At 62.3% G+C, this 45,815-nt stretch carries 45 protein-coding genes and 2 pseudogenes; 12 read left to right on the top strand and 35 right to left on the bottom strand.

The genetic code is table 11. From position 1 onward, the window contains the following. On the bottom strand, positions 1-585 hold a 585-nt coding region (locus tag EOD29_RS10125), incomplete at its 3' end, for an aminotransferase class I/II-fold pyridoxal phosphate-dependent enzyme (protein WP_127246602.1). 207 nt (positions 586-792) lie between these two features. On the opposite strand from EOD29_RS10125, the gene EOD29_RS37080 reads away from it, so the two are divergent. Next, positions 793-1,005, top strand: coding sequence for a hypothetical protein (locus EOD29_RS37080; protein WP_127239738.1), 213 nt, complete (start codon positions 793-795; stop codon positions 1,003-1,005). Positions 1,006-1,081: 76 nt separating this feature from the next. On the opposite strand, the gene fixJ is transcribed toward EOD29_RS37080, so the two are convergent. Both fixJ and EOD29_RS10110 read right to left on the bottom strand, forming a co-directional pair. Further along, positions 1,082-1,693 (bottom strand): response regulator FixJ, encoded by a 612-nt coding sequence (fixJ, locus tag EOD29_RS10115; RefSeq protein WP_127239739.1) that lies wholly within the window; start codon positions 1,691-1,693, stop codon positions 1,082-1,084. Beyond that, positions 1,683-3,197, bottom strand: a complete 1,515-nt coding sequence (locus EOD29_RS10110; protein WP_127239760.1) for a PAS domain S-box protein — start codon at positions 3,195-3,197, stop codon at positions 1,683-1,685. The genes fixJ and EOD29_RS10110 overlap by 11 nt, the downstream gene beginning before the upstream one ends. Before the next feature lie 239 nt (positions 3,198-3,436). On the opposite strand from EOD29_RS10110, the gene EOD29_RS10105 reads away from it, so the two are divergent. Further along, positions 3,437-4,246: a universal stress protein gene (locus EOD29_RS10105; RefSeq protein WP_127246601.1), complete on the top strand. Its 810-nt coding sequence runs from the start codon at positions 3,437-3,439 to the stop codon at positions 4,244-4,246. 138 nt (positions 4,247-4,384) lie between these two features. Then, positions 4,385-4,933, top strand: coding sequence for a hypothetical protein (locus tag EOD29_RS10100; RefSeq protein WP_127246600.1), 549 nt, complete (start codon positions 4,385-4,387; stop codon positions 4,931-4,933). Positions 4,934-4,978: 45 nt separating this feature from the next. On the opposite strand, the gene EOD29_RS10095 is transcribed toward EOD29_RS10100, so the two are convergent. The 9 genes from EOD29_RS10095 to ccoN form a co-directional block, all read right to left on the bottom strand. Then, the gene (locus EOD29_RS10095; RefSeq protein WP_348630419.1) at positions 4,979-5,743 is read right to left on the bottom strand and encodes a CBS domain-containing protein; all 765 of its coding nucleotides are present in this window, start codon (positions 5,741-5,743) and stop codon (positions 4,979-4,981) included. Further along, positions 5,740-5,910 (bottom strand): cbb3-type cytochrome oxidase assembly protein CcoS, encoded by a 171-nt coding sequence (ccoS, locus tag EOD29_RS10090; protein WP_127239742.1) that lies wholly within the window; start codon positions 5,908-5,910, stop codon positions 5,740-5,742. Before ccoS ends, EOD29_RS10095 begins: the two co-directional genes overlap by 4 nt. Continuing rightward, positions 5,910-8,198: a cation-translocating P-type ATPase gene (locus EOD29_RS10085; RefSeq protein WP_127246599.1), complete on the bottom strand. Its 2,289-nt coding sequence runs from the start codon at positions 8,196-8,198 to the stop codon at positions 5,910-5,912. Before EOD29_RS10085 ends, ccoS begins: the two co-directional genes overlap by 1 nt. Further along, entirely contained in the window at positions 8,195-8,710 is a 516-nt protein-coding gene (locus EOD29_RS10080; protein ID WP_127246598.1) for a FixH family protein, read from the bottom strand. The genes EOD29_RS10085 and EOD29_RS10080 overlap by 4 nt, the downstream gene beginning before the upstream one ends. Then, a complete protein-coding gene (gene ccoG / locus EOD29_RS10075) occupies positions 8,707-10,266 on the bottom strand; it encodes a cytochrome c oxidase accessory protein CcoG (RefSeq protein WP_164763721.1) in 1,560 nt (519 codons plus the stop codon). The genes EOD29_RS10080 and ccoG overlap by 4 nt, the downstream gene beginning before the upstream one ends. 172 nt (positions 10,267-10,438) lie before the next feature. Further along, positions 10,439-11,302, bottom strand: coding sequence for a cytochrome-c oxidase, cbb3-type subunit III (gene ccoP, locus EOD29_RS10070; protein ID WP_127246597.1), 864 nt, complete (start codon positions 11,300-11,302; stop codon positions 10,439-10,441). Positions 11,303-11,304: 2 nt separating this feature from the next. Then, complete coding sequence (locus EOD29_RS10065) at positions 11,305-11,454, bottom strand: cbb3-type cytochrome c oxidase subunit 3 (RefSeq protein ID WP_127239746.1); 150 nt, start codon at positions 11,452-11,454, stop codon at positions 11,305-11,307. A 12-nt stretch (positions 11,455-11,466) separates the two neighbouring features. After that, the gene (gene ccoO, locus EOD29_RS10060) at positions 11,467-12,198 is read right to left on the bottom strand and encodes a cytochrome-c oxidase, cbb3-type subunit II (RefSeq protein WP_127239747.1); all 732 of its coding nucleotides are present in this window, start codon (positions 12,196-12,198) and stop codon (positions 11,467-11,469) included. Positions 12,199-12,208: 10 nt separating this feature from the next. Then, positions 12,209-13,819 (bottom strand): cytochrome-c oxidase, cbb3-type subunit I, encoded by a 1,611-nt coding sequence (gene ccoN / locus EOD29_RS10055; protein WP_127246596.1) that lies wholly within the window; start codon positions 13,817-13,819, stop codon positions 12,209-12,211. Positions 13,820-14,056: 237 nt separating this feature from the next. Here ccoN and EOD29_RS10050 point away from each other — a divergent pair, with 237 nt between their 5' ends. Continuing rightward, complete coding sequence (locus tag EOD29_RS10050; protein ID WP_348630420.1) at positions 14,057-14,392, top strand: hemerythrin domain-containing protein; 336 nt, start codon at positions 14,057-14,059, stop codon at positions 14,390-14,392. Positions 14,393-14,470: 78 nt separating this feature from the next. On the opposite strand, the gene EOD29_RS10045 is transcribed toward EOD29_RS10050, so the two are convergent. Next, positions 14,471-15,199 carry a Crp/Fnr family transcriptional regulator gene (locus EOD29_RS10045; protein ID WP_127246595.1) on the bottom strand — a complete coding sequence of 243 codons (729 nt, stop codon included), beginning with the start codon at positions 15,197-15,199 and terminating at the stop codon, positions 14,471-14,473. 149 nt (positions 15,200-15,348) lie between these two features. Between EOD29_RS10045 and hemN the strand changes: the two genes are divergently transcribed. After that, the gene (hemN, locus tag EOD29_RS10040; protein ID WP_206520459.1) at positions 15,349-16,722 is read left to right on the top strand and encodes an oxygen-independent coproporphyrinogen III oxidase; all 1,374 of its coding nucleotides are present in this window, start codon (positions 15,349-15,351) and stop codon (positions 16,720-16,722) included. 21 nt (positions 16,723-16,743) lie between these two features. Here the strand turns inward: hemN and EOD29_RS10035 are convergent, their stop codons facing one another. From EOD29_RS10035 to EOD29_RS10010, 6 genes are all read right to left on the bottom strand, one after another. Next, complete coding sequence (locus EOD29_RS10035; protein ID WP_127246594.1) at positions 16,744-17,175, bottom strand: potassium channel family protein; 432 nt, start codon at positions 17,173-17,175, stop codon at positions 16,744-16,746. 106 nt (positions 17,176-17,281) lie between these two features. Next, on the bottom strand, positions 17,282-17,629 hold the full coding sequence (locus tag EOD29_RS10030; RefSeq protein ID WP_347404257.1) for a group III truncated hemoglobin: 348 nt from the start codon (positions 17,627-17,629) through the stop codon (positions 17,282-17,284). Between the two features lie 119 nt (positions 17,630-17,748). Then, on the bottom strand, positions 17,749-18,615 hold the full coding sequence (locus tag EOD29_RS10025; RefSeq protein ID WP_127246592.1) for an SUMF1/EgtB/PvdO family nonheme iron enzyme: 867 nt from the start codon (positions 18,613-18,615) through the stop codon (positions 17,749-17,751). A gap of 64 nt (positions 18,616-18,679) precedes the next feature. Next, positions 18,680-19,789, bottom strand: a complete 1,110-nt coding sequence (nirK, locus tag EOD29_RS10020) for a copper-containing nitrite reductase (protein ID WP_127246591.1) — start codon at positions 19,787-19,789, stop codon at positions 18,680-18,682. Between the two features lie 268 nt (positions 19,790-20,057). Next, complete coding sequence (locus EOD29_RS10015) at positions 20,058-20,504, bottom strand: pseudoazurin (protein WP_127246590.1); 447 nt, start codon at positions 20,502-20,504, stop codon at positions 20,058-20,060. 117 nt (positions 20,505-20,621) lie between these two features. Next, entirely contained in the window at positions 20,622-21,821 is a 1,200-nt protein-coding gene (locus EOD29_RS10010) for an NnrS family protein (protein ID WP_127246589.1), read from the bottom strand. Positions 21,822-22,027: 206 nt separating this feature from the next. Between EOD29_RS10010 and EOD29_RS10005 the strand changes: the two genes are divergently transcribed. Further along, complete coding sequence (locus tag EOD29_RS10005) at positions 22,028-22,732, top strand: Crp/Fnr family transcriptional regulator (RefSeq protein ID WP_127239755.1); 705 nt, start codon at positions 22,028-22,030, stop codon at positions 22,730-22,732. 98 nt (positions 22,733-22,830) lie between these two features. Here the strand turns inward: EOD29_RS10005 and EOD29_RS10000 are convergent, their stop codons facing one another. From EOD29_RS10000 to EOD29_RS09950, 10 genes and pseudogenes are all read right to left on the bottom strand, one after another. After that, entirely contained in the window at positions 22,831-23,046 is a 216-nt protein-coding gene (locus tag EOD29_RS10000; protein WP_127239756.1) for a DUF1858 domain-containing protein, read from the bottom strand. A gap of 94 nt (positions 23,047-23,140) precedes the next feature. Further along, entirely contained in the window at positions 23,141-23,479 is a 339-nt protein-coding gene (locus EOD29_RS09995) for a DUF779 domain-containing protein (protein WP_127239757.1), read from the bottom strand. A gap of 67 nt (positions 23,480-23,546) precedes the next feature. After that, a complete protein-coding gene (gene adh, locus EOD29_RS09990; protein WP_127246588.1) occupies positions 23,547-25,064 on the bottom strand; it encodes an aldehyde dehydrogenase in 1,518 nt (505 codons plus the stop codon). A 144-nt stretch (positions 25,065-25,208) separates the two neighbouring features. Continuing rightward, positions 25,209-26,165: a helix-turn-helix domain-containing protein gene (locus tag EOD29_RS09985; protein WP_127246587.1), complete on the bottom strand. Its 957-nt coding sequence runs from the start codon at positions 26,163-26,165 to the stop codon at positions 25,209-25,211. A 288-nt stretch (positions 26,166-26,453) separates the two neighbouring features. Beyond that, positions 26,454-27,101, bottom strand: a complete 648-nt coding sequence (locus tag EOD29_RS09980) for a helix-turn-helix domain-containing protein (protein ID WP_127246638.1) — start codon at positions 27,099-27,101, stop codon at positions 26,454-26,456. A 316-nt stretch (positions 27,102-27,417) separates the two neighbouring features. Next, entirely contained in the window at positions 27,418-28,008 is a 591-nt protein-coding gene (locus EOD29_RS09970) for an NAD(P)H-dependent oxidoreductase (protein ID WP_127246586.1), read from the bottom strand. A gap of 26 nt (positions 28,009-28,034) precedes the next feature. Continuing rightward, positions 28,035-28,421: a hypothetical protein gene (locus EOD29_RS09965; RefSeq protein ID WP_127246585.1), complete on the bottom strand. Its 387-nt coding sequence runs from the start codon at positions 28,419-28,421 to the stop codon at positions 28,035-28,037. Between the two features lie 85 nt (positions 28,422-28,506). After that, positions 28,507-28,956: a thioredoxin TrxC gene (trxC, locus tag EOD29_RS09960; protein WP_127246584.1), complete on the bottom strand. Its 450-nt coding sequence runs from the start codon at positions 28,954-28,956 to the stop codon at positions 28,507-28,509. After that, positions 28,953-30,829 (bottom strand): annotated as a pseudogene (locus EOD29_RS09955) (heavy metal translocating P-type ATPase). Before EOD29_RS09955 ends, trxC begins: the two are co-directional and overlap by 4 nt. Before the next feature lie 11 nt (positions 30,830-30,840). After that, entirely contained in the window at positions 30,841-31,227 is a 387-nt protein-coding gene (locus EOD29_RS09950) for a DUF302 domain-containing protein (RefSeq protein WP_127246583.1), read from the bottom strand. 150 nt (positions 31,228-31,377) lie between these two features. On the opposite strand from EOD29_RS09950, the gene EOD29_RS09945 reads away from it, so the two are divergent. Beyond that, on the top strand, positions 31,378-34,059 hold the full coding sequence (locus tag EOD29_RS09945) for a bifunctional acetate--CoA ligase family protein/GNAT family N-acetyltransferase (protein ID WP_127246582.1): 2,682 nt from the start codon (positions 31,378-31,380) through the stop codon (positions 34,057-34,059). A gap of 15 nt (positions 34,060-34,074) precedes the next feature. Here the strand turns inward: EOD29_RS09945 and EOD29_RS09940 are convergent, their stop codons facing one another. Both EOD29_RS09940 and EOD29_RS09935 read right to left on the bottom strand, forming a co-directional pair. Continuing rightward, positions 34,075-35,631, bottom strand: a complete 1,557-nt coding sequence (locus EOD29_RS09940) for a bifunctional aminoglycoside phosphotransferase/ATP-binding protein (RefSeq protein WP_127246581.1) — start codon at positions 35,629-35,631, stop codon at positions 34,075-34,077. A 59-nt stretch (positions 35,632-35,690) separates the two neighbouring features. Continuing rightward, a complete protein-coding gene (locus tag EOD29_RS09935; protein ID WP_127246637.1) occupies positions 35,691-36,071 on the bottom strand; it encodes a c-type cytochrome in 381 nt (126 codons plus the stop codon). Positions 36,072-36,255: 184 nt separating this feature from the next. Here EOD29_RS09935 and EOD29_RS09930 point away from each other — a divergent pair, with 184 nt between their 5' ends. After that, entirely contained in the window at positions 36,256-37,092 is an 837-nt protein-coding gene (locus EOD29_RS09930) for a universal stress protein (protein ID WP_127246580.1), read from the top strand. Positions 37,093-37,239: 147 nt separating this feature from the next. Next, positions 37,240-37,776: a cytochrome b/b6 domain-containing protein gene (locus EOD29_RS09925; RefSeq protein ID WP_127246579.1), complete on the top strand. Its 537-nt coding sequence runs from the start codon at positions 37,240-37,242 to the stop codon at positions 37,774-37,776. A 398-nt stretch (positions 37,777-38,174) separates the two neighbouring features. Here EOD29_RS09925 and EOD29_RS37075 read toward each other — a convergent pair. Further along, positions 38,175-38,449, bottom strand: a pseudogene (locus EOD29_RS37075) (ABC transporter ATP-binding protein); the annotation flags it as partial. 483 nt (positions 38,450-38,932) lie between these two features. Between EOD29_RS37075 and EOD29_RS09915 the strand changes: the two are divergent. Continuing rightward, entirely contained in the window at positions 38,933-39,187 is a 255-nt protein-coding gene (locus tag EOD29_RS09915; protein ID WP_067327302.1) for a DUF768 domain-containing protein, read from the top strand. Positions 39,188-39,231: 44 nt separating this feature from the next. Here EOD29_RS09915 and EOD29_RS09910 read toward each other — a convergent pair whose 3' ends face one another. Together EOD29_RS09910 and xseA are read right to left on the bottom strand one after the other, a co-directional pair. Next, a complete protein-coding gene (locus tag EOD29_RS09910; protein WP_127246578.1) occupies positions 39,232-40,350 on the bottom strand; it encodes a P1 family peptidase in 1,119 nt (372 codons plus the stop codon). A 1-nt stretch (position 40,351) separates the two neighbouring features. After that, complete coding sequence (gene xseA / locus EOD29_RS09905) at positions 40,352-41,917, bottom strand: exodeoxyribonuclease VII large subunit (protein ID WP_127246577.1); 1,566 nt, start codon at positions 41,915-41,917, stop codon at positions 40,352-40,354. A 122-nt stretch (positions 41,918-42,039) separates the two neighbouring features. On the opposite strand from xseA, the gene EOD29_RS09900 reads away from it, so the two are divergent. Beyond that, a complete protein-coding gene (locus tag EOD29_RS09900; protein WP_127246576.1) occupies positions 42,040-44,268 on the top strand; it encodes an EAL domain-containing protein in 2,229 nt (742 codons plus the stop codon). A 4-nt stretch (positions 44,269-44,272) separates the two neighbouring features. Here EOD29_RS09900 and EOD29_RS09895 read toward each other — a convergent pair whose 3' ends face one another. Next, positions 44,273-45,229, bottom strand: coding sequence for a LysR substrate-binding domain-containing protein (locus EOD29_RS09895; protein WP_066989268.1), 957 nt, complete (start codon positions 45,227-45,229; stop codon positions 44,273-44,275). A 236-nt stretch (positions 45,230-45,465) separates the two neighbouring features. On the opposite strand from EOD29_RS09895, the gene EOD29_RS09890 reads away from it, so the two are divergent. Further along, a complete protein-coding gene (locus EOD29_RS09890; RefSeq protein WP_095801090.1) occupies positions 45,466-45,756 on the top strand; it encodes a DUF1127 domain-containing protein in 291 nt (96 codons plus the stop codon). Positions 45,757-45,815 lie beyond the last annotated feature (59 nt).

The following is a 45,815-nucleotide window of genomic DNA, read 5'->3' as shown; positions in this document are numbered from 1 at the left end:
CGGCGCGATGTCGCCGTCCATCGAATAGACGCTTTCGAAGACGATCAGCTTGGCGCGCTCGCGTCCTGCCGCCTGCAGCAGGCTTTCCAGATGCGCAACGTCGTTGTGGCGAAAGATCTTCTTTTCGGCCCCGGAGCGGCGCACGCCCTCGATCATCGAGGCATGGTTCAACTCGTCCGAGATGAGCAGGCAGTTGGGCAAGAGCCTGGCGATGGTCGAGATCGAGGCTTCGTTGGAAACGAAACCGGAGGTGAAGACCAGCGCCGCCTCTTTGTCGTGCAGGTCGGCGAGCTCATGCTCCAGCTCGACCAGCGGGTTGGACGTGCCGGAAATGTTGCGGGTGCCGCCAGCGCCCGAGCCCATCCGGCCCGCCGCGTTCTGGAAGGCGGCGATGACGTCCGGATTCTGGCCCATGCCGAGATAGTCGTTGGAGCACCAGACGGTGATTTCCTGGGCGCGACCGTTGGAGCGCCAGATGGCGCGTGGAAACTTGCCCACGATGCGCTCGAGGTCGGCGAAAACGCGGTAGCGCCGCTCGGCGTGGAGCTGGTCGGTCGCGTCTTCGAAGAACCGCTGGTAGTTCATGTGTAAGTTTCCTGTTCAGGAGGCGCGCCGTGGGTGCGACGGTTCGATCCGCTGGACCCAAACTACGAACGAGGAAAGGGCGCCGCTTTGAGCTGTGTCAAATTGCAGGGCGCCTGGTCGTCTGAGATGCGCAGATTCTAGGCGTAGGCCGCGCCAAAACTGATCCAAATCAAAGCGCCGGGCCACCTTTCGGCCCACGCTGACCGGATGTGGAATCCAATCGCAAGCGCTCCGTTTGGCCGCAGCCTCGAACTAGCCGTTCTGGACGAGGAGGGCCTACACGCGCTTGTATTTCCGTGCGAAAAAGGGCGCGAGGGATGGCGGCATGCCGTTACCGGCATCCGGGTCGATATCCGGCCGACACATTGGCGCGCCTGGCATCTGGAAAGAGGTCAAGAGGATTGTCAGAACCCCTCGTAGAGCAATTCCGAAGGTATGGAACGGTTTTCAGTTCGGCTTTCCGCAACCAAAGTGCTTGCCCTCGCGCAACGCCTTTTCAGCCCTTGGGATCGGCGATCAAAGCCATACGCACCAGATGCGAAAGACTGCCGGCGCCCATCTTGCTCATGAGATTCGCGCGATGGATTTCGACCGTGCGCGGACTGATCCCAAGATCGTAGGCTATCGTCTTATTCGGCAAACCCGAAACGAGACCGTCCAGCACCTGACGTTCCCGATCCGAGAGCGTGGACAGATTTTTCCGAATGTCGGCGGCTTGCGGGTGTGACGCCACCCCGCGGTTACGGTTATCGACCGCCGAGCGAATTGCGCCGATCAGCACCTGGTCGTCGAATGGCTTCTCGATGAAATCGGCCGCTCCTTCCTTCATCGCTTGTACTGCCAGCGCCACGTCCGCGTGCCCGGTCATGACGATGACCGGCACGGCATGGCCGCGAGCCTTCAACTGCCGCAGGAATTCTATGCCGTCGATGCCCGGCATGCGCACGTCGGTGACGATGCAGCCGTCGACCTCCTTCGGCTCTGTTGCCAGGAATGCTGTTGCCGATTCATAGAGGCGCACCGCAAAGTCGGCTGTCGCAAGAAGGAAGCCCAGAGACTTGCGGACGTCGACGTCATCATCGACCACATGCACGACATCACTGGCCATTGGCGACCTCTTCCCTTTCCACGGCGCGCAAAGTGAACCGAAATGCGGTCCCACCGCCGGCTGCCGACTCTGCCCAGATATGACCACCATGGGACTCAACGATAGTCCGGCAAATGGACAGGCCGACGCCCATGCCCTGCTTCTTGGTGGTGACGAAAGGCTGGAAGAGCTGAGCTGAGACCTCAGGGGGCAAGCCCGGACCAGTGTCGATAACGCTAACTTCCGTCATGCCGTCGTGCCGCGCTACGGTGACGATACGCAGCTCGCGGCGCGGCTGCCCCTGCATGGCTTCCACGGCATTTCTCATCAGATTCAGCAGCACCTGCTGGATTTGGATACGGTCGGTCAAAACAAGCTCGGCCCCCGGATCGAGATCGTAAGTGACTCGCACGTCCGCCTCTCTCGCACCAACCAAAGCCAGCGACGAGGCATCCTCGATCAGCGCCGGCAGACGTTCGACCTGACGCTCGCTTTCGCCCCTAGCGACAAAATCCCTGAGACGACGGATGACATCCCCGGCGCGCAAGGCCTGCTCGGCGGCCTTTTCGACAGCCTCCTCCAACATGACGGCATTGTCGTCTTTGCTCTTTTCGAGCAGGCGGCGGCTGCCTTTGAGATAGTTCGTGATCGCCGTCAGCGGCTGGTTTATCTCGTGCGCCAGTGTCGAAGCCATTTCCCCGAGTGCGGTGAACCGCGCCATATGAAGCAGTTCCTGCTGCTGCTCCTGAATCCTCGCTTCGGCTCTGTGGCGTTCCGTCAGGTCGCGGCAGAAACCGGTGAAGAAGCGACCCGTTCCGGGGTGCATTTCGCCCACGGAGAGCTCCATGGGAAAGGTCGATCCGTCCTTGCGCATCCCGGTCACCGTACGGCCCAGCCCGATGATGCGGCGCTCTCCCGTCATCAGGTAACGCTGCATATACCCGTCATGCTCCTCCCGGTAGGGCGAGGGCATCAGCAACTTGACGTTTTGACCGATGACTTCGCTGGCCTTGTAGCCGAACAACGTCTCGGCCGCCGTACTGAAAGATTGGATCAGGGCGCTTTCGTCGATGACGACCATTGCATCGGGCACCGTCGCCAGGATCGAACGCAGGTGATCCTCGCGTAATTGCAGTGAAGCGTTGGCAAACGACAGGTCGCTGACATCCGTGCCCTGTACGAAGATAGCGCTGATGCGGCCATCCTTGGCTCTAATGGGTTGATTGACGAAGTCCAGGATGCGTTCTTCCGCCATACCCGTCTCGGCGTTGCGTAGGACGATTTTGGCATTGCGGCCCACATAAGGCTCGCCGGTTTCGCTGACACGATCGAGCAATTCGAAGAAGCCCTGGCCCTCGAGCTCCGGCAACGCCTCGCGCACCGGCTTGCCGATAACTTGCCGCTGACCGATCAGTCGCTGGTAAGCCGCATTGGTCAACTGGAAAACGTGACCAGGCTCGCTGAGCAAGGTCATGAAACCTGGAGCCTGATCGAACATCAGCGCAAGAAGCTCATGTTCCGGCATATTGTCGTGTTGCAGTCGACTGCCTGCCAGCTGGGCCGCTTTTGCCACAGTTTCGGGCGAAGCTTGCCCCTTCTTGCTCACAAGCGAACTCCGGATCGGGGAAGAGCAACGATGGATGATGTAGCACTCATCCGCCTGCTCGCCAAACAGGCTGCTTTGAGCATTTGATCGGTATCAAGGCGCGGTTCCTTCGCAGTATGCAAATGACGATGTATTCCGCTTCCAGGCGAGGTGCCCGAATGTCCTACAAAACGATGGTCGTCAACCTAGCCGTTGATGCAAACCCGGCGGCGATCCTCAATCTGGCAACAGAGCTCGCGCAGCGCTTCGATGCTCACCTGATCGGCCTCGCTGCCGCCGACGTTCCGCCGTTGGTCGCAACGGGGGAAGGCATGGTCCACGAAGGCAAGGTGATGCAGATCCAGCGCCTCGAGATCGAGAAACGTCTCGCCGAATTGCGCGAGCTATTCGAGAAGCTTGTCCCGCCCTCGGTCAGCAGCGAATGGAGACAACACGTATGCGGCCCGACGCGCGCTCTGGGCTTGGCAGCTCGTTCAGCCGATCTCATCGTAACAGCGGATGGCGGGGAGAATGTCTACCGGGAGGTTGATATCGCGAGCGTTGTGCTCGGCGCAGGCCGGCCTGTACTGGTCACTGCGGCCAATGCCGAGCATTTTTTGAGCAAGACTGCCCTTGTCGCCTGGAAGGACAGCCGGGAAGCACGTAGGGCCCTGTCTGATGCCTTGCCCCTCCTGGCTAAAGCAAACGAGGTGGTCGTCGCCACCATGGAATCCGACTTCGGAGAGGATGTTCGAAACAGCCTCGCCGACATCGTTGTTTTCTTGGAGCAGCACGGCATCACCGCACGAAGCGAGGTGATCATAGGCGACGCGGACGGCGGCAAGCTCGTGACTTTTGCGCTCTCGATCCATGCCGACCTGATCGTTTCAGGGGCCTATGGTCACAGCCGACTGAGGGAATGGGCTTTTGGCGGTGTCACGCGCTCGCTGATCGACGAGAGCGGCATCTGCCGCCTCCTGTCGAACTGACGGATGGCCAACGGGCAAAATCTTGAACAGGAACCAACTCGTCACAGAGCACTGGGATTGACGATCATGGTCTGACGAGAGTCAACTGTAAGCGAGACCTCCGCGATCAATAGGTCGACATCCACGGGACGAAACAGCTTGAACAGTCTCCATCTTCTTGAAGCATTTCTGCTTTTTGCCGCGCCGGGGCCGACCAATGCACTTTTGATGGTGGGAGCGGTCAAGCGAGAGAAAGCGATCGCCCTGTTGATCGCCCAGGCATGCGGGTACGGGGTCGCATCCGCCTGCTGGTTTTCGCTTCGTCCTTTGGTGTCGCCCGGCGCCGTCCTGAGGATCGAGCTGGTTGCAGCCGGATTGCTGGTTGTTCTTGGCCTGCGTCTCATGTCTGGCGTTGGCGCCAACACATCCAAAAAGGCCGACGCCATTACAGTTTTCGCGACAAGTGCCATCAATCCGAAGGGATTCATCTATTGCCTGGCAATGGTGCCGACGGACGCCAAGCCCCAGGCGCTGGGTGTGTACTGGGTCGTGCTGCTGGCGACCACGGCTGTCACGGGAACCTTTTGGATCCTGCTTGGCAGCAGGTTCAGCGGGGGCCGAACCACGGTTGACTGGGTTGCTGGCGCAGCGCTGATTGCATTCGCCGTCTTGCTTCTCGGACCACTGATCCCCTTGGCGGCCACCTAGCCCCGGCAGAACCGGAACCGCGGTGTGGCTCCGGCAGGCGTCGTTCTAGGAGATAAGCACCACCGAAAACGGTTCCGCACAGAACAGGCTGTCCTTGACCGCCTTCACGCCGGCGACGTTTTCGGCCGCCACGACCGCCGCCTTGCGCTGGCGCTCGTCTAAGATCGCGCCATTCAATTCGACAGCCCCGTTGTCCACCGTCACGCCGATCAAGTCGCCACCACTCCAGGATTGGCTCTGCAATTCAGCGACGACGCTCCTGCGGATCAACTCGTCATCGGCGGTCGTCGCGCCCGATTTCGGCAGGACACGAGCCAAAGCGCGCAAGAGGTCCGAGCGCGTGATGATGCCGAGAATCTCGCCAGCTTCGACGATCGGAACGTTCTTGATGTTGTGGCGGGTCATCAGTTCAACGATTTCGGCGAGCGAGGCACGAGGCGACGCCGAGACGACATCCGTTGTCATCACCTCGTCGACCCGCCGTCCGTTGGCGCGAACATATTCGTCTGCGATCTTGCCGGGGCCTAGGAGGAACTGCAGCCAGCGTGCGCGGGCGCGCTGGGTGCCAAGCTCCGCTCGACGCAGGAAGTCGCCTTCGCTGACCATGCCGGCCAGCGTTCCGTCAGCGCCGACGACCGGCAGACAGCTGATCTTCTTAGACAGCATCAGTTCGACTGCGCCGGCGACGGGGGTTGCCGCGTCGATCGTGATCACCGGGGTTGTCATTATGGCACTGGCCTGCATGTACGCCTCCATCGTTTCTCGCACGTTTAGAGGCTTCCAGGCGGGCTGCGCCTTGATCTGCCTCATTTTCGGCGCGCGATTTCGTTCTCGATGTCGTCCGGGTCGATCAGGATCCGCTCGGCAGCCCCATCAAGGTCCTCGTACTGTCCGCTGCGTAGCGCCCACAGGAAGCCCGACAGGCCGAGCGCGCCCAGGAAGAGGGCCACAGGAATGAGATAGGCGAGCGTAGTCATCAACGGGCCGCTTCCACGATGTCGGTGCGGTGCTGACGACGCTCACGTTGCTGGGGAGCGGCCGTCGTCGCGGCTCCTCTCAGCCGCATCGCGTTCGCGATCACGATCAGCGAGGACGCTGACATTGCGATGGCTGCGATCAGCGGCGTCACATATCCCAGGATGGCGATCGGCACGGCAAAGGCATTGTAGACGATCGCGATTGCGATGTTTTGGCGGATGAGCCGGCCTGCCTTGCGCGACAGATCCAAGGCAAGCGGCACCGCCAGTAGGCTTTCGCGCAGGAAGACGAAGTCGGCCGCCTTGCGGCCGACGTCGGCCGCGGTGGCAGGCGCCATGGACACATGCGCCGCCCCAAGCGCGGGCGTGTCGTTGAGTCCGTCGCCGACCATCAAAACCTTGTGGCCGGCGCGGGCCAGCGTCTCGATCCAATGGACCTTGCCCGAAGGAAGCAGCGCCGGCACAAAGCTGTCGATGCCCAGTGAGCTGGCAACCTCGCCGCAGGCTCTCTCCGTATCGCCGGAGAGCATTTCGACCGACACGCCGGCGCGCTTCAAGCTCTCGATAGCCGCATTGGCATCGGACCGAGGCGCGTCCTCGAAGGCAAAGCACGCGACGATCGTGCCGTTTCTTGACAGGACAGTTCTGCCATAACCGCCGAGCTTGCCTTCACCTCCGGTCCGGGCCTTCCATCCGGCCCAGCCGCGCCGGCCAAGGCGCCAGATGTCGCCGCCGGCTTCGGCCTCGATGCCGAAGCCGGGTTCTTCCCGCACCGAGACAAGCTCGGGTTGGCCGCAAAAGCCGGCGTGGATCGCCAGGGCCTTTGAGAACGGATGACGCGACTGCGCGGCCATGCCGGCCGCCATCGCCAGCATGGTCGGATCGATCGATGATGCATTGGTGAGGCGCGGCTGACCCAGGGTGAGTGTTCCGGTCTTGTCAAAGACAGCCGCATCGACTGCGGCCAGGCGCTCCATGGCGGAGCCGTCCTTGACCATGATCCCGGCCTCGAAAAGGCGCCGGGCCGCCACGACCTGCACGATCGGCACCGCGAGACCGAGGGCGCAGGGGCAGGTGATGATGAGCACGGCGATGGCGATGGTCATGGCTCGGTGCCAATCACCGGATGCCACCATCCAGCCAATGAAGGTCGCGAAAGCCGCGATATGGACCACCGGCGCATAAAGCGCCGATACCCGGTCGGCAATCCTTCGGTATTGCGAGCGCCCGCCTTCCGCGGCTTCCATCAACCGGACCATTTCCGCCAGGAAGGAATCCTTCGCGGCGGCGGTCGCCTGCATCGTCAGCGGGCCGGTGAGGTTGAGTGTTCCGGCCTGGACACGGGTTCCGGCGCTGACGGATTTCGGCCTGCTTTCACCCGACACGAGCGCGTAGTCGAGGTCGGAATTGCCGCTGACTATGGCGCCGTCCACCGGTATCCGCTCTCCAGCCGCGATAAGCAGGCGCATTCCCGGCTGCAGCTCGGCGACCGGCACGTAGTCGCGCGTGCCGTCGTCGCGCAGGACCACCGATCCCCGTGCCGCAAGGCGCGACAGGCCGCTGACGGCCGTCCGCGCCCGTTCCCGCATGACGTGATCCAGCGTGCGGCCGATCAGCAGGAAGAAGAGCAGCGATGTCGAGGCATCGAAATAGGCGTGCTCACCGTGGGTTACGGTTTCGTAGAGGCTCATCGCATAGGCAAGCGACACGCCCACCGCTATCGGCACGTCCATGTTCATGCGGCCGTGACGCAAGGCGTTCGCCGCAGAGCGGAAGTAGATAGCGCCGGCGAAGACCAGGGCAGGGATGGCGATCAGGGCCGACAGCCAGTGGAACAGGTCCCGCGTCGGGCCCTCGGCGCCGGACCAGACCGAGACGGACAAAAGCATGATGTTGCCCGCGGCGAAGCCGGCGACCGCGACTGCTCGGATCAGTTCCGAGAGGGCCTTGTCCTTCTCGTGCGTCTCGGGGTCGAAAAGATGTGCCTGATAGCCGAGCCGGCCAAGCACGGCAAAGAAAGGTGGGACCCTGCCGCCATGCCAGCGAACCGTTACGCGTTTCGTCGACAGGTTGACGCGCGCGGAGTCGACGTTCTCGATCTTTGCAAGGGCGGCTTCAATCGTCTGGATGCAGGCCCCGCAATGGACCGCCGGCACCGATAGCTCGGTCTGGTGAATGTCGCCGCCGAGGTTGCGGCTGGCAAGCCTGATCTCGTCACTCGAGGGCGAAGCAGACGCCGCATCGGCGATATCCAACGTCATTTCGGCACCCGGTGCGCAGCAGCTCATTGCAGGGCTCCCTTCGAGATTATGAGGCGACGAACATCGCGAAACGGCAATGTCAGCCCGGCGTCGGCATCGATCTCGACGATCCAGACGCCGTCCTTCGGTGTGTGCCGGGCGGCAAATTCCCCCGTTTTCGAAGGAATGCCGCCCGTGGCCGCGGCGAGCGTCAAAGCCTCGTCCTCGGTCTCGTAAGCCGGATGCCGGAACAAGACCTTGACGCCGTGGAGCGGCACCGGATTTCCCCGTGTATCGGCAAGGCTGTAGCGGACCTCGCCGGGGGCGATGGTCAACTTGCCTTTCCAGCCGAGCGCGGCTTGCGCGCGTCCTTCCCTGGCCCGCTTGTTGAACTGCTGGCTGGCAACATAGGTGTTCTCGACGACCAGACCGGTCCAACTCCGGCGGGCGAGAGTTGCCATGGTGAGGTTCACGCCGATGACGACCGCAAAAAAGGTGAGGATGGAGGCCAGCATGTGCCTGCCGGTGAACTCGCGCGGCTTTCGTGTATCGGTGCTCATTTGCGGTTCTCGGGTGCGTTGAAACTGGCGGTGTACTGGGCGGATTCGGAACTCGCCTTGTCCGCGATCCGGAATTCGAAGCTCTGCACGGGCGCTTTGATCAGCTCGGTTGGTTGGCGGACGAAGACCTTGAGGACATTCAACCTGTCGGGCTCGACCGCGACGGCAAATGTGCGGCTCGAGGGCTGGTCGATGCCGACGATGCTCATCTCGCCGCCGTCCAGCCCTTGCAACGTAACCTCGATCGTTCTCGGCTCGGGGATCATGTTGAGCAGCTTGACGGTGTAGCCGTTGCGGATCGAGCCGTCCGAAAGCGTCACGAACTGAGGATTGCGGTCATGAAGGACATTCAGCTCCAGCCGCTCGCGGGTCAGCAGCGAATAGACGAGGACAAGCCCGATCGCCGACCAGGCGCCCAGATAGATGTAGGTGCGCAGGCGGAAGATCTTGCTCAGCTGGAAATGCGCCAATCCGTCGGCGAAGCTGCCGCTCGGCGTTCTCACCAGCGCCGGATTGACCGGACTGGTGCCGCCGGCGGTCGCCACCGCCATGTCGGCGTTGTAGTCCGCCAGCGTCGCGTAGGAGATCAAGCCGCGTTCGCGGCCGAGCTTGTCCATGACACCGTCGCAAGCGTCGATGCAGAGCGCGCAGGTGATGCATTCCAGTTGCTGGCCGTCGCGGATATCGATGCCCATCGGGCAGACGGCGACGCAGGCGTTGCAGTCGACGCAATCGCCGACCAGCTGTCCGGCGGCCAGTGCCTTCTTGGCGTGACGCGAGCGCGGTTCGCCGCGCCAGTCGTTATAGGTCACGGTCAACGAGTTCTCGTCGAGCATGGCGGCCTGTATGCGCGGCCACGGGCACATGTAGGTGCAAACCTGCTCGCGCATCAGCCCGCCGAACACATAGGTGGTGCCTGTCAGAACGGCGATCGTGACATAGGCGACGGGCGCCGCCGTGCCGGTCACGACTTCGATGAGCAATGTCGGCGCATCGGCGAAGTAGAAGATCCAAGCGCCGCCGGTGGCCATGCCTATGGCCAGCCAGATGACGTACTTGATGGAACGCAGGAACAGCTTGCGCGCCGTCCAGGGAGCGGCGTCCAATTTCATGCGGGCATTGCGGTCGCCTTCGATCGCGCGCTCGACGACGAGGAACAGGTCAACCCAAACGGTCTGCGGGCAGGCGTAGCCGCACCAGGCTCGCCCGACCGTGGACGTGACCAGGAACAGGCCGACGCCCGCCATCATGAGGAGGCCGGCGACGTAGTAGAATTCCTGCGGCCAGATCTCGATGAAGAAGAAGTAGAAGCGGCGGTTCGCCAGATCGACAAGCACAGCCTGATCAGGAGCGAAGGAGCCGCGATCCCAGCGCAGCCACGGCGTCAGGTAATAGATGCCGAGCGTGATCGCCATCACCAGCCACTTGAACTGGCGGAAACGGCCCGAGGCGCGCTTCGGAAAGATCTTCTTGCGCGCGGCGTAGAGAGGCTGGCGGGTCTTCGCGGAATTCACCGCTTCGGCCTCGAGCCGTTCTACCTGCGTCTGGTCGAGCACATGCATCTCCAACGGCGGCAAAGTACGGAGCCGCTCTCATCGGGCAGTCTTGCCGGAGGTCTCATCGCAGCGCGTTGACCCAGGTCAAAAACCGCCGATGGAACAGGTCGAGGCCCGGCTCGGCCGGGCCTCGTCGCTTGCACGGCCGAGGGCCGAGAATAGGCCCCGCTTCCTATTCTCCGCCGCCAAGTGAATGAACATAGACCGCCAGTTCCTTGACCGTCGTCTCGCCGAGGCGCCCGCCCCAGGCAGGCATCACCCCGTTATGCGGCGTGCGGACCTGCGCCGCGATCGCCGCCTCGCTGGACCCATAAAGCCAGATGGCGTCGGTAAGGTCGGGCGCTCCAAGCTCCCGGTTGCCCTTTGCATTCTCGCCATGGCACGCGGCGCAATTGTCGCCGAAGACCTTGGCGCCGGGGCCGACCAGGTTCTTGTCCTGGACAGGGCCCGAGAGGCTGGCGACATAGGCGCTGACCTCAGCGATCTGGTCAGGCTTCAGCACATCGGCGAAGGCGGTCATCTCCGACTGGCGAGTATCGGCATCGGTGGCGAAGCGAATGCCGTGCGTGATCGTCTGCTGGATCTGGTCGGTCTTTCCACCCCATAGCCAATCGTCGTCGTTGAGGTTCGGAAACCCTGTCGACCCTTGCGCGCCGGAGCCGTGGCATTGCACGCAGTTGACCCTGAACGCAGCGCCGCCCGCGGCGACGGCGAACTCGCGCAACGCGTTATCGGCGGCGATCTCGGAGACGCTCTTGGCCTGGATCGCCGCGACATACTGAGCCTTGGCCGTCTCGGCGGCGGCCATCTCGTTCTTGACGTCGTTGCGGCTGGAGAAGCCCAGAACGCCTTGGGTGGCAGAGCTGATCATCGGCCACGCCGGATAGGCGATCGTGTAGGCGAGCGCCCACGCGATGGTGATGTAGAAGGTGATCACCCACCAGCGCGGCAGCGGATTGTTGAGTTCCCTGATCCCGTCCCATTCGTGACCGGTCGTCGCGATGCCCGAGATTTCGTCGATATGCTCGCTGCTCATGATCAGCCGTCCTTGAGTGGAATCTGTGCGGCCTGGTCGGCGTGGGCCTTGCCGCCGGGGCGGAGCGCGAAGGCAACGCAGCCGACGAAGAACAGCGCCATGGCGAGCAGGCCCCAGCTGTCGGCAAACTCCCGCATCAAATTGTAGTCCATCGGTCACTCTCCTCAGCGATAGCCGGCGGCTTCGTCATAGGTCTTGAAGTCGACCAGCGTGCCGAGCATTTGCAGATATGCGACGAGCGCATCCATCTCAGTAACCTGCTGCGGATTGCCGTCGAAGTCGCCGATCTTGGCCTTGGGATAGCGCGCTTCCAGGCCCGACGTATCGGCGCTGGGATCGGCCTGCGCCATCAGGTCCGCATTGGAGTTGGCAATCATGTCGTCGGTATAGGGAACGCCGACGCGCCGGTTCGCGACCAGATGCGTGGAGAAGTCCTTCACGTCGATCGGCGTGTCCTTCAGGAAGGCGTAGCCGGGCATGATCGATTCCGGCACCACCGAGCGGGGGTCGGCAAGGTGCTGGACGTGCCAGCTGTTGGAGTAGCGGTCGCCGACGCGGGCAAGGTCCGGTCCGGTGCGCTTGGAACCCCATTGGAACGGGTGGTCGTACATCGACTCAGCGGCTAGGCTGTAGTGGCCGTAGCGCTCGACCTCGTCCCTGAACGGCCGGATCATCTGGCTGTGGCAGAGGTAGCAGCCTTCGCGGACATAGATGTCGCGTCCCGCAAGCTCTAGCGGCGAGTAAGGCCGCATGCCTTCGACCTTCTCGATCGTGTTATCGAGGTAGAAGAGCGGCGCGATCTCGACGATGCCGCCAATGGTCACGACCAGCAGAGACCCGACAAGAAGAAGCGTGGCGTTCCTCTCGATGAGCGCGTGTTTGTCCATCAAGCCCATGTCTGGCTCCCTATTCGGCAGGCTGGAGGGCGGGCGTGGGGCCCGGCTGGGATTGCTCCTCGGGCTGGTAGCCGAGAATGGTCATGGTGATGTTCCATGCCATTATCAGCATGCCGGCGAGGTAGAGAGCGCCGCCCGCGGCGCGCATGACGTAGTAAGGGTGCATGGCAGCGACCGTCTCAGCGAAGGAATAGACGAGGAAACCCTGCTCGTCGTACTCGCGCCACATCAGGCCCTGCATGATGCCGGAGACCCACATGACCGCGGCGTAGACGACGATTCCGAGCGTCGCCAGCCAGAGGTGCCAGGTGACGAGCCGCTGCGAATAGAGCCGCTGACGGTTCCACAGCTTCGGCACCATGTAGTAGATGGCGCCGAACGAGATCAGCCCGACCCAGCCAAGCGCGCCCGAATGGACGTGGCCGATTGTCCAGTCCGTATAATGGGACAGCGAGTTGACGGCCTTGATCGACATCATTGGGCCTTCGAAGGTCGACATGCCATAGAAGGCGATGGCCGCGACCATCATGCGCACGATCGGATCGGTGCGGATCTTGTCCCAGGCGCCTGACAGGGTCATGAGGCCGTTGATCATGCCGCCCCAGGACGGCATCCACAGCATGATCGAGAACACCATGCCGAGCGTCTGAGCCCAGTCGGGCAGGGCGGTGTAGTGAAGGTGATGGGGGCCCGCCCAGATGTAGAGGAAGATCAGGGCCCAAAAGTGGATGATCGAGAGGCGATAGGAGTAGACCGGCCGGTTCACCTGCTTCGGCACGAAATAGTACATCATGCCGAGGAAGCCGGCGGTGAGGAAGAAGCCGACGGCGTTGTGGCCGTACCACCATTGCGTGAGCGCGTCCTGGACGCCGGAGAAAGCCGAATAGCTCTTCGATCCAAGGAAGGAGGCCGGCATCGAAAGATTGTTGACGACGTGCAGCATCGCGATGGTGATGATGAAGGACAGGTAGAACCAGTTCGCGACGTAGATGTGCGGTTCCTTGCGCTTCAGGACGGTGCCGAGGAAGAGCAACAGATAGGCGACCCAGACGATCGTCAGCCAGATGTCGACATACCATTCGGGTTCGGCGTATTCGCGGCTCTCGGTGATGCCGAGCAGATAGCCGGTCGCGGCCATGACGATGAAGAGCTGGTAACCCCAGAAGACGAACCAGGCGAGATTGCCGCCGAACAGGCGGGCGCGGCAGGTCCGTTGCACCACGTAGAGGGAGGTGCACAGAAGCGCGTTGCCGCCGAAGGCAAAGACGACACCAGAGGTGTGCAGCGGGCGCAGACGGCCGAAATTGAACCGTGGCGCGACATTCAGGTCGGGATAAGCGAGCTGCAGCGCGATAATCACGCCGACCAGCATCCCGACACCACCCCAGAATATGGTTGCGATGGCGCCGTAGCGGATCGGCCCGTCCATGTACGCGCCGGGGTCAACGGGGATCGCCGGCTTGAAGTCCGTCGTGCGCAACAGGATCGCGGTGAAGCCAGCCAAGACGAAGAACAAGACCCACATATGCTGGCGAAAGGGTTCGTCCACGCCGAAGCCGGCGGCCACAAGCGCCGCAAAAGCAAAGAGGCTTAGAAGAACGATCTCCGTGCCAAATCTCATCGCAAGTCCCCGATCTCGAATTCCGGCGGATGCCGACGGCCGCATGAGTTCCTCAATCGGGGACTGTCGGCCTTGATCTAGGTCAAAGCCCTGTCGTTTCGGTTTGGGCAGCCTCGATGCCAGTTCGGTCAGCAGGCGGTCGTTGGGAAGGAAAGGCACGCCGGCACGGCGCCTTGGCAAGACTGCGGCCATCTGTCCCAAGCCGCTGGGTTCGGCGATGAAGCAGTGCCGGGCGCCATGATGAGACGGGCACATCGGGAAAAGCTGCGGCTCTGCGATACGCTCGAGCAATTGGCCGACGCCCTGCCGCATGTCGATCGCCTGCAATGCCTTGGCGTGGCCAACAGCATCGTTCCGCTGCTACGCGCCATTCACCGCTATGAGGAAACGGTCGTCTTCCCGGCCTATGAGGCGGCTCTCACCCTGGCTGAGTCCAATCTTGCCTCCATCAGACGGTCGGGCGGAGCACCTCGAGGACGAATGCTACGCGGACGAGTTGACCGAGGATCGAGAATGCGAAAGCGGTCGGCTTCATGCTGCGCGGCTTCTTCGAAAGCATGCGGCGCCATATAGCGTTCGAGCGCGAGCACATTCTTCCGAAGGATCGGACTAAGCGACTCTTGTAGCGCTCCGCCAACCGCGCTGGCGCGATCAGTCACCGCAGCGTTGTTGCAGGCGGCTGAGGCTGTCCACCGTGACATGGCGGTTGCTCTCGATCCGGATCACATCGTCGGTGCGCAGTCGCGTGAGCTGGCGGCTGACCGTCTCGATGGTGAGTCCGAGAAAATCAGCGATGTCGGCACGCGTCAGCGGCAAGTCGAAGCTGGCCGACCTGGCTGCCGGATCGGACGCCGGCTCTATATTCCTGGCAATCATAAGAAGGAAGCTGGCGACCCTTTCGGACGCTGTCTTGCGCCCCAGCGCTACCATCCAGTCTCGCGCTTCATCGAGGTCGTTCAGAGCCTGCTTGAGCAGGCGGTGTTCGAATCCCGGAGAAACCCTCATCATCCGTTCGATCACCGTCCTTGGAAACGAGCATAGTAATACTTCCGTAGCCGCTTCGGCATTGATTGCACTTTCGGACTTGAACGGTCGCCCCAGGAAATCCGGAGCGAACTGCAGGCCGACGATCTGCTGGCGCCCGTCCGAAAGGCTCTTTGTCAGTTTGACAACCCCGGAGAGGACGTTCGAATAGCGTTCTACGACTTCGGCATCGCCCATCAGCTCAGCACCCGGTGACACGCCGTGCCTTGAGGCTGTCTTGGATAGCTCAACCAGCTGATCGGGTTCGAGCGCACCACATAAACCACGGTGCCGCGCTTCACAGGACTGGCAAAGCACAGGGATACCGGCACTATGGATGTCCTGTCGAACGTTCATCGCATCTGAAGCCAAAACAAAGTGGGGCCCAGCCCAACAAGGTTGGCAGGGTATCACCTTTGCATTGTGGGATTGTTGCGTCCTTTTGTCCTTTGGTCCGCATTGATTGGAATCAAGGCTTCAACAGACGAGCGCGGCTAGGTTGCGGCATGCAACAGAAAACGGCGAACGGTATCCGCATGGCCTTGGCCAACAGCTCGGCCGAGAACGTGCCGCGGTATACGAGCTATCCAACGGCGCCACACTTTCACCCTGGCGTCGACCCAGTCGTCGTTCGGGGCTGGCTGGATGGGCTGGAAGGCGATGACGAGATATCGCTGTATCTGCACATCCCCTACTGCGACAGGCTGTGCTGGTTCTGCGCCTGCCATACCAAGCAGACACGGCACTATGCGCCGGTGGCCACCTTCCTGCGCTCGCTGCACAGGGAAATCGAAACCGTCGGTGGCCTTGTCAGTGGCCGGGGCAGGGTGCGCGCCGTTCATTTCGGCGGCGGCTCCCCGACGATGCTGAAACCGGACGACATCCTGATGCTCGGAACAGCGTTGCGGGATCGGTTCGACTTTCTCGATGACGCCAGTCTCAGCGTCGAGATCGACCCGAACGACATCGACGAGGGGCGGCTCGATGCTTTCGCCGCAATCGGCATGACGCGGGCGAGCCTTGGCGTCCAGGACTTTGATCCCAAAGTGCAGAAGGCGATCAATCGCGAGCAGAGTTTCGCGCTAACCAAAAGCATTGTTGATGCTGTGCGCGCGCGGGGCGTGAGATCCGTCAACCTGGACCTGCTCTACGGTTTGCCGCATCAGACCTGCGAGAGCGTCGCCGCGACAGTCACCCAGGCGCTGACGCTGGCGCCGGACCGGCTTGCCCTATTCGGCTACGCGCATGTGCCATGGTTCAAGAAGCACCAGACGATGATCGATGAGGCCTGGCTGCCCGATTCAGCCGCACGTCTGGCGCAGTCGCAGCTTGCCGCGCGAATGATTGTCGATGCCGGCTACGAGGCGCTGGGACTGGATCATTTCGCAAAGCCGCAGGATGCGCTGGCAGTTGCCGCGCGCGGCGGCAGGATCCGCCGCAATTTCCAGGGCTACACCGAGGACCTATGTGAAACCCTGATCGGTCTTGGGCCCTCCGCGATCAGCCGGTTCCGCCAGGGTTATGCCCAGAACATTGTTGCAACTGGTGAATACGAAAAGGCTGTCGATGCCGGACAACTGGCGACGGTGCGCGGCATTGAGCTTAGTGTGGATGATCAGGCGAGGGCCTGGCTCATCGAGCGCCTGATGTGCAACTTCACTTTCTCAGCGATAGAACTTGTCGAACGCTTCGGGAATATCGGCCAAAGGCTGCTCTGCGAGGCGAGCCGATTGGCCATCAGCGGAGCAGGCCAGCTTCTTCGGCTCGATGGTGAATACTTCATCGTACCCGAAGAAAGCCGTCCGCTGGTCAGGACGGTGGCGGCGAAATTCGACAAGTATTTCAGAAACGGAACCGGCAGGCACTCGTTGGGGGTCTGAGCGCAAAGCTGGGCCTAGCACTCAAAAGTGCTCGCCCGCCTTGAACGGACCGATACGGGTTCCGGCCGCAATCAGATAGGCTGTTGACCAGCCGATCAGCAGAAACCCGTTCACGCCTTCCAGAGCAGCCAGGACACGCCAACCGCGGGCGGGTATGACGTCGCCATAGCCGACCGTGGAAAAGGTGATGGTGGAGAAGTAGAGCGCAGTCTCGAAGTCCGGGAGGACGCCGAGTAGTCTGTACATTCCGGCCCAGAGCCAAACTTCCGCTGTCATGACAGCGAAAAGCCCCATCACGACGCTGATCATTGCGAGGATGCGGCTGCGGCGGCCGTGCATGCGAAAATGCGCCACGAGGTGCGCCATCACGTGAGTGATCGCGATCAGGCCGAAGGTGTGAATCAGGACCGTCAGACTGATGACGCTCGTGCCGACGCAGAGATTGAGGATCATTCGACGAATCTATGACCCCCGACGGGCCTAGTCTTTGCGTAAAATCAAGTCGGGATCAGCCTGCCAAGGGTTCCAGGACAATCAACCAGCCGGCCCGACTATTGGCCTACCTGCACGCTGCCGCCCGATCCAGGCGAAAGAACATGGCGAGCTTCAGGCTCGCTGCTATTCGCTCCGCCCGCTCGATGAACACCGCCGCGGTTTCGGGCTCGAACTGGTCCGATGCCGTCGCCCGGAAGAGAGCCAACCAGGTGTCGAAGTCGGCTTCGGTGACATCCTCCAGTTTCAGGTGAGCCGGCACCGGACGTCCATGATAGTCGCCGCTCTTCAACATGACGGAGCACCAGAAATTGGTCATCTTCTCGAGGTGAGGTCCCCAGTCGCCAGTGATCTCCCGGGTGAAGATGGGTCCGAGCTGCTCGTCCTCTCTCACTCTGGCATAGAATTTGCGCACCAGTGCTCCTATCGAAGCACGATCCACACCGGGGCGCATCAGAGGCTGTTCGGTGACAGGGCGAATCCTGTCAGTCAAAATTGACTTCGATGTCATTCATATTCCTCGTCAGCAGGCAGTCAGGTCAGGCCAAGGCGACGAACCACGGCCATTAGGAAGCCATCGCGGTCGCGGACAAGCCGGAAGCCCAGATTGTCTGGTGGTGTGCCGACCGCGCAGCCGCCGCTTTTGCCATCGCGGATGAAGTTCGACATGTAGGTGCGGTGGAAACCTTCCACAACATGCACACCGCAATTGGTGACCACACTGGCTACGACCTCGCCGGACACACGCGCGTGTGTGTAGCAGGTCGATGTCCACTCCCAGACATTGCCGGCAATATCGGCAACGCCCTTTGAATTGAGGCCAAAGGATCCGCTTTGTCGCGGTTCGGGATCCGGTTTGCGATCGAGCGCGGCCTCATTGCGATAGCGGGTGAGCCATCGCCTTGCCGGATTGGCCGGGTCGCCTTCACCGCCTTCTATATCTGCCCGAAATCGCTCCGCCGCCGCGTAGGCCCATTCCACGTCAGTCGGCAGCCGCCACACTTCGCCCGTCTTTGCCGACAACCAGTTCGCATAGGCCAGCGCATCGAGAAAGCTGATCCCAGTAGCTGGAACGTTGCCGGCAAGATTTGACTCAGCAGGCCTGCAGGCGCCGTCCGAAACGCAACGGTCGTAGTCCGTTGCGCTCACCTGGAACTTCATGATTTCCACCGGCGCCTCGATAGTTTCGGTGAAGGCGGGCGCAGGGGCAGGATGGTTGTCCTTGAGGAATTCGCCTGGCTGCGGATGTTTGAATGAACCGGGTGCCAGAGCCACGAGCTCGCGTGGTGAAGCCGCAATCGCCGCGCGCGAGGACATGCCATCGAGCGCTTGGCTGACGCCCAGGCCGATGAAGGCGGCAGCCCCGATAACACCGAATGTGAAGAGAGGATCGAAGGACATGCTGCACCCCCGGGGAGCAGCGCAATCCGCCAGAAGCGGGCTGCGCTGCGATTCCGCTCTGCTCTTAGGAGGCAATTGCCCTGGGAGCCTCGACCTGTTTCATCAGATCGTCGTCCCAGCTTCCTTCAACCATGAAATGCGCGGTCGCGCCGAGCTCGACTGCCTCGATCAGGTTGTGATTGACGTAGGCGTAGACGCCCGGCTGCAGGAAGGTGTAGAGCGCGGCACCCGCCGACCCGCCGCGGATAAACCAGGTTTCCATGTCCCTGGCAGGCGGGTTGGCGAACTTGCCGCCTTCCCAGACAAAGTCGCCATAACCGCCGATCAGGTGCGGACGTGTGTCGCGGTTGGCTTGCGAGTGGACGATGAGAACAGTTTCGCCGACCTTCGCCTTCATGGCGTTTTCGCCTGTCAGCGATCCCGCCTTGCCGTTGAACACGACATGTGTCGGTATGAGGCCGCGCATGACCTTCATCGTCTCGTCGTAACCATCACCGGCCGAATCGTACTTCTTGAACTTTCCCTGCTCGTCGCGTGGGATGTAGAAATCGTTTTCACCGATATAGTAGATGCGATCATAGCGGACCGGCTTGCCCTTATCGTCCATCAGTCCGTCGCGCGGCAGGACCATTACCGCTCCGCTCATTCCCGACACAACGTGCCAGGGTATCATCGCTCCGCCGGGCGCGCAGTGATAGACGAAGGTTCCCGTCCGCGTCGCCTTGAAGCGTAAAGTGACCTGCTCGCCCGGGTTGATCAGCGTCAGTTCGCCGCCGCCGAGCGCGCCGGTTGCCGCATGGAAGTCGATGTTGTGGGCGAGACTGTTGGTATCGGGGTTGACCAGCGTGAGCTCGAGGTAATCGCCCTCGTGCACGACCATGAGAGGCCCCGGAATGGAGCCGTTATAGGTCATGGCGTTGAGCTGCGTGCCGTCGGCGTCGATGACCATCGGCTTCTCTTCGATGGTCATGGTGAACTCGACGACCTTTGGGCCGCCCTTGGCAGCCTGATCGTGAGCGTGCACCAAGGGCGGCGCGACCAGCGTCACCTTTTCGCGAGGCAGTCCGGCCACATCCTGTGCCTTGGCCGCTGCCATGGCCGGCACTGCTCCGGCAGCTGCGACGGCGGTCGCAGCAAGAACAGAACCCAACAAAGCTTCGCGTCTCGTAAGCATCTCAGTCTCCCTTTCGTTTCGACCTTTCGATGCCAGCAAGATAGCAGTTGGGACGAGGACTTCTTTGCGCTGGCGCAAATCTGATGGTTTTGTGGAAACTGCTTTGAGAAACTTCCTAATGCGAGACTCTCACGGACAGCGGGATTGTTTCGGCAGACCGGCGTAAAGCGCGGCCGGCACAAAAAAGGCCGGACAGATCTCTCCTCGGGATCTGCCCGGCCTATGCCTCCGGCCCGCCATTGCCGAAGGCAATCTCTGAAGAATCAAGTCAGTTGGAAGCGACTTTGCTCGCTTCAGCGAACAGTTCAGCAAAAACTGTCTTGGCTTTGCCAACCTGCTTGACGGCCTCCGCCGCCGAAAGGTTCACCGGCTTGCCGACTACAACCAGCGCTACCATCCCCATACCGTAGTGGGGGGCACATTTCACGCCGTAGACGCCTTCCTGGGTGAGGGTCACGGTTACTTCGTCATTCGGCTTGCCTTTAAAGGGCTGGGCGCCGTCCGGAATCATGTCCTTGATGCTTTCCGCATTGTGGGATTTGTCGGTCGGAACGAATTTGATCGTGTCGCCGGGTGCGGCGCGGACAAAAGCAGGCTGGAAGACCATTGAGCCCTTCTCACCCTTATTCAGCATCTGGACGACATGTTCTTCGGCATTTGCGGTGCCAGCGATGGAGAGCAACGCGATCGCCGCAGCGATAAGGGGCAGTTTCATTGGAGAGTCCTTTCTTTCGTTCACCACGGCTTCAACCGCTGCATCCTTCTAGTTCGTCAGGTGTCCTGGTGATTTGCGCTGGCTCAAATTGCTCGACGAAAAATCGCCGCACGCCATTCAAGAAGCACTCTTCCGGCGCGCGTTGAGGCGCGGTCGCACGAGCATGCCTCCAAACTGGACGGTGTAGCCGACGAAAGCGGCCACCCAGAGCGCTGCCGAGATATGAAGGAATACTGCGTAGGATGGCACAACACCTGCGATGATGCGCAGGATGGCAGCAAGAACGATGGCCATGAAAATCGCGCATGTCCCCCGGCTTGCCCGCAATTCGCGTCCAGTGTGGCCAAAGGTGGCGCGGGTCATGACTGCAAGCGTCATGCCGGCGACCGCTCCAACCGCCAACGCAGGAATGCCGGCAATCTCAGGTATCGTCTCGGGAACGAAAACGGCCAGTCCGGCAAGCAATAGCCCGATCGGCACAAAGGCGAACGCGACGTGCAGGATCAGAAGCAGAGGGTCGGACAGCGTCCGGTAACCCGCCCAGCGGGCCATCCTAACGGCATTTGCCAGCGCTCCGGCAACCAGCAAAAAGCCGGTTGCAATGCTATTGGGAAAAAATGTCCAGGCGACCAGCCCGACAGCGGACAGCGCGATCGTTCCGACATCGAATCCGCCGAATGGTGTGGGAACCCGACCGGGGTTCTCGCGGACCAGCCAATTGCGGGTGAAACTGGGGATTATGCGCCCGCCGATGATCATGATGAGGAGCGCAACGGCTCCAAGACCCAGGCGGCGGCTGATGTCGGAGATGCCCTGATAGTGCGCTTCGGCATGAAACATGACGTTTGCGGCAAAAAGGATGGCGACCGGTAGGAGCACCTTGAGATTCCGCCAATTTCGCCCGGCAACGATTTCGGTCGCGGCCGCGGCTACCACCGCCAAAAGAAAGGAGCAGTCTATGACGGCGCCCGGCAGCCACCCGAGCTCCGCCGAAAAGGACACGGCGATCCTGCCCGCGATCCAGAGCAGCACGAGCACCAGCAGACGAAGATCCTGAACGGGAAGTCGTCCCGTCCAGTTCGGAATTGCAGTCAGCAGGAAGCCCGTCACGACGGCAGACAAGTAGCCGAAGAGCAATTCGTGAATGTGCCAATCAACAGGCGCAAACGCGCTGAAGGTTTCGAGCTGGCCGTAGTAGAGGGGCAACCAAAAAAGCATCGCGGTAGCGGCTTCCAGCGAGCCCAGCAGGAAGAAGGGCCGAAACCCGTAGGAGAAGATTGCCGGATATGTGCTTGGCCGCGTACGCTGAATTGCCATGATGTGCCTCTTTGAAAATCAGGCGGCGAGCCTGTCCGGCTTGTCTATCGAGGCCTGAAGGATGGAATTTGCGGCAGCGCAAACAAGAGAGCGAATTGCCGTCTCCGGCGACAGAAGGCTCCACTTGTCGATGGGCCGTCGTCCATGACAAAAGTCTGGTCAGGAGCCTGAGCGCGTTGCATTGTTGAAAGCTGGGAGAACGGCAGTTGGCAAGCCTTGATCGATCGCTGATTGCCGGACTGTCTGTGTTCGAGGGGATCGCCGCCGCTGACCTGGATCGCATTGTCGGACAGGCGAGATCCATGCGGATCGCCAGGGACCAACCGGTTTTCGAGCAGGAGCAAGAGGCTCATTCCTTCTTCCTGCTGCTCGACGGTCATGTGCGCGTGGTGAAATCGACCCCGGACGGGCATGAAGTCACCGTGCGATATATCAGCCCGGGCGAATTGATGGGGATCGCCAGCGCGTTGGGCCGGACGACCTACCCGGCAAATGCCATCGCGGCCGTCGATTGTGTTGTGCTTGCCTGGCCAAGCCAGCTCTGGCCCACATTCGCGACGAGCTTTCCAAGTTTCAGCGCCAGTACCTACAAAACGGTGGGAACAAGATTGCAGGATGCCCACACGCGCGTCATCGAAATGTCAACCGAGCAGGTGGAGCAGCGCGTCGCGCATGCGTTGCTCAAGCTGATCAAGCAGTCGGGGAAAAAGACCGATGAAGGGCTGATGATCGATTTCCCGCTTTCACGCCAGGATATCGCGGAAATGACTGGCACCACGCTTCACACGGTAAGCCGGCTGCTCTCGGCCTGGGAAGATCAGGGCCTGGTCAAGAGCGGCCGTCAGAGGGTCATCGTGATCGAGCCGCATCGGCTCCTCGTCATCGCCGAGGGTCGTGCGGCAAGGAGCTAATGCGCGCGTCGCGCTGAAGCGGATTGAGCGAGGCGCTTAGGTTCTGTTTTTATGCAGGTCGTTCTCGCAAGACGGCCGCACACTTTTGTGCGACATGCTCAGTCCACTCGCCGGGCGTCGATGGCCACCTCCAGATCGCGGCGGAGCTGGTCCTCGTCAAGCTCATGTTCACGTGCCGCATCGGAAACCGTGTGAAAAGAAGCAATTGGGCAGCCGACGCACAGCATGCCATGTTGAAGAACGACGCGGATTGCCGCAGGCGTCTCGCGCATGATCCCGTCCATCGTCGCATCGTCGTCCAGTTTCCGTTTCATGCCGCTTCTCCACCTCGGAGGCGGCATGTTGCATCCAATTCCCGGGATGCTCGTTGCGCTGAGACAAAGAGCGCGCAGTTCGATGTTGTCCCCTTCACATTCGAGCAGTGCAGATCGTGGAGCGTGTCAGGAACCGCTTCTCGCGTCCGTTGTCGAGCGAGAACATGCCGCCGCGGCCAGGCACCACATCGATAATGAGATCGGTATGCTTCCAGGCCTCGAATTGCGGTGCCCCGATATAGAACGGCATCTCGGCGATATAACCGAGCAGCACATCCTGCTCGCTGACGATGAACCCGTCGCGCGGGTAGCACATGGGCGACGAGCCGTCGCAGCAGCCGCCGGATTGATGGAACAGCACCGGACCATGCTCGGCAACGATTTCGGCGACAAGCTCGAGGGCAGCCGGCGTTGCAGTGACCTTCGCTTGCATGGGCTTTCCCCACCCTTCACTCATAGGCGCGGCTCTCTAAAGCCGCGCCTATGAACCAGATAGGCGATCAGAAGAAGCCGAGCTTCTTCGGGCTATAGCTGACCAGCATGTTCTTGGTCTGCTGGTAGTGGTCGAGCATCATCTTGTGCGTCTCACGGCCGATGCCGGACTGCTTGTAGCCACCGAAAGCGGCGTGTGCCGGATAGGCGTGGTAGCAGTTGGTCCAGACGCGGCCGGCCTGGATCGCGCGGCCGAAGCGGTAGGCACGATTGCCATCGCGTGTCCAGATGCCGGCGCCGAGACCGTAGAGCGTGTCGTTTGCAATGCCGAGCGCGTCGTCATCGTCCTTGAAGGTCGTGACCGAAACCACCGGTCCGAAGATCTCTTCCTGGAAAATGCGCATCTTGTTGTTGCCCTTGAACACCGTCGGCTTGACGTAGTAGCCACCCGCCAGATCACCAGGAAGGTGGTTTTGCTCGCCGCCGGTCAGCACTTCCGCTCCTTCCTGCCGGCCGATGTCGAAGTAAGACAGGATCTTCTCCAGTTGCTCGCTCGATGCCTGCGCGCCGATCATCGTTGCCGGATCGAGCGGGTCTCCCTGCACGATCGCCTCGACGCGCTTGAGGGCACGTTCCATGAAGGTGTCGTAGATCGATTCATGGATGAGCGCGCGGCTCGGGCACGTGCAGACCTCGCCCTGATTCAGCGCGAACATGACGAAACCCTCGATCGCCTTGTCGAAGAAGTCGTCGTCTTCGGCGACGACGTCCTTGAAGAAGATGTTGGGCGACTTGCCGCCGAGTTCCAGCGTGACAGGGATCAGATTCTGGCTGGCATACTGCATGATCAGCCGGCCCGTCGTGGTTTCGCCGGTAAAGGCGATCTTGGCAATGCGCGGCGAGGAGGCGAGGGGCTTGCCGGCTTCGAGGCCAAAACCGTTGACGATGTTGAGCACGCCTGGCGGCAAAAGATCGCCGACAAGATCGGCCCAGAGCAAGATGGCAGCCGGCGTCTGCTCGGCCGGCTTCAGCACCACGCAGTTTCCGGCCGCAAGCGCGGGAGCAAGCTTCCAACACGCCATCAGGAGCGGGAAGTTCCACGGGATGATCTGGCCAACAACGCCGAGCGGCTCATGGAAATGATAGGCGACTGTATCGTCGTCGATCTGGGAAAGGCTGCCTTCCTGGCCACGCAACGCGCCAGCGAAATAGCGAAAATGGTCGATGGCCAGAGGCAGATCGGCGGCGGTCGTTTCGCGGATCGGCTTGCCGTTGTCCCAGGTTTCGGCGCGGGCAAGGAGATCGAGATTTTCTTCCATGCGGTCGGCGATGCGGTTGAGGATGAGCGACCGCTCGGCCACGCTGGTGCGCGCCCAGGAGTCCTTCGCAGCATGTGCCGCGTCCAGGGCTGCCTCGATGTCGTGGGCATCCGAACGCGCCACTTCGCATAGCAGCTGGCCGTTCACCGGCGAGCGGTTCTCGAAGTAGCGGCCGGAGCATGGCTCGGTCCATTTGCCGCGGATGAAGTTGCCGTAACGTTTGTCGAAGGGCGCCTTGATCGAGCGTGAGAATTCAACCTTGTTCATGTGTCTTCCTCCCAAAGCGCGTCGCGGGATGCGACGCTTCGGAAGATAGGTTTGCGATTTCCGTCGCTTTTGTCACCGCGTCGAATGCAGCGGGCGGCCGCGAGGTGTCGCAGAATTGCGACAGTCGTGAGTGGTTTCGAAGGATCAATGAGGCCTGTGAACATCCAGGCGGTTGAGCTTGCGGTGCAGCGTGGCACGGCTGATGCCAAGCGCCTGGGCAGCGGCCGAGACATTTCCGTCCGCCCGCGCCAGCGCCCGCTGCAGGACGCTGCGCTCCGCCTCGGCGAGGACTTCAGGACGGTTCTCCGCCCAACCGAGCAGATCGCGCGCAGGCATCGGCTTGTCGAGACATTGTTGCGTAAGTCCAAGCGCCAGGCGAGCCGAACGGGTGGCGCCGACAACGAGGTCGTCGGCGTCGACGGCGATCAGCGCTCCGGAACCTTTGTCGCCGACAGGCGCCAGCAGAATTCGCGCCTTGGGGAACGCAATCTTGAAATTCTCCGCTTCGATCCGGCGCGCCGCGTCGACCACGGCCACCGAAATCAGATTGGCGAAGGCTTCCGTCAGATCGGCTCGACAGGAAGACACGTCAAGCGCAGCCACAAGATCACCCAGGTGATCGTAAATCGGCGCGGTGGTGCAGCTCAAACCTGTGTTGCGCGTGTGGAAATGCTGATCGCGATGGATGGTCAGCACCCGCTGTTCGACCAGACAAGTGCCGATCCCGTTGGTGCCTTGGCTCTCTTCGTTCCAGACAGAACCGGTCCACAAACCCCAGGAATGAAAAGTCTCGTCATCCGCCGGAGCGCCACGCCGTTCGACCGGCACGCCCTCGCGGTCAGCCAGGAGCACGCAGCATCCTACGCCACCCACAGCAAGATAGAGCCGGTCGAGACTGGGCTGGGCAGCCCGGATGAGCGGTTCGACCCGTTGGCGAGCGCGTCCCAGTTCCAGCTCCGTCAGGTAACGAGCCGGGCTGCGGTCGGCTGGATCGAGCCGATGCAAATTGGAAGATCGTCGCCAGGAGGCGACCAGCGCGGACGTTGCCGCCGCGTCCGAGGCGATCGCGGCCTGAATTCTGTCCGCATGCTGACCGGTCAAATCCTCGTCCTCCCAGAGTTTGCCCCGCCTCTCGACTTTCTCAACCGGTCCGGTTGAGGGCTGCGCCGTCTGGATGCAATTTCTGATGCAATCAGCGCCCCAGTCAATCCGACAGAAGGAGCAGGCAAACGCGAGATGGGTGTTTATTGGCCTGCGAGGCCGCTGCATGGCCGGGCGTTATCGAGACGGTTTCAACCGGACCGGCCGGGAAGTAGTCGACACCCAGAGTTCGCAACTCGCTTTCATTGTCGTCCAGAGTAATGCGCGGGGGCGACTGGCCGCATGGCATCATTCCCCCATCGCAAGCAGCGTATCCCACTTGAGGATTTCGACGCTGCGCAGGCTGAGCAGCCGGATCACGCCTTTCTCCTTCAGGCGGGTGAAGACGCGCGAGACGGTTTCGATCGTGAGGCCGAGATAGTCGCCGATATCGACCCGCGACATCGGCAATTCGACCTGCCTGAGCCCGCCTTGGCGCTCCGACATCTCGACCAGGAATGCAGCAACGCGCTCGATTGCGTTCTGGCGGCCGAGCACGAGAAGGTGCTCTTGCGCGCGGGTAAGGCTCTTGAGAGCCAGGGGCAGGAGCTGGCGGGACATGTCGGTTCCCGCAGAGGCGTGAAAAACCCGCACGCCGGTTGCGTTGATCGCTTCGGCGAAGAAGTGGTGCGTGGCGTCGGCTTCGAAGCCGAAAGTCTCTCCTGCCAGATGGAATGCGCTGATCTGTCTGCGGCCGTCGGCGAGCAGACGATAAACACGGACCGCACCGAATTCGACGTGGTAGAGAGCCCCCGCCTTTTCGCCTTGAGCGTAAATCTCGCTGCCTGCCGGGAAGAAGCTGACCGGCTGCATTGTTGCGCCCTCAAAGACGGGTGCCGGGCTCTGATGGGGAACATATGACGAGAGTTCGATCTTGGCGGAAGCTTGAGCGTACATGGCTGTGGTCCCGTGAATTTGTGACAACAGCAATCGCGCAGATCCGGCCACGCCGAAATTCGGTTTTGTCCCTACGGGAAACTACTTAGAACTGAGTTCGAAGCACCCGTCGATCCAGGCAGTCGATGCCCTACCGACTTCTCTGGGAAGAAAGAGAATTGGTGGCAGTGCCAATCTTACTCGCCGTGACGCGGTGACTCAGGTGCGCACGCGCACAAAGGTCTATACGCTTGAGCAGGCCAACAAGGCGCTGGACGATTTGCGGATGGGCAGGTTGAACGGCGCCGCTGTCCTGCGGCCATGATCGGCCGGCTGACTAGGCCGCGCGTTCGCCAAGCCGTTGCATATGCTTGAGCCAGCTCGCCCGTTTCGCTTCGCTGGCGTTCGCGACCATGCCGAACAAGGTCTCGCGCACCGGCCTTATACCGACGAAGTTGAGGATGCCGCGCCGCATGCCGGCAATCCCGTGGCTCAGGAACCAGATCCGATAGATCGGCGTGGGCATGCCCATCGTCACGACCAGGCGCGCGGAGCGGCCGCGCAGCAAGGATTTTGCGAAACCCTCACCCATTTCCGGGTAGGCGAATGCCGTGCCCGGCCGCATGATTTGCTCCAGGAATGCCTTGAGCATGGCCGGCATGGTGCCCAGCCAAAGCGGGAAGACAAAGACGACATGCTCTGCCCACGCGACCGCCTCCGCCGGTTCCTTAAGGTTGTCTGGGATGGTTCCGTGCTCGAACTCCTGCATTGTCCGAAGCATCGGAAACGCCAGCAAGGCCAGGTCGATCTTGCGCACGGCATGGCCGGCCCCTTCCGCGCCTTCGGCATATGCCGAAGCCAAGGCCCGGCAGAGCCGGTCAGGCGACGGGTCCGGATGGCCGATGACAATGAGTATGCGGCGTGGCATGGCCTGGCCAGCTTCCCAGAGAATCCCTATGGTTGCTCGACGCGAGCGACCTGATAGGTGTGCATGGCTCCGTTACGGTTTATGGAAACATACTCACCGGTAACGAAGCGCTCCTCTCCGAAGTGAAAGCCGACCTCGTCGTCGCGGTCGCCCTCGGCGTAGTCGAAATACCATTGGCCACTCGGCTTGCGACGCAAGCGGCCGACAAGATCGTCTTCGCCGGTCCGGAAGCGGCGGACACGGCAGACCGTCCGGTGCGACTTCCATTCCTCTGCGTCCAGCCGTCCTTCGTCGGTGAGTGGCGCTAGCACGTCGTAGCCTTCTTCGCGGTCGCCTTCCGGATGACCCTTCTCGCGAGCGAGAAGCAGGCGGATGTTTTTGAATTTCGGGGTGAGGTCGTGCAAAGTGGTCATGGCAAACTCCTTCGAGGTCATTCCTACCGCAGCGGCCGGAGGCGACCTTGATCAGGGTCAAACGGGTCCCGGTTCGACGGGAGGCTCAGTTTTTGGCAGTCGGCATATTCCCGCGAGCCCAGCTGACGATCTGGCTGGTGCTCATCGCTCCCGAGACGCGCCCGATTTCCTTCTGGTGATGAAACAGGATCATGGTGGGGATGCCGCGAATGCCCAGCCGCGCAGCGAGGGCTTGTTCTTTGTCGGAATTCAGCTTGACCAGCCGAAAGTGGGGTTCGAGTGCCTTGGCGGCGGCTTCATAGGCCGGGGCCATCATCTTGCAGGGACCGCACCATGGAGCCCAGACGTCGACGAGGACAGGCAGGCTGCCGCGTCCGATCTGACGATCGAAGTTCACCGCGTCGATATCCTGTGGGGATCCCGAAAACAGTCTGGCGCCACACTTGCCGCATTGGCCGTCGGCGCCATTTCGGTTGGGCGGCAGGCGGTTGACCACGCCGCATTTGGTGCAAACCACCAGATTCTGCTGCGTCATGACCCCCCAATTCTCCAGTCTCGATCGTGTTCGAAGCGCCCGTCGCCAAGGGCACGCAGTGCATTGAGGATGACGGCGACGTCTATGCCCTCCTGAAGCAGCGCTCCCGCCACTGGCGTTATGTGCCCCATGGCGGCAGAGATCATTGCCGCGCCCGAGAGTGACAGGCCGACGATAATGCTCTGCAGGGCGATTCTGCGCGTACGTCTGGCGATCCGCAACGCTTCCGCGACAGGCCGCAGTCGGTCGGTCAGTACTACAACATCGGCCGCCTCCGATGAAGCTGTTCCGCCGCGAGCGCCCATCGCGATGCCCACGGTGGCAGCGGCAAGGGCAGGGGCATCGTTGATGCCATCGCCGACCATCATCGTCGGCGCCGTCGCCTTCTCGGCCTTGACAGTCTCGACTTTGGCTGACGGTATCGCATCGGCAATCACAGCATCAAGACCGAGCAAATCTGATACTCTCTGAGCCGCTGTGCCGTCGTCTCCGGTCAGCATGACTATGCGGCTTACGCCAGCCGAGCGCAAAGCCCCGAGGGTGTCGCGTGCATCATTTCGTATCTGATCTCCGAAAGTGAAAATAGCGGCGAGCCTTCCTCCGAAAGCCAGAAACACCCTGAGCAGCTGCGCATTGCGGTGTCGTGCTTCACCACCTTCGGCCCAGTGAGGGAGCGGCCTGTCACCAAGGACGAGCGACCTCGACCCTGCCGCGACCGAAACCCCGTCTACCTCACCGCTCAGGCCCTCTCCTCTATATTCGCGGATATCATGAGGCTGGGACAGCGCCAGGTTTCTATGGCGAGCGATGCGGACAATCGAATCCGCAAGCACATGATGCGAAGCCTGTTCAAGCGAGGCCAGCAGCCGCAGCGATTCACCGACTTCCTGGCCCGGGGCGACATCGATCTCGATCAGCTCGGCGCCGCCGAGGGTCAGGGTCCCCGTCTTGTCGAAGATCGCGGTGCGTATCCCGGCGAGTGCCTCCAGCGCCATGCCGCCTTTCATCAGAATGCCGGCGCGTGCCGCGCGTGAAACGCCACCGATGAATGCAACAGGCGCGGCGAGGATCAGCGGACAAGGTGTTGCGACCACCAGGACGGCCAGTGCTCGGACCGGGTCACCCGAAAGATACCAGCTGTACCGGCGACCAGGAGCGTGAGAGGAAGGAGCAGCAGGGCGAACCTGTCCGCCATACGTATGAACGGCGCCTTGGCCGTTTGCGCGGCCGCGACCATGCGCACGATCGCGGCGTAAGTGCTGTTGTCGGCAATAGCCGAGGCCCGCATGACAAAGGCCTCACCGGCATTGACCGTGCCGCTGCGCAATGCGTCGCCGCTGCCGCGACGCTCCGGCAGGGGCTCGCCGGTGACCGTCGATTCATCCAACACGGCCGAAGCGTCGATCAGGATTCCGTCAACCGGCAGCAACTCGCCGGCACGCACCAGAAGCTCGTCGCCGACCGCCACTTGCTCGATAGGAACCGTCTCGGTGCCCTGTGCGGATTTACGATGCGCGATGCGCGGCGCCCTATCGGTCAGCGCCCTGAGATTGCGTTCGGCCCTGCCGCGCGCAAAGTCTTCCAGCACCGTGCCGCCGGCATACATGATGGCGACAACCACCGCCGCCAGAGCTTGCCCCAAGAGCAGCGCCGCCGACATCGAAACCAGTGCGATCGCGTCGACGCCGATGCGGCCGATCCAGAAATCTCGCAAGATGGAGATGGCGAGTATGACAACGACCGGCAGGGTTGCCGCTGTCCAGATTGTGTCGGGCGAGAGGGGACCAGTACCGCTCCGCCACACGCCCAACCCAAGTGCCAGACCCGTTATGGCGATGAGCAGCAGTGCGTGCCGTAGTGCGGATTCGTCCATGCCGTCAGCCGTCAAAGTTTGCTGATCAATTCCTGCAGCAACAACCGGACATCCTTTGCTGTTGCGGCAAGTGCCGGATTTTCGATGGCACCCATCGCCGCTGCCGGATCGACTGCGGCAATCTCGACTTTGCCTGGCGAGATCTCGGTGACAATCACGTTGCAAGGCAGCATTGCGCCGATCTTGTCCTCGGCCTGCAGCGCCCGCCATGCGAAATTCGGATTGCAGGCGCCGAGGATCATGTAGGGCTTGAAGTCGACGCCCAGTTTGACCTTCATCGTATGCTGGACATCGATCCGCGTCAGGATGCCGAAGCCCTTGCCGGCAAGCCTTTTGGTGACATGTTCGATGGCCGCGGCGAACGCCATGTCGAGGCTTTTGCTGAAATAGTAACTCATCGGATTCTCCTTCGACGGATGACCTTCGCCAGATGAGCAGCCTGGCGGCAGCGTCGCTTTAGCTAGCCGCAAGGGGCGGGTGACGCTTTGATCCAGCGCAATGAATGCATGGCGCCTTCAGTGAATGTGGCGGCAAGGAGTTTTCCTGGGATGACGATCCGAAATCTCGAATACGCAGTCTCACCAAAATCCGTCGCTGTGGTCGGCGCGACCGGGCGCGCTGGTTCGGTCGGTCGCGTCGTCTTTGACAACATTGTCGAAGGCGGTTTCGAGGGAGAGATTTGGCCGGTCAATCCAAGACATTCGCAGGTGACCGGCCACCGTTGCTACGGCAGGGTTGCCGACCTGCCGGGCATTCCCGATCTGGCAGTGATCGTTACCCCTCCCGACACCGTCCCCGGTATCGTGCGCGAGCTGGGTGAGAAGGGAACACGAGTGGCCGTCGTCATCACGGCGGGGCTCAATCAAGGGAACGGACTGCGCCAGGCAATGCTGGATGCCGCCCGACCCTCGTTCATGCGCATCATCGGCCCGAACACCGTTGGGCTGATGGTCCCTCCGGCGAAGCTCAACGCAAGTTTTGCCCACATGGCGGCTCGACCGGGGAACATTGCGCTGATCTCGCAGTCCGGCGCGATCGCTACATCGCTGATTGACTGGGCGGCCGAGAACAATGTCGGCTTTTCCCGGATCATCTCGCTTGGCGACATGGCGGACGTGGACGTCGGCGACTGCCTCGACATGCTGGCGGGCGATTTCCACACGCGAGCCATTGTTATGTATCTCGAAACGATACCCAATCCGCGCAAGTTCATGTCGGCCGCCCGGGCGGCGGCGCGCCTCAAGCCGGTCATCGCAATCAAGCCTGGCCGGCACGAACAGGCTGCCAGGGCGGCGGCGACACACACAGGCGCGCTTTCGGGCGCGGAGAGGATTGTGGACGCCGCCTTGCGCAGGGCAGGGGTGCTGCGCATCAATGATCTCGCCGAGCTGCTCGACGCGGCCGAGACGATCGCGCGCCACGCTCCGCTCGAGCGGGCACGCGTCGGCATCGTCACCAACGGCGGCGGCGCCGGCGTTCTTGCCGTCGACAAGCTCGTCGATCGTGGCGGCGAGCTGGCTGAACTTGCGCCTTCGACGCTCACACGGCTCGATCATGTGCTGCCGCCAACCTGGTCGCATGCGAACCCGATCGACATCGTGGGGGACGCGGCGCCGGAGCGCTACGGGATGGCGCTCGAAGCCTTGGCGGCGGATCCGGGGACGGACGTCATCCTGGTGATGAACTGTCCCACTGGGCTCGGTTCTTCGGCAAACGCGGCCAGGAAGGTGGCCGAGCTTGGCGACGAGGGCGAGATCGGAGGAAAGCCGCTCCTTGCGTGCTGGCTTGGCGAACATACCGCGCGAGAGGGCAGGCGCGTCCTGACGGAAGCCGGTATCGCCTGCTTCGAGACGCCAGAGGACGCCGCGGTCGCGGCGTCCTATCTCAGCGAATGGTCGCAGGCTCAGCGGGCGCTCCTGCGGACGCCCTCGAGCCAGGGTGATGACCGGGTCGACGGCAAGGCCGCCGCGCATGCGATTTTCCGGCAGGTGGCCAGCGAAGGGCGGCGCATGCTGACAGAGCCGGAAGCAAAAGCGGCGATCGCCGCCTACGGGATTCCGGTGCCGCGAACCATTGTCGCCGGGTCCGTCGCGGAAGTGACGCAGGCGGCTGGCGAGCTTCTCGAAAGCTCGGAGAGAGTGGTCGTCAAATTGCTGTCGAAGGTGGTCTCACACAAGTCGGACGTTGGTGGCGTGGTTCTCGACATTGCCACTCCAGAGAAGGCCGCGGAGGCCGCGCGGTCGATCGAGACACGCTTGCGCGCAAAGGCGGCGGGGTCGAAGCCGGACGGCTACACCGTGCAAGCAATGGTCGCGCGCAAGCATGCGCAGGAACTCATTTTGGGCATGAGCGTGGACCCGATGTTCGGGCCGGTCATCCTGTTCGGGGCCGGCGGCACAGCTGTCGAGGTTGTGAACGACACCGCGATCGCTCTGCCGCCGCTTGACGACGTGTTGGCGGCGGACGCGATCGATGCGACCAGGATAGGCCGCCTGCTTGCCGGCTATCGCGATCGCAGGCCAGCCGATCGAGCCGCGATTATCGCCGCGCTGAACGGCCTGTCGCAAATGATCGTCGACTTTCCGTGCCTGGTGTCCCTCGACATCAACCCGCTGCTGGCAGACGCAGAGGGTGTGATTGCGCTCGACGCCCGCATCGAAATCGACCCGCGCCGGCTGGATGAAGCGGCGCCGAATCCGGCTCTTGTGATAAGACCCTATCCGTCGGGATGGAGCCGCGATTTTCACTCCGACGGCCTCTCCTTCCACATCCGACCGATCATGCCGGCGGACGTAGCGCTCTATCCCGCGTTCCTGGCCAAGATTTCGCCCGATGACCTGCGGTTACGGTTCCTGTCACTCCGGAAAAACTTTCCGGATCAGATGCTGAAGCGGCTCACCCAGCTGGATTACGATCGCGATATCGCCTTCGTCGCGCTGGAAAAGGACACCGGAGCGCTGGCCGGAATCGGTCGGCTTTCCTGCGACCCCGATCACAGGACCGGCGAATATGCCTTGCTGGTGCGGTCGGATCTGCAGGGCCATGGCCTGGGATGGGACTTGCTGAAACAGCTCATCGCCTATGCCAGGGCGGAAGGCATCGCCCGCATCGAGGGCACAGTCCTCAATGAAAATAGCAAGATGCTCAAAATGTGCCGGGAGTTCGGCTTCTCGGTTGCACATCACGCCGACGAGCCGGGCCTGTCCCTAGCGACGCTGGAGGTCGGCTAGGCGGCAGTGTCTATTTCATCCTGTCTTTCTGAGGCTGTCTGCCGTTGAAGCCGTGCCTTCGATCAACGCCACCATCTCGGCTGTGATTTCGGCCACCTTGCGGTCCGCCTCGATCTTGCGCCACGTCGATGCACCGGCATCACGCTGCAATTGCCGCGACAGGATGTCGACCGTGGCATCCGACGGGCCGCCCTTGCGCTCGCTGACCCGGCGCCAAAGCACGGACGGATCGGCCGCCAGCCAAAATCCCGCAAACGGAGCATTCGCCTCGCTCGCGGCGCGCTCGATCCTGTCGCGATCCGCCGGTTTGTCGAATACGGCGTCGGCGACCACGGTGCCTCCTTCTGCCAGGATCAACTCCGAACGCCAGGCGATCTGGCGATAGACCCGTTCCGACACGCCGGGCCGATAGGCCTTGTCTGGCAGCTTCGTTTCGGCGGGCACGCCATGCATGGCCTTGCGGATGCGGTCGCTCTCCACGATCCGGGCGCCAGGCGGCGCGCCGATCCGCGGTGCAAGCGCTTCGGCGATCGTCGTCTTGCCTGAGCCGCTCAGACCGCCGATCGCGACGAGCCGGGGCGGTGTTTCGGCAAGCAGGTCGTGCGCCAGTTGGAAATAGGAGCGCGCTTCGGCGACCAGCTTCGTCGAGTCCTGGCTGCCCTCCTCGACCTGCGTCGCGGTCACGTGAGCGCGCACCGCCGCCCGCACCGCCATCAAGAACGGCAGCAGGATGAAGCCATCCTCGTCGTCGGCCTCGTCGAGGTAGCGATTCATCACCAGATTGGCGAACTCCGGAAAACCGCGATGCCACAGGTCCATCAGCAGGAATGCGAGATCGTAGAGGACATCGACGGTGGCGATCTGATCGTTGAACTCGATGCAATCGAACAGGCGAGGCTCGCCGTCGAAGACGCAGATGTTGCGCAGATGCAGGTCGCCATGGCAGCGGCGGACCCGGCCCGCCGCCTCACGCCGGTCAAGCAGGCCGGCATGGCGGGCGAGGGCGGCGCGAAACGCCGCGTTGAGCGCTTCAATCTCCGTTTCATCGAACACGTGGCTTGTCGCAAATCCGGCCGAATTGATTTCAAGCACGCCGCCTATGTTCGCCGATCCGCCGGCGGCATGGATCACGTCGACGCCGCGGTGGTATTGCGCAATCATGCGTGCCACGCCCGTCATCAACGCGGGGGTCAACGTCCCGGCAGTGCCCATGCGATCGAGGAAGTTCGACTGATCGAAGCGAACCATCTCGATAACGGCGTCGACCAGTTCGCCCGATCCATCCAGGGCAAGCCTATCTCCTTGGCGCGTGATGCGGTGGACACCGAGATAGAGACCGGGAGCCGTGCTGGAGTTCAACTCCACTTCCTTTTCGCACGCGGTGACCCGCAACGCCGGCGTCGAGAAATCGACATAGGGCAGGTTCACCGCGCGCTTCATCTTGAATGCGCGTTGGCCGACAAGGAATATCCGGGAGATGTGGGTTTCGATCGTCTCGACCGGACCTGTCTCGCCATAAGTTGCGGGGTCTTTCAGCATGTCGACCACGGCGTCTTGGTTCAGAACGATCATCGCATGTCGCCTTGACTTTGGTTGCCTTATCCTTCGGCTCGCCAGCTCCACATGTCGTGCTAGCGCTGGAGCGTCATGACGTAACCGGCGAGGTTTTGAATGCGTTCCGTGGTGACGGCCTCCCCACCGTAGGGGCCGTATTTCTTCACGTCGTCGGGTAGGAATTGATTGCCCCAGATCGGCATGTCGCGCTCGCCATGCTCGGGCACGAGGCCGCGGCCGTCGATCGTCGCGTAGACCCGCCAGTAGGGGAACTCCCCGCCGTTGCGCTTCGCGAGCGTGGTCAAATCCGCAGGGCGCTTGCGCAATACGTCGGCCATCGGTCCGTCACCCCTGCCGTCCGCGCCGTGGCAGACGGCGCAGGAGTTCAGATATTCCTGCTCTCCATTGCTCATCTGCTGTGCCGCCGCAGCGGTCAGCGTCAACGCGAAGAAACCCATCGTCATCCCGAGTCTCATTTGATCCGCCTCCAGCATTTGGGTCAGGCTAAGGCGTTCCGCGCGCACAGACGTTGATCGGGATCAATCTCGAGACGGCATCACTTTGATCTAGCGCAAGGAACGCTTCCGAACACTTGGCTACGGCTATGTCCTCCATGAACTTCTCGAACAAGGAGTCGCCGCTATGCCATTCAAGACATTGCTCACGGTTACAGGGGCCGATCAGGGAGACGACGATCTGAAGCTTGCCACGGGCCTGTGCGAAGAAATCAATGCCCATCTCTCGGTGCTTGTTCTGGTGATCGCGGCGCCCCCCTCTGGCGGAGCATATGCCGAGGTGGTTTCGCCGGCTTGGCTCGCGGAGCGGGAAGCCGAAATGGAAATGCTGGAGAAGCGGAATTCGGCCGTTTCCAAATTGCTGTCGGGGAGCCCAGTATCGACGGATCTGAGCGACGACTACCCGGACCATGCCTGGGCAGATGAGGTCATTGGCCGGCGCGCGCGTTACGCCGATCTAACTGTCCTTGGGCCAGATTTGCTAACGAGCCAAACGCTCAAGGACAAAGTCATCGAGGGCGCGCTATTTTCGTCCGGGCGGCCACTTCTGCTTGTCCCCAAAGGGGCGACTGCGACGTTGAAGCCGAAACGCGTCCTCGTCGCATGGGACGCCAGCTTGGAAGCGTCGCGCGCCGTGCGCGAGTCGCTCGATCTCCTTTCAGGTGCCGATGAGGTGCGGGTCGTCATGGTTGACCCCATCGAGGACGAACGGCATCACGGCGCGGAGCCCGGCGCGGACGTGGCGACTTATCTCTCCCGTCATGGAGTGAAGGTAACTGTGGACCGACTGCCGAGTTCAAATCACTCGATCGCCGATGTTCTGCGCCAACATGCCGTCGACACTGGCGCCGAGCTCATGGTCATCGGGGCCTACGGCCATTCCCGGCTGCGCGAGAGGATTTTCGGCGGCGTGACCAGATCGATGATCGAGGACCCGGGGCTGCCGATCATCATGACTCATTGAAAGCTATGTCCAGCGAGAGGCGAATTCGAATCCTCATGTTTCGCTGTCCGAGTGACCTATATGTTGTCTCGGCATCGGCGGAGGAGCTATCTGGAACATATCGGCGCTCGCGCGATTGCGAGAGCCACGACCTCAAGGGAATCTCTGATGCATCGCTATTCGCAGATCACGATCGCAATTCATTGGCTGACGGCGGTGCTCGTGGTGGTCGCGTGGTTCACGGCCGTAGGGGGCCGACACGCGCGGACCGATCCCTCCTACGTTCACTTTACAGTAGGGCTTGCCGTGTTGCTGTTGGTCATTCCTCGTCTACTGGCCCGATGGCTGGGCGCCGCGCCCTGGGTCGAAGATCCGCAGAAACAATGGCTCGACCTCGCGGCGCGTGTCGGACACAGCCTCCTTTACCTTCTCCTCATTGCGCTGCCGCTGAGCGGTTGGTACGCCGCTTCTCGGCTCGGCGTTCCGGTCTCCTTTCTTGGTTTCGATCTGCCGAGCCTGGCGGCGTCAGTGCAGGGCGCTCCAGGAGAGATCGCCGATTTGCACGAGACTGGCGGAACGCTGATCCTTTGGCTCGCGGGCCTGCACGCGCTGATCGCGCTCTGGCATCAATTCATTTTGAAAGACGGGACGCTCGAGCGTATGAATCCCATGGCGCCGTCCGATTTGACGGGAGATCATCGATAACTCGCGATCGCCTAATCTCTTTCATCGCATTTTGGTTCGCCATCACTAGGAGGCAGTTGCAGGCCGTGGCGAACCCGCTCTTGGGGGCGACTTAAGGAAGCAGGGTGGCAAGGTGAATCGACATCACGTGAGGATGCCATTATATAGCGCCGGCCTCGGGCACCGCAGGCAGGTAATTTGTGATACAATTTGTGCTACCTATTGTGATACAAATGAGCTGCCACAATAGAAAAAACTGAACGAAAACAATATCATCGGCAGCATAGCGATCCCAGCCAACGGTACCATCGATTCCTGGCGGTCACGTCGCGCTTCCGGCCGCCGCGTCCCAATCCTCTATTGGGTGACGAAGCATCGCCGGGCGACGAAGGGCAGCTCAGGCTGAGCAGCCCGCGCACCTCGCAGAAGGCCAGGCGCCTCTCATAGCCGGTCTGATGGCCGACGGCCTCGTTCTGCGCCATCGTGAAAAGACCTGCACGACACTGACTGCGAGCAGTGTCAGGGCCGTGTTCCGAAGCGCCTGTTCGGCAGCCGTCCCGCCGCCCGCAACCATCACGCCCTGCGCCTGGTCGATGGCGCGCCGCAACGAATGTGGAATGAGAAGCTGCAGCGTCGCGGCAACGAAAGTCGAGGCGATGGTCATCGCCACCTGCCAAGTATGGCGCAGCGTCATGCCCAGATGCGCAGCAGGGGTGCCGAGACCTTTCCCCGAAGGCTGTCCGCCACCTGCCTGACGCGGCGGAAAGAAGCAGGCACGACGATCAGAGTCGACATTGTATGGGGATATCACTATATAGCGGCGGCTTTCGGTTTCTCGCACCTTGGCTGCGCCTGCGAGATCGCCGTAAATGCGTGGTGTTGTGACGGAAATCGGTCTGAAAAACCGGAAGAAAGCAAGTAAAAACAACAGAGCGGATCTTTGACGGTCCTGGCCAAAGCATCATCCTCAACAATCTGAACGTGTCCCTCGAACCTTTCCAGTCCTTCGGCTGCGCGGACCCTGGGCAAGACATCTTGTCCCATGGGCAAGGCATCTTGTCCCATTGGCAAGACGTCTTGCCGGCAGGGGCCGACTCGGCTCGAATGGGCCTGCGTCCCGTGGCGGGACGCGAGCGTTCATGACTACCAACCGGCATTGCCGCTAGGGAAAAGCAGTATGAGTGAACATGCGATCGAGTTCTTGCGCGGATGGATTGGCGAAAAGGTCCAATGCCAGCATTCGCCGGTGAAGATCGACGAGCAGGCCGAAACTCTCGCCAAGGAGTGCTGCGCCAAGGCCGCCGAGGAAGGCATCCTTCTGGAAGACATCCAGGAAGAGGTCGGCGACATCCAGGAACTGATCGCTTCGCGCCTTGAGGAAGTCGCCGAGGAGAGCGAGCAACAGACGACGTCGGACAAGCCGTCCGAATAAGATACCGTGCGCGCGGTTTGTCTGACCTCAGCCGGGCGTCCGGCTTAGCCGAAATTGTCCTTCAGCCACGCCTTTGGCAGCGCCGGCACGAAATTGCCGTCGCGCCCGGTCATGTCCTCATTGGCGACGAGCGCGTTGAGGATCGCCTCCTCCACCCCTTGCACCACAGCATCGAAGAACGGGTCGATATCGACATCCGGAATGAACTCCGCGCGGGCGACGCGGCCTGAAGCCGCCAGCGCGGCCTCGGGATTGGCGGTCGAGAAGGCAAGAAAGATATCGCCCGAACTGTGGTAGCCGTAGCCGCCGGTCAGGGCGATGCCGAGCGGCACGCGCCTGGCGAGGCGCTTCATCTGGTGCGGCAGGAATGGCGCATCGGTGGCGACGGCGGCGATGATCGAGCCCTTTTCGGCGCGCGGCGTGCCTTCGCGGATCGCCGGCTCGGCGAGTTCCGGCCCGACATGCCGGCCGCGAATGGTGAAGTTGCGCCGCTTGCCGAAATTCGCCTGCACGAACACGCCGAGCGTGTAGCTTCTGTCCTGCCATTCGACGATTCGCGAGGCGGTGCCTGACCCGGCCTTGAAGCCGAACGAGATCATGCCGGTGCCGCCGCCGACGCTGCCTTCCTCAATCGCGCCGTCCTTCGCGCCGTCGAGCGCCGAGGCGACATGCTCGAAGCTCACATGGTGGCCGTTGATGTCGTTGAGGAAGCCGTCATAGGTCTCCGCCGCCACCGGCAGGCCCCAGGCGCTGTCGAGCGCCGCCGGCAGCATCCGGCTCATCCAGCGTAGCGCTCCGTCGCGGGTAAGGCCGCAGGAATGGGTGTTGGTGATGGTAACCGGCAGGTTGAAGGCGCCGGTCTCCTCGATGATATGCGTGCCGGTCAGCTCGCCATTGCCGTTCTGGCTGAACACGCCGGCAAACACCGGCGTCGCCAGTTCGCCCACAGGTCTCGGCAGGATCGCAGTCACGCCGGTGCGCACCGGTCCTATCCCGACTTGCAGCGGGCCCCCGCCGGCAATCAGCGTCGTATAGCCGACCGCGACGCCCGGCACGTCGGTGATGGCGTTGAAGCGGCCGGGCGTGCCGTCCAGTGCGATGTTGAACGAGCGCAGGCGCGGCTTGCCCGACGGCGTGCGCAGATGCGGGTCGCTCCTGCTCATTTCAGAACAACGAGCCCTGGTTGCCCGGCTCCTTGGCCTTGCCCGAGGGCTTGGCGGCCAACTTCGGCCGCGCGCCGCCGCTGGTGGCGATGGCCTCTGCATTGCCGTCGGCGAACTCCAGCTGCAGCGCCGCACCCGGCGCCAGCTCCGCGACGCGCTTGACGACGGTCCCATCGGCGTTCTTGACCAGCGCGAAGCCGCGCGCCAGCACGGCCTTGTGCGACAGCGTGGTGAGCAGCCGGTCGGCCTGGGTAAGAGCGGCACGCAGGCGGTCAAGCCGCCGCGCCATCGCCTGCTCTTGGCGGCGGGTCAGTCCGGCCAGCGTGTCGGCCTGCAGCTTCTGGCGCCTGACGACCGGCGCCGGCGACAGCCTTGCCGAGTTGCGCTGAAAGCGCGCCCGGCTTTGCCGCACAATTGCGAAGAACGCGGCCCGCGCGCGAGCGATGTCGCGGCCTGTCAGCCTGCGCGTCTCATTGAGGCGGCGCGACAAGGTGGCCGGCGTCAGCCGCTGCCGTTCCAGCCTTGCGCGCTTGCGTTCGATGCTCACCGTCAGCCCGCGGCCGAGCCGGCTCGTCGCCTCGTCGAAGCGCCTGCGCGGCAACGCCAGCAGCTGGTCGGGTGAGGGGAGCGCCCGCGCCGCGGCGCGCACCGCCTGGCGCTTGCGATCCAGGTGCCGCGAGGTGCAGGCACTAAGCCGCGCGCCGAGATTTGCCAGTGTCGCTTCGAGCTCCGCCTTGACCGGCACTGCCATCTCGGCGGCGCCAGTCGGCGTCGGCGCCCGCATATCGGCGACGAAATCGACCAACGTCCAATCGGTCTCGTGTCCGACGGCCGAGATGATCGGAATGCGCGAGGCGGCGACGGCGCGCGCCAGCCCTTCGTCGTTGAAACCCCAAAGGTCCTCGAGGCTGCCGCCGCCGCGCGCCACGATCAGGAGATCGGGCTGGCGGATTGCGCCGTCCCAGGTCAGTGCGTTGAAGCCGTTGACGGCTGCGGTCACTTCCTTTGCGGTCGTGTCGCCCTGGACCCGGACCGGCCACACCAGCACAGTGAGCGGAAAACGGTCCTTGATGCGATGGATGATGTCGCGGATCACCGAGCCCGTGGGCGAGGTGATGACGCCGATGACGCGCGGCATGAATGGTAAGCGCCGCTTGCGGCCGGCATCGAACAGGCCTTCGGCCTGCAGCCGCCGCTTGCGCTCTTCCAGCAGCGCCATCAGCGCGCCGGCGCCGGCCGGCTCCAGATTGTCGATGACGATCTGGTAGTTGGATTTTCCGGGATAGGTCGTCAGCCTGCCGCTGGCGATCACTTCCATCCCTTCCTCGGGGCGGAATTTCAGCCGCGCCATCGTGGTCTTCCAGACCACGGCCTCGATCCGCGCACGGTCGTCCTTCAGCGCGAAATAGGCGTGTCCGGAGGAATGCGGGCCGCGGTAGCCGGAAATCTCGCCGCGCACCCGCACATTGCCGAAAGCATCCTCGACCGTGCGCTTCAACGCGCCGGAAATCTCGCTCACCGTATATTCGGTGGCATTGCTGCGTGATTCGGTTGCTGCTTCGCTCATGCTCTGATTGGGGAACGCTTATCGGGCGGCGTCAAGGCAGAGCTGAAATCTCGCTAATATTATAACGCGATCTTAAGCCCGATTTGCTTTGACTGGCGGTAGCAAGAGCCAGCCGGAAACACATGAGCGCAACCGCCAACACCAGACCTTTGACGCATCAAGTGACGCTGACCGTGCTGACGTTGGCGGTCTTCGCGCTGGCCATGGTCGTCGGCTTCGGTTTCTACGCGGCGGCCCAGGCTGACAACGCCTCGCTCGAACGGCAGAAGATATTCATCGACGAGGGTTTGAAGGACCAGATTGCGTCTGTTCAGCGTGAACAGGAAAGCGTTGCGGTCTGGGACGACGCGGTCGCCAATGTCAGGGCCGGCAATTGGACCTGGATCGAGGAGAACCTCAGCGTCTGGATGTATACCTATTACGGTCACAACCGGGCCTACATTCTCGATGCCGCCAATCGTCCGGTCCATGCCATGCAGGAAGGTAAGGTGGTCGATGCGTCCGCCTATGGCGATGACGAGCCTGCCTTGCAGCCATCCATAGAGAAGCTGCGCCGCATGTTGGCTGAGCCACAGAAGGCGGACGCTTCCGGCCAGCCGGCCAAGATGGTAGCGGAGGACCTTGTGTCGCTCCAGGGAAAACCGGCGATCCTGAGCGTCATGGCGCTGGTGCCGAGTACGGACCGGGTCACGCAGGCGCCCGGCACCGAATATCTGCACGTTTCGGTGGAGTTCATCAACGACGCGGTCATCGGCAAGATCGCCAAAAAATATCTGCTCGACGGCGCGCGTCTCGTGCCGCTGTCGCAATCGGTCGGAGCCGCTGCGGTGCCTCTGGTCGATTCCCGCGGTATCATCCTCGGTTATGTCGGCTGGGACCAGGAACGGCCAGGTCTCACGCTGGTGCGCAAGATGGCCCCGGCGCTGGCCTTGGCGCTGCTTGTCGCGGCCGGCGTTCTCGCGTTTCTGCTGCGCAGGCTCCGCCGCGCCTCGTCCGCGCTGCAGACAAGCCAGGACGAGGCGCAATATCTCGCATTCCACGACACGCTCACCGGCCTACCCAACCGGGCTTTGTTCGAGGACCGCTTGCGTCGGGCCCTGCTCAGGGCCAGCCAGGATATGGCGGTTCACGAGATGGGAAGGGTGGCGCTGCTTTATCTCGATCTCGACCGCTTCAAGCACATCAATGACACGCTCGGCCATCCGGCGGGCGATGAGCTTGTGCGTCAGACAGCGGCCAGGCTCCAGCACACCGTTCGCGAGGTGGACACCGTGGCGCGGCTGGGCGGCGACGAGTTCGCGCTGATCCTCGTCGACATCCGCGATATCCGTGCCGCCGAGGATATCGCCGAGCGGCTGCTGCAGAAGTTGCAGGAACCGTTCAAGCTCATGGAAGATCAGGTCTTCGTCAGCGCCTCGATCGGCATCGCGCTATCGGACGGCGGCGAAACGGATGCCGACGATCTGCTGCGCAAGGCCGACATCGCGCTTTACGAAGCCAAGAAGAACGGCCGGGGCCGGCACCAGGTCTTCGCCGGCGACATGGACGACCTGCTCTTGCGCAAGCGCACAGTCGAGACCGAGCTTCGCAAGGCTCTCGACGGCGGCTCCGGCATCAGGCTCGCCTACCAGCCGGTGTTCGCGGCGAACGGCAAGACGATCCTCGGCGCGGAGGCGCTGATCCGCTGGGGGCATGACGTGCATGGCGCATTGCCGGCGGCGCAATTCATCGCCATCGCCGAAGAGCGCGGCATGATCGGCCAACTCGGCGCGTGGGTGCTGCAGGAGGCCTGCCGCTTCGCCGTGCGAACCGACCTGCCGTGGCTCGCCGTTAACGTATCGCCGCTGCAGTTGCGCGACGCCGGCTTTCCCGAACAGGTCGCGTCGATCCTTGCCGACACTGGGCTGGCGCCGCAGCGCCTGCAGTTCGAGATCACCGAAAGCGTGCTTCTGGACAACAGCGATACTTCGAGGGCGGCTCTGACCACCTTGCGGCAGTTGGGCGTCGGCATCGTTCTGGACGATTTCGGGACCGGCTATTCATCGCTCAGTTACTTGCGTCGCCACGCCATCGATAAGCTCAAGATAGACCGCTCCTTCGTGCGGCTTCTCGATGGCGACGGCAACTCGGCCGCGATCGTCAAGGCCCTGATCGATCTTGCCATGGCGCTCGGGGTCGACGTCACCGCCGAGGGCGTGGAGACCGAGGCGCAGAAGATGCTGCTGGTCGCAATGGGCTGCCGGCAACTCCAGGGCTATTTCTTGTCGCCGCCGCTTGAGCCGGTCCAACTGCTCGGCCTTTCTGGCCTAGCTTCGCCGGACGAGATTCAGCCCGCCGCCGCTCGCGCCTGAACCCCTACCATCCAGGCAGGATCTGGTTTGCCTTGGTCCGCTTCATCTTGGCGAAGGCGAGTGCCGCGAAGTCGAAGCTTCCCGTCTCTTCGCTGACCGGCACGGAAATATTGTCCAGGCTTTCCGCGATATGGCGGGCCAGAGCATCGACGATCTCCGGCTGCGAGGTCTGGCCGCGCATGATGCCGATGCGGCAATCCGGCAGCGCGTCGAACCCGTCGGCCTCGCCGAGCACGCGCATGCCGGGCCTGAGCGCGCATTCCGGCAGCACCGAGATGGCGAGGCCGGAAAGCACGGCGGCGGTGATCACGGTCGCCGAGAAGCTGGAGAAGAGCACGCGGTATTCGCGGTTCTGCCGGTCGAGCACGTCGACCGCCGCGCGCCGCCAGATGCAGTTCGGCCGGCCGAACGCCATCGGCAGGATTTCCTGCTCATGCGTGGCATGATTGGCCGAGGTGACCCATAGAAGCGGCTCGCGCCGCACCACCTCCGACTGGCCGCGTGTGTCGTTGTGCGTCACCAGCGCGAGGTCGAGATTGCCGCGCTTGATGTGCTCGACCAGGCCCGGCGTCGGCTCGCAGATGACGGTGAGTTCCACACGCGGGTTGGAGCGCGAGAAGCGCGCCATGATCTCGGGCAGGAAGCGGTCCGCATAGTCATCCGGCGTGCCGATCCGTATCGTGCCTTCGAGCCGCTGGTCGTCGAAGGCCGCCAAAGTCTCGCGGTTGAGGTAGATCAGCCGCCTTGCATAGGAAAGCAGCCTGTCGCCTTCCTCGGTCAGCTTGTTGGTGCGACCATCCTTTTCGAACAGCGGCTTGCCGATCCGCTCCTCAAGACGGCGCATCTGCATCGACACCGCAGACTGTGTCCGGTGCACCTCCTCGGCAGCCCGCGTGAAGCTGCCGGTGTCGGCAATCGAGATGAAGGTCTGCAACTGATCGAGATCGAGCGGCGCTTTCATCGGTCCAATCCATCATTCGTGTTGATGCTAAAGATTAGAAACATTCGTTGGATTAATCAATCGCGGCGTGGCAAATTGCCATTGTCCACATGAAGGCACAGCATGTCGCCCAAAAGTGGCCCCCGTGTTGGGGGGCAACGACATGCGTCACGTTAACTGTATCGAGACCGCAACGGCGCTCCTCCCAGGCGCCGATTGCATGGTTTCGTCTGCACGACTCCGAAGGAGAGACTGACATGACCACGATCGAATTCGCCTCCGAGACCCCGCGCATCACCACGCGTCCGGCCGTTGCGACCCGCGTGCTCAATGCGGTCGCCGATGCCTTCCGCGCCTGGAAAAACCGCCGCGCCTTTTATCGCCTTGGCGAGATGTCGGATGCCGAGCTTGCCGACATCGGCCTGACCCGCGCCGACCTCCACGTCGCGGTCAGCGTGCCTTTCGGCCGCGATCCGACGGTGAAGCTGCGCGCAATCGCAGAAGAGCGCGTCGATATGATCGAGGACCTCGCCCGCAAGGTCGCCTGAGCGGCTTCGCCGGCTGCGTTTGCGCTCGCGCTGAACCTTTCGAGGGCTCGGCGCGACCA

The organism is Mesorhizobium sp. M1A.T.Ca.IN.004.03.1.1, from assembly GCF_003997555.1.
Taxonomy (GTDB): Bacteria; Pseudomonadota; Alphaproteobacteria; order Rhizobiales; family Rhizobiaceae; genus Mesorhizobium.
The sequence above is the reverse complement of the archived record's forward strand: the minus strand, read 5'-3'. Positions and strand labels throughout refer to the sequence as shown.

Bases quoted from the DNA above. Each gene is read 5' to 3' on its own strand.
- EOD29_RS09930 (WP_127246580.1), top strand. From the start codon at position 36,256: ATGCCATTCAAGACATTGCTCACGGTTACAGGGGCCGATCAGGGAGAC.
- EOD29_RS09980 (WP_127246638.1), bottom strand. From the start codon at position 27,101: ATGTACGCTCAAGCTTCCGCCAAGATCGAACTCTCGTCATATGTTCCC.
- EOD29_RS09900 (WP_127246576.1), top strand. From the start codon at position 42,040: ATGAGCGCAACCGCCAACACCAGACCTTTGACGCATCAAGTGACGCTG.
- hemN (WP_206520459.1), top strand. From the start codon at position 15,349: ATGCAACAGAAAACGGCGAACGGTATCCGCATGGCCTTGGCCAACAGC.
- adh (WP_127246588.1), bottom strand. From the start codon at position 25,064: ATGAACAAGGTTGAATTCTCACGCTCGATCAAGGCGCCCTTCGACAAA.
- ccoN (WP_127246596.1), bottom strand. From the start codon at position 13,819: ATGAGATTTGGCACGGAGATCGTTCTTCTAAGCCTCTTTGCTTTTGCG.
- fixJ (WP_127239739.1), bottom strand. From the start codon at position 1,693: ATGGCCAGTGATGTCGTGCATGTGGTCGATGATGACGTCGACGTCCGC.
- EOD29_RS10010 (WP_127246589.1), bottom strand. From the start codon at position 21,821: ATGGCAATTCAGCGTACGCGGCCAAGCACATATCCGGCAATCTTCTCC.
- EOD29_RS10065 (WP_127239746.1), bottom strand. From the start codon at position 11,454: ATGGACTACAATTTGATGCGGGAGTTTGCCGACAGCTGGGGCCTGCTC.
- ccoS (WP_127239742.1), bottom strand. From the start codon at position 5,910: ATGACTACGCTCGCCTATCTCATTCCTGTGGCCCTCTTCCTGGGCGCG.
- trxC (WP_127246584.1), bottom strand. From the start codon at position 28,956: ATGACGCAGCAGAATCTGGTGGTTTGCACCAAATGCGGCGTGGTCAAC.
- EOD29_RS09945 (WP_127246582.1), top strand. From the start codon at position 31,378: ATGACGATCCGAAATCTCGAATACGCAGTCTCACCAAAATCCGTCGCT.
- EOD29_RS09910 (WP_127246578.1), bottom strand. From the start codon at position 40,350: ATGAGCAGGAGCGACCCGCATCTGCGCACGCCGTCGGGCAAGCCGCGC.
- EOD29_RS10035 (WP_127246594.1), bottom strand. From the start codon at position 17,175: ATGATCCTCAATCTCTGCGTCGGCACGAGCGTCATCAGTCTGACGGTC.
- EOD29_RS10080 (WP_127246598.1), bottom strand. From the start codon at position 8,710: ATGAGCACCGATACACGAAAGCCGCGCGAGTTCACCGGCAGGCACATG.
- EOD29_RS09965 (WP_127246585.1), bottom strand. From the start codon at position 28,421: ATGACCACTTTGCACGACCTCACCCCGAAATTCAAAAACATCCGCCTG.
- EOD29_RS09970 (WP_127246586.1), bottom strand. From the start codon at position 28,008: ATGCCACGCCGCATACTCATTGTCATCGGCCATCCGGACCCGTCGCCT.
- nirK (WP_127246591.1), bottom strand. From the start codon at position 19,789: ATGCTTACGAGACGCGAAGCTTTGTTGGGTTCTGTTCTTGCTGCGACC.
- EOD29_RS09890 (WP_095801090.1), top strand. From the start codon at position 45,466: ATGACCACGATCGAATTCGCCTCCGAGACCCCGCGCATCACCACGCGT.
- EOD29_RS10110 (WP_127239760.1), bottom strand. From the start codon at position 3,197: ATGCCGGAACATGAGCTTCTTGCGCTGATGTTCGATCAGGCTCCAGGT.
- EOD29_RS10000 (WP_127239756.1), bottom strand. From the start codon at position 23,046: ATGAAACGGAAACTGGACGACGATGCGACGATGGACGGGATCATGCGC.
- EOD29_RS37080 (WP_127239738.1), top strand. From the start codon at position 793: ATGTGGAATCCAATCGCAAGCGCTCCGTTTGGCCGCAGCCTCGAACTA.
- EOD29_RS10085 (WP_127246599.1), bottom strand. From the start codon at position 8,198: ATGAGCTGCTGCGCACCGGGTGCCGAAATGACGTTGGATATCGCCGAT.
- EOD29_RS09915 (WP_067327302.1), top strand. From the start codon at position 38,933: ATGAGTGAACATGCGATCGAGTTCTTGCGCGGATGGATTGGCGAAAAG.
- EOD29_RS10050 (WP_348630420.1), top strand. From the start codon at position 14,057: ATGATGAGACGGGCACATCGGGAAAAGCTGCGGCTCTGCGATACGCTC.
- EOD29_RS09940 (WP_127246581.1), bottom strand. From the start codon at position 35,631: ATGATCGTTCTGAACCAAGACGCCGTGGTCGACATGCTGAAAGACCCC.
- EOD29_RS09925 (WP_127246579.1), top strand. From the start codon at position 37,240: ATGCATCGCTATTCGCAGATCACGATCGCAATTCATTGGCTGACGGCG.
- EOD29_RS10045 (WP_127246595.1), bottom strand. From the start codon at position 15,199: ATGAACGTTCGACAGGACATCCATAGTGCCGGTATCCCTGTGCTTTGC.
- ccoO (WP_127239747.1), bottom strand. From the start codon at position 12,198: ATGGGCTTGATGGACAAACACGCGCTCATCGAGAGGAACGCCACGCTT.
- EOD29_RS09950 (WP_127246583.1), bottom strand. From the start codon at position 31,227: ATGAGTTACTATTTCAGCAAAAGCCTCGACATGGCGTTCGCCGCGGCC.
- EOD29_RS10015 (WP_127246590.1), bottom strand. From the start codon at position 20,504: ATGAAACTGCCCCTTATCGCTGCGGCGATCGCGTTGCTCTCCATCGCT.
- ccoP (WP_127246597.1), bottom strand. From the start codon at position 11,302: ATGAGCAGCGAGCATATCGACGAAATCTCGGGCATCGCGACGACCGGT.
- EOD29_RS10105 (WP_127246601.1), top strand. From the start codon at position 3,437: ATGTCCTACAAAACGATGGTCGTCAACCTAGCCGTTGATGCAAACCCG.
- xseA (WP_127246577.1), bottom strand. From the start codon at position 41,917: ATGAGCGAAGCAGCAACCGAATCACGCAGCAATGCCACCGAATATACG.
- EOD29_RS09895 (WP_066989268.1), bottom strand. From the start codon at position 45,229: ATGAAAGCGCCGCTCGATCTCGATCAGTTGCAGACCTTCATCTCGATT.
- EOD29_RS09935 (WP_127246637.1), bottom strand. From the start codon at position 36,071: ATGGGTTTCTTCGCGTTGACGCTGACCGCTGCGGCGGCACAGCAGATG.
- EOD29_RS09995 (WP_127239757.1), bottom strand. From the start codon at position 23,479: ATGCAAGCGAAGGTCACTGCAACGCCGGCTGCCCTCGAGCTTGTCGCC.
- EOD29_RS10095 (WP_348630419.1), bottom strand. From the start codon at position 5,743: ATGAGGCAGATCAAGGCGCAGCCCGCCTGGAAGCCTCTAAACGTGCGA.
- EOD29_RS10025 (WP_127246592.1), bottom strand. From the start codon at position 18,615: ATGTCCTTCGATCCTCTCTTCACATTCGGTGTTATCGGGGCTGCCGCC.